The organism is Micromonospora matsumotoense, assembly GCF_050951065.1.
Classification (GTDB): domain Bacteria; phylum Actinomycetota; class Actinomycetes; order Mycobacteriales; family Micromonosporaceae; genus Micromonospora; species Micromonospora matsumotoensis.
In genome coordinates this window covers 4,455,993-4,513,663 of sequence record NZ_CP192025.1, presented here as the reverse complement: position 1 = coordinate 4,513,663, position 57,671 = coordinate 4,455,993, and the positions used below count along the sequence as shown (strand labels likewise).

Genomic DNA, 57,671 nt, shown 5'->3' with positions numbered 1-57,671 from the left:
CCGCCGTCGGCCGGGGACAACAGCCAGTCCGGCGCTTCGGTCGGCTCGCGCTGGACGAGCAGCGTGGGGTGGCCGAGGTCGACGTGCGCGACCCCGTCGGTGCCGTACACCTCGACCAGGTCCGAGGTGTGGTGGGGGGTGCTCTCGGGAAGCAGATAGCTGTTGCGGATCGACGACACCACGTCGTTTGCGTGTCGCAGCTCCGCCCACACCAGGACCGGGGTGGCCGATCCGGGTCGGGTCCGGGCCGCCGCGCGGACCTCGACCACTGGCGCTCCGGCATACCAGAGGGCCAGGTCGATGTCGTGTACGGCGGTGAGCAGCGCGGGGTGTTCGCGCGGGAAGAGCCGGCTCAGGGTGCGGGGCCGGTCACGGCGGGACGACACGGCGAGCACGTCGCCGAGCCGGCCGGCGCGGATCGCGTCGTGCAGGGCCCGGTGCGGTGGGCTGTGCCGCAGGAGGTGCCCCGGCTGGCAGAGCACCCCGGTGCGCTCGGCGGTGGCGACGATGGCGGCGGCGTCGGCGACTGTGGTGGCGAGCGGTTTCTCCACCAGCACCGGCACCCCGGCGTCGAGCAGCGCGACGGCCACCGCCCGGTGCGCCGGGCCGGGCACGCAGACCGAAGCGGCGTCCGGCGTCGCGTCGGCGAGCAGGTCGGCCACGTCGGCGTACGCCTGCGGCACCTGGTACTCGGCGGCCACCCGGGCGCGGGTCGCGGCGTCCGGCTCGACCAGGGTGCGCACCGGCACGCCGAGCGACCGGTACGCGGCCAGGTGCCGGACCCCGAACGCCCCGGCCCCGATCACGGCGATCGACGGGCGGCTCATGCTCCGACCGCCTCGACGGCGTCGGCCCGGTCACCCGTGCCGGGCCGGCCGGCCCCGGCGTCCCCGTGACCGTCGGGGGCGGTCAGCCGGCCGTCGAGCACCGCCCGGGTGAGCCGTTCCAGGGCGGCCACCCCGACGCCGAGGCAGCGTTCGTCGACGTCGAATGCGCCGGAGTGCAGCGGTGCGCCGCCCCGCTCGCCGGTGACGCCGAGCTTGACGTACAGGCTGGGGCCCAGCGCGGCGAGCAGCGCGAAGTCGTCGGTGGTCAGTGGGGGCTCGGTCAGGTCGGCCAGCTCGACCACCCCGGGCAGTTCGGCGCGGGCGAGCGCCACCAGGGCTGCCGCGTTGCGGACCGGGGGCATCTCGTTGGCCCAGGTGAACCGCAGACCGAGGTCGAGCGCGGCGGCCTGTTGCCGGGCGATCCGCTCGATGACCTCCTTGAGCCGGGCGCGGGTGGCCTCGTCGTGGGTGCGCAGCGTGCCGGTCGCCTCGGCCCGCTCGGCGACCTGGCTCTGGCTGGCCCCGCCGGCGATCGTGCCGATGTTGAAGGCCACCAGTTCGTGCGGGTTGTGGGAGCGGGCCACCCCGGCGTGCAGCAGGTTGACGATGCCGGCGAGGCCGAGGATGGCGTCGCGGCCCAGGGCCGGGGTGGCGGCGTGCGCGGCCCGGCCGAACACCTCGAACCGGAAGGCGTCCTTGGCCGCCATCGCAGTCACCCGGTCCACGCCGACCGTCCCGACCGGCAGGTCGGGCCAGCAGTGCAGGCCGAGGACGGCGTCGAAGCGCCGGTCGCGCAGGGCTTCGTCGGCGAGCACCGCTGCGGCGCCGGAGGCCGCGCCGAACGGGATCTCCTCGGCCGGCTGGAACAGCACGGTCACCAAGCCCCGGGCGGGCGGGTCGGCCGCGAGCCGGGCCACGACGCCGGCCATCACGGTCATGTGCACGTCGTGTCCGCAGGCGTGGCAGACGCCCGGGTTGCCGGACGCCCAGGGCACCTGCTTGGCGTCCTGCACCGGATAGGCGTCCATATCGGCCCGAAGTAGCACCGAGGGTCCGTTGGTACGTCCTTCGATCTCCGCGAGCAGGCCGGTGCCGGCGACACCGGGGCGCACCCGGGCGAGGGGAGTGAGCCGTTCGGCAAGGGTGGCAGCGGTCTGCTCTTCAGTGAACCGCAGCTCGGGGTGCTGGTGGAGCTGCCGGCGCAGCCGTACCAGATCGTCAACATCCTCGTGTGCCTGCACCACGCGGTCCACTCCTCGCCTACGTCCGATAATCCGGACCTAATTGAGACAAGAACCTAAGCGAGGGGTCCTCCCGCGTCAATGGGCAGCTCAGAATCGGTTAGGGTCCGGCCATGGAACGCGCCGACGCCCACCTGCACCTGTTCGCCGACGGTTATCCTGGCCGTTACGGAAGGTCACCGGCCGGGGGTGACGAACTCGCCGTCTACCGGACGTTGCGCCGCGAACACGGCATCGCGCGGGCGCTGGTGGTCGGCTATGAGGGCGGGCCGGAGTTCACCGGCAACAACCGGCACCTGGCCCGGCTCGCGGCCGCGCACGACTGGATCGCCCCGCTGGCCTACGTTCCGGTCACCGGCGTCGACCGGGCCGGACTGGACCGGTTCCGGGCGGCGGGGTTCGCCGGCATCGCGGCGTACCTGCCGGACCCGGCCTCGGCGGACGCGTTCGCCGGCTGGCTGGCGCTGGTCGCCGGGGCGCTCAACGACGCGGCGACGGTGCTCAGCCTCAACGCCGCGCCCGAGGCGGCCGGGCGGCTCGGCCGGGCCCTCGCCACCCTCGACGGGTGCCCGGTGCTGTTCAGCCACCTCGGGCTGCCGGGCCGGCAGTCGACCGTCCCGGGCCCGCAGGACGCCGCCGACCGGCTCGCCCCGCTGACCGACCTGGCCCGGCTGCCGCACGTCGGGGTCAAGGTCTCCGGCCTGTACGCCGTCAGCGACCCCGCCGACGGTTACCCGCACGCCGCCGCCCGACCCTTCGTCGACCTGCTGCTGCACCGCTTCGGCGCGCGGCGGCTCTACTGGGGTTCGGACTTCGCCCCCAGCCTCGACCACGTGTCGTTCGCGCAGACCCTGCACCCGGTCGGCCTCGACGGGCTCTCCGCCGCCGAGGCGGCCGACGTGTTCGGCGGCAACCTGTGTCGCGCCCTGCGCCGCTGAGCGGCCGGGCGCGGCACGGGAGCGACACCGACCCGTCGCGGCGTCACTCGGCGGTAGGGGATGGCCCGAGTCATCATGGAGTCATGAATACATTGACGCACTTCATTGTCTTGGGGGTGCTGGCGGTCGGCACCGCGGTGCTTCCCGGCACGGAACCCGGGTTCGAGGAGGACCGCACGTTCCAGTCGGTGGCGGTGACCCAGGGCGGCCAGCCCCGCCCGCTGCTGCCGGGCACGGTGATCCGGCTGCGGATCACCGACGGGAGCCTGCGCGCCCAGGCCGGTGGGAACCTCGTCTCCGGCCGGGTCGACACCGGGGACGCCCGCCTGGTCGTCACCGGCCAACGCACCACCGACCTGTCGTACAGCCCCGAGCAGCGGGCCCAGGACGCCTGGTGGGGGCAGTTCCTCGGGGCCGGCCCGCAGTGGGCCCGGACCGGCGACGAACTGCTGCTGTGGGTCGACGGCACGCAGATCCGGCTGGCCGCCGTACCGGAAGCCGACCGGCCGCTGGCGCAGACGTACTGGCTGGTGGAGTCGACCTCCCGGCCGGGGACGGCACCGGTCCCGGCGGGTGTGCACGCGCACCTGGTGTTCCATGGTGGCGCGGTGACCGGCGGGCTGGCCTGCAACTGGCTCGACGGCGGGGCGGCGGTGGACGGGGGAACCGTCCTGGTGTCCGGCCTGGGCCTCACCAAGCGCATGTGCCGGGAGGCGGACATCAGGCTGGAGATCGCCGTCTTCGACGTGCTCGACGGCGCGGTGGCCGCCGACCTCGACGTCGACCGGCTGGAGTTGACCGACGCCGACGGCAACCGGCTGCACCTGGGCGCCGCGTTCTGAGCGAGGCCGGCGGCCCTACAGGCAGCGGAGGTACCTGGCCACTCCTGCCGTGTCCGTGGGGTCGGTGACCAGCCCGAGATAGCCGTCCGGGCGGACCAGGACCAGGGCGTCGGTGCCGTACCCGGCCGTCACGTGCCCGTCGTGGTCCAGGAAGCCGCCCGGTCCGACCGGGTACGACCGGACGATGCCGGGCGCGACGTCGGCGAGCGCCCCGGTGCCGCGCTCGCCCAGGCCGAGCAGGGTGAAGTGCGGTCCACGGAAGAGGTCGAAGAGGCGCGTCGGCGCGCCGGTGGCGTCGTGCAGCGGCGCGTCCGGTGCCCGGTCGCCCGGTCGGGGCCCGGTGCGTCGGCCGGTGCTCCGCGGGGACAGCCGGCTCCACGGGTACCGCAGCGAGAGCTGGGTGAGTTCGGGCGTGGCGACGGCGTCCACGCCGCCCCCCTTCTCCCTGATGGCGTCGAGGACGGTGGCGAGTCGTTGCGAGGTGATGTCGAGTAGCCGGGCCGCAATCGGCAGCCGTTCCTCCTCGTACGTGTCGAGCAGGCGTGAGGTGGCGTTGCCGGCGAGTACGAAGCCCAGTTTCCAGCCGAGGTTGTAGGCGTCCTGGATGCCGGTGTTCATGCCGAGGCCGCCGGCGATCGGGTGGACGTGCGCGGCGTCTCCGGCGAGGAACACGCGGCCCACCCGGAGCCGGTCGACCATGCGGACGTTGACCCGGTAGGTGGAGCTCCAGGCCAGATCGTGCAGTCGCACCCCCGGGACGCCGGCGAACCGGTCGAAGGTCCGCTGGAACCGTTCCAGGGTCGGTGCCAGCGGTGCGCCGTCCCGGTCGAGTTCGGGGGACGCCTGCACCTGGAAGGCGTTGGTGCCGGGGAGTGGGCAGAGCATGATTCCGCCGGTGCCGGTGAACCACTGGTGCCAGGCGTCGCGGCCGAGCCCGTCGACCTCGACGTCGCCGACGGCCATCAGGGGAAGGTCCGGCGTCTCGCCGTGCAGCCGCAGGCCGAGTGCGCTACGGACGGTGCTGTGGCCGCCGTCGCAGCCGACCAGGTATCGCGCCTGGAGCGGGGTGCCGCCGATTCTGGCGGTCACGCCGTCGGCATGTTGGTGGAGGTCGTGCAGTTCGGTGCCCCGTTCGACGGCGACACCGAAGTCGGCCAGCCGTTCGCGCAGGATCTGCTCCACCCGCCACTGCGGGATCAGCAGGCCGGTCGGATACGGGACGTCGGGCGTGGGCACCTGTCCGGCCTCGGGGTCGACCTCGGCGACCACCTCTGCCCCGTGGTATTTGCGATGCGGCAGGTGGGTGGTCCCGGAGGCCAGCACCCGGTCGATCACCGCGAGGTCGTCCAGCACCTCCAGGCTGCGGGGGCTCAGTCCCTTACCGCGTGAACCATGCGGGAACTCCGGTGCCCGGTCGACGATGCGGACGGCGACGCCGCGCCGGGCGAGATCAACTGCGAGCGTCAGGCCGGTCGGACCGGCACCCACCACGAGGACATCCGTCAGCGACATGGCTCCATAAAAACGTTACTGGGTTAAAAAAGCAACCCGGTAAAGGATGTTACCTTGGCCAAGTGGTAGAACCGACCGGCCTGCGGGCCCGCAAGAAGGCGCGGACCCACGACACGCTCGCCGACGTGGCGATCACCCTGTTCCTGGCGCACGGCTTCGACCAGGTCTCGGTCAACGACATCGCCGCGGCGGCCGAGGTCTCCAAGCCGACCCTCTTCCGGTACTTCGCCACCAAAGAGGACCTGGTGTTGCACCGGTTCGCGGATCACCACGGCGAGTCAGCGCGGGTCGTGCGGGAGCGTCCGGCCGGCGTGACGCCGCTGACCGCGCTGCACCGGCACTTCCGGGCCGGTCTCGACCGCCACGACCCGGTCACCGGCCTCAACGACCACCCCGAGGTGGTGGCATTCCACCGGTTGGTGTTCACCACGGCGAGTCTGGCGGGACGCCTGGCGCGCTACCTGATCGAGGACGAGGAGGTGCTGGCCGCCGCCCTCGGCTCCGGCATCGAGGCGCGGCTGCGGGCCGCCCAGGTGCTCGCCGTCCACCGGGTGCTCGCCCGGGCCAACTGGCAGAAGATCGCCGACGGGCGAACCGCCCGTGCGGTCCACCCCGAGGCTGTCACCGACGCCGACCGGGCATTCGCCCAACTGCGGTCGGGCATCGACGACGCCGCGCGGGACGGCCCGTAGGGCGATTCGGGGTGGGGACAACCCGCAGGTCCACAGTGCCGGCCCGGCGACGCCGGGTCCGAGCGGATGCGGATTCGCGGACCGTGTTAACACTTGACGTCATCGATGTTAGCGATAACGTACGGGGGTCAGTGCCGCACTGCCACCCGCCACCCCCGAGGTGACCCGTTGAAGCGTCGCGCCCTGCTGTCCGCCACCGGTGCCGCCCTTGCCGGAGCGACCCTGCTCCGCCCCACCAGCGCCGCTGCCGCCCCCGGTGACGGCTACGTCATGGCGTACTTCACCGAGTCGCCGAGCATGACCGCCGCCAACTACGGCCTGCACCTCGCCGTCAGCACCGACGGCCTGAACTGGACCCCGCTGAACCAGAACCGCCCTGTCGCCACCCCGACGCTGGGCAGCCGGGGCCTGCGCGACCCGTTCATCCTGCGCAGGCAGAACGGCGGTTTCGTGGTGCTCGCCACCGACCTCAACGGCACCGACTGGAACTACCAGAGCCAGTACCTGCACGTCTGGGACTCCACCGACCTGCGCACCTTCACCGGCTACCGGCTGCTGAAGGTGCACTCCCTCGCCACCCACGCCTGGGCGCCCGAGGCCTACTGGGACGCCGGGCGCGGGCAGTACGCGGTCGTCTACTCCGCCGTCGCCGGCGGCCGCAACGTGCTGATGGTGAACTACACCGGCGACTTCGTGACCGCGTCCGCCCCGCAGACGTTCTTCGACCCCGGCTACGACGCCATCGACGGCAGCTTCGTCAGCGTCAACGGGGTCAACTACATGTACTTCAAGAACAACACGAACAGCACCCTGCTCGGCACCCGCTCGAACAGCCTCAACCCGGGCAGCTTCAGCATCCACACCGCCGCCATCGGCCCCGGCCGGGGCGTCGAGGCACCGCAGATCGTCAAGTCCCACACCGCGAACACCTGGTACCTGTGGGGCGACACGTGGAGCCCCAACGGCCGGTTCTTCTGCTGGCAGACCACCAACGTGGCCGGCGGCGCGTGGAGCCTGCTCAACGACCGGTCGTACACCCAGCCGCTGAACTCCAAGCATCCGGGGATCGCCCCGGTGACGTCGGCGGAGCTGACCGCGCTCACCGCCGCGTGGGGGCTGCCGGCGTGGAACCGGCTGAAGTCGTACAACTTCCCGGACCGCTACGTGCGGCACGGCGACAACGTCGGGCGCATCGACGTGTACCCGTTCGAGCCGTACCAGGACCAGCTCTGGACCCTGGTGCCGGGTCTGGCCGACGCGGCCGGGGTGTCGTTCCGCTCGGTGAACTATCCGGACCGGTACCTGCGCCACTACGACTACGCGATCCGGTTGGCGGCCAACGACGGCACGAGCGCGTTCCGGGCCGACGCCACGTTCTACCGGACGGCCGGCTTCGCGGACGCCTCGTGGACGTCGTTCCGCTCGTACAACTATCCCGACCGGTACCTGCGCCACTACGACTACCTGCTGCGCATCGACCCGGTCACCAGTGGGTCGCCGACGGCCGACAAGCAGGACGCCACCTTCCGGGTCGGGTACTGACCACGCCGGGGGAGCGGACGGCACCTGCGCCGTCACGACACCTCAGGTACGGCGACCGGTGCAGACCCGCGCCGCCGACCTCCGGCGGGCCGGCCGCGCAGCACCCGGTTCTGCACCGGGTGAATGGGCGGTGGCTTTCTGTCACCGGCCTTCCGTATCCTCAGTGGATCGGATCTCCCGCAGCGGAAGGGGCGGCATGCCGCGCCGTTCGAGCCTCAGCTACCGAGATGCGCTACGACTGCTGGCCCCCGGCAGCGCCCGTCTCACCGCAGCCGGCAAGATCGCCAATGCGGGGATCCTGGGGGCCGGGGCGCTCACCCATGGTGCGGCGCTCGCCCTGCTCGGTCCGACGAACACGCTCATGCAGCTCGTCCGGGAAGCCACCGGCAACCAGGCCGGGCGCATCCGGTCGTCCGGCGGGCGGTCCTACTACGAGTTGCTGGAGGCCAGCCACACGGTGCTGGCCCTCGCCGCCTTCTTCGACGGCTTCCGGGACGTGGTGGGGCCGGGCGTCGAGCGGCTGCAACTGACCGACGCGGAGAAGGTCGCGCTGGTGCCGGCCGGTCGACGCCAGCACACCCTGCCGCAGGAGATCGACGGTGGCTGCTTCCCGTTGCCGTCCTCGGTGCACGGCATGGCGGACACCCGCCGCGACATCGAGGAAGCCTACGTCCTCCTGCACGACGCCACCATCGCCTTCTGCGAAGGGCTCGCCGCCTGGGCCGAGGTGCAGCGGGGTCTCGACCTGACGTCGCTGCGGTCCCGGGTGGTCGAGCGCAGCATGCGGCACTACGAGGATCGGTTCGACCGGCTCGCCGCGGACCTTCCGGAGTTCGGGTTCCGGATGCTCCGGCAGGCGATCGAACACCATATGCGCGACAACCGGCAGTTGACCGTCGAGGTGGTACAGCGGATAGACGCCCTGGCGGCGTTGTCCCACAACCTGTCGGCGTTGGCCGGCCCCACCCCGACCGACCGGCCCGACCTGCTCCGTGAATCCCTCGACCGGCTCGCCGGGTCGCTGACCGCGGTGTTCCGGCAGCCGCTGTTGACGATCAGGGACACCGTCTTCCACCTGCGACTGCCGACGGTGGAACACGGCTTCATCAGCCCCGATTTCCGGGTCGCCGTGCACGGCAAGCACGCCGCGCCGGAGCGGGAGCACTGGTGGGCGGAGCAGCCCCGCCGCGGCGACCTCGTCGGCTTCCTGTCCGACTACCTGACCGATCCGGCGAGCCTGCACCGTCCGCTGCTGGTCCTCGGCCAGCCGGGCGCCGGTAAGACGCTGCTGAGCCGGGTCATCGCGGCCCGACTGCCGGCGAACCGGTTCACCGCGATCCTCGTGCCGCTGCGCCGGATGGCCGGTGACGCCTCACCGACCGAACAGATCGAGTCCGCGATCGAGCAGGTGATGGACGAGCGCCTCCGGTGGGCGGACCTGCGCCGGGCCACGAACGGGACCACTGTCGTGGTCGTGTTCGACGGGTTCGACGAACTCGTCCAGGTCACCGGCACGGCCCACGCCCAGTACGTCGACCGGGTCGCCGAGTTCCAGGAGGCCCAGTGGGACCTGGGCTGCCCGGTCATCCCGATCATCACCTCACGGATGCTGGTGATGGACCGGACCAGCGTGCCGCAGGGCACGGTGCTGGTCCGGCTCGAGGATCTGACCGACTCCCAGGTGACGACCTGGGTGGCGGCCGTCAACACCGCCAACGAGGGCCAGCCCGGCTACCATCGGCTGGAGGCCCGGGACCTGCTCTCGCACGGCGAGCTGGCCCGGCAGCCGCTGCTGCTCACCCTGCTGGCCATCCACTACCACGAACACCGGGTCGACCGCCGTCCCGACTCCGGTATCTCCCGCTGCGACCTGTTCACCGGTCTGCTCACCGCGTTCATCCGCCGGCAGGTCGGGGAGAAGGCGTCGAGCGTCCTTGCGCCGCACGAACGTCAGGCCCGCGAACACCGGCTGCGGCGCGACCTGGCCATCACCGCGTTCGCCATGTTCAACCGCAACCGGCAGCTGGTGAACCGGGCCGCGCTCCGCGCCGACCTCGGCTGCTTCGGCACGGGAGCCGACGACGGGTCCCGGTTCGAGCTCGGCGACGTGCTCGGGCCGGAGCAACTGGTGACCGCCGCCTTCTTCGTGGTGTACGGCCCGGACGACCTACAGGGCGAGGACGCCCGCCGGACGTACGAGTTCCTGCACGCGACCATCGGCGACTTCCTGATCGCCGAGTACGTGGTCGGATCGCTGCGCGAACTCGCCGAGCTGCACCGGCGTACCCGCACCCCGGCGGGCTTCGGCCACCACCTGGACACCGGCCAGTTCCGCGCCCTGCTGTCCCACCAGCCACTGGTCAAGCGGGAGGCGGTGGTCGGGTTCGTCGAGGAACTCAGCTCCCGTCATCCGCAGGAGCGCAGCGGCATGGTCGCCGCCATCATCGGACTGCTGGCCGAGGCACGGCAGCGGGGCAGCCTCGCGGGGGTGGACGCCTACCGGCCGTCGCCCTACGATCCGGTGCGCCTGCTCGCCGCCTACACCGCCAACCTGGTGGCGCTGGCCGTGCTGCTCTGCGCCGACGGCGTGCCGTACACCGATCTGATGGACGACCGGACCTGGGTCTCCACGGTGCGGCTGTGGCGGGCGGGTCTCGACGAGAAGGACCAGATGACCCTGCTCAGCTGGCTGGGTCGCGACGGCGACGGTCGCCTCACGGCCGAGCGACGGCGTGGCCGCCGCAGGGAGGCGTCGGTGGCCGCCGAGGAGGCCCGGCTGCTCGGCGACATCACCACGTACGGCCAGTTGCACGCCGGAGCACGGACCTGGCGCGACCGGCAGCCGGAGAGCTTCGAGGCGGGCCGGTTCCACGCCGATCTGGTCTCCCTGGCCACCAGACGCTGGCCGGTGCCGTCGCTGCACCACCTCATCCTGTACGACGAGAGGAGCTACCGGCGGCTGTGGGAAAGTGCCACGGAACGCCCGGAGGCGGTGTCCAGCACGAGCGCCACGGTGCTGCTGGAGTGCCTGGCCGAGGACGGCGCGCAGCTGCCCCGGGAGGTGGTCTGCGGACTGACCCGGGTGGCGTTGGACCGGCTGCCCAGTTCCGTGACCGCACCACCGGAGCTGATCATCTCGTGCCCGTATCTGATCGACGAGTTCCCCGCGTTGCTCGACTCGATCGGCACCCCTGAGGACCATGCCGTGCTGCACGCGCTGATCCTCCGACACGGGCTCGACCGGCTTCCGCAGCACTACGTCCCCCGGGTACGGGCGGTGCTCGCCGACATCGAGGCACGTTTCGCCGAGCTTCCGCTGGAGGACGGCGTGGTCTCGGCGGAGATGGTCGAGCAGTTCGCCGCCGCAGGGGTCGACAACCGCACTGCGTTGTGGCTGCTGATGGCGTTGAGCGAGTACGCCGACCTGGCGTGGCACAAGATCCCGCCCCGGACGATGGTCGGCCTGCTCGCACACCGGCTGCCCGACGAGTTCCTCGACGAGGAGAGGCTCCGCCGGTTGCTCGTCGACTATCTGCGGGCGCACGGTCAGACGCCGGCCAGGAGCACCCTGCCGGCGGCTCTCGACGCGCTGCGTCTGCTCGCGCAGACCGGCCAGAAGTGGTCCGCCGATGCGGTCTGACCGTCCGTGCGGCCGGGACGTCCGCCGCACCGCCACCATCCCTCCGGAGGTCACGATTGTCCCGGCTGCCCTCCCCACGCCAGCACATCGTCCGCACCGGAAGGAGAAGCCTGGCAGTCGACGTGGCGGGCGCTGAGCGCGGCTGGCCGGTGTTCCTGATGCACGGCACGCCGGGCAGCCGGAGCGGTCCGCGTCCACGGTCGAGTGTGCTCTACCGGCTCGGCGTCCGACTGATCTCCTACGACCGGCCGGGCTATGGCGGCTCCAGCCGGTTGCCGGGCCGCCGGGTGTCCGATGCCGCCGCTGACGTCGCGGCGATCGCCGACCACCTGGGCATCGACGAGTTCTCCGTGGTCGGCCGTTCCGGTGGCGGGCCACACACGCTGGCCTGCGCTGCGCTGCTGCCGGAACGGGTCCGGGGCACCGCGGTCCTGGTCGGCGTCGCGCCGGCCGGCGCCGTCGGACTGAACTGGTACGACGGCATGACGGAGGCCAACATCCGCGACTACGGCACCGCGGAGAGCGATGTACGGGTGCTCGCCGAACAGTTGCGGCTGCGGGCCGAACGGACGGTGGACGATCCCGGCTTCCTGCTCGCGCTGCTGGTGACCCAGATGACGGAAGCCGATCGACGGGTGGTGGCGGGGGTGCCGATCCGACGACAGCTGACCGATGCGTACGCCGAGGGGCTGCGCCGGGGGGCGGACGGCTGGATCGACGACGTCCTCGCGTTGCGGGCCGACTGGGGCATCACGCTGACGCAGATCCGGACGCCGTTACGCCTCTGGCACGGCGCGGACGACAACTTCGCCCCGGCCAGTCACACCCGGTGGCTGGCCGGGCAGATCCCCGGGGCGCAACTGCACGTCCAGCGGCGCTGCGCGCACTTCGGCGCGGTCGAGGTACTGCCGGAGATACTCGCCTGGTTGACCCGCCGACCCGACCGGGCCCCGGTCAGATCGGATGGGGGTCGATGATGCGCCGTTGCAGACGGTTCTGGCGTACGGTCTCGACCGCCGGATGATGCTCACCCAGCCGACGGGCGAGGTCGCGGGTGGCAGCCTCGATCTCGGCCCGTCGGCCGGGCTCGATCCGCTCCCGCATCAGCAGCAGGTTCGCCCGGGACCGCAGCGCGTTGGGGTGGTCCGGACCGAGCATCCGGGTGAGGCCGTCATGGGCGTGCCGCAGTAGGCCCAGCGCCTCCTGGTCGGCCGCCTCCCGCCCCTCCGGCGGGTCGGGCTGCTCGGCGATGCAGATGCCCTGGTTCATCCACCCGGAGAGCGGATACGGATGCTCGGGGCCCAGCACGGTGGCCAGCGCGTCGGCCGAGCTGCCGGCGAGCCGGCGGGCCTCGGCGAGGTCACCGGCGCGGCGGGCGACCATGGCCAGGTTGACCAGGCAGACCAGGGTCAACGGGTGGTCGGGACCAAGATTGCGCTGGTAGACGCGGTGCACCTCGGTGAGTTCCCGGCTGGCCCGTTCGAAGAGGTCGAGGGTGAGCAGGTTGATCGACAGGCTCAGCCGGCAGGTCAGGGTTTCCGGATTGTCCGGCCCGAACCGCTGGGTGAGCAGCTCGTAGGCGGCTTCGAGGAGAGTGTCCGCCTCGACCGCGTTGCCACCCGCGCGCAGCGAGACCGCCAGGTTCGTCTGCGTCCGCAGGGTGATCAGATGTTCGGCGCCTGCGGTGTGCAACAGGTCCCGGTGCACGCTGCGCAGTCGACCGGTCGATTGTTCGTAGTCGCCCGCGTCGCGCATGTCGATGCCGACGTAGGCGGACGAGGCGAGGGTGTCCGGATGGCTCTCGCCCAGGATCGCGCGCCGCCCGGCCAGCACCGCCTCGTCGTTGCGGCGGGCCTCCCGGAACCGGCCCATCAGACGCTGGGTGCTGGCGAGGTTGTTGAGGGCGGCGAGGGTCCGCGGGTGTTCCTCGGTGAAGTTGCGCTTCCAGGCGTTGAAGGTGACCTCGTCGAGGCGCAACGCCTCGCTGTACATGCCCATGCCCCGCAGGTCGCGGGCCAGTCCGCCCGCGGTCATCAGGGTGTGCGGATGGTCCTCGCCGAGGAGTTCCCGTTGCGCCGCGAGCACCTCTTCGTCCAGCGTCCGGGACTGCGTGAACTGCCCGAGGAAGGCGAGGATGTTGGCCAGGTTGAACTGCAGGTGCAGCAGTTGCCGGCGCAGGTCGTCCCGTGCCCGCGCGTCGGTCTCCTCGGCCAGCATCCGCTCCCAGGTCGCGGCGACCTCCTGCCCGAGCCGGCGGCCGGCTTCCAGATCGCCCCGCAACTGCAGGTAGCGGACCCGGTCGATCATCAGGGCCCGCACCTCCACCTTCCGGCTCAGCAGCGCCTTGGACGCCTCCAGGTGCGGCCAGATGACCCGGAACCGGGGCCACCCGTCGGGGTCGTCGACCTCACCCTCCGGTCGGGCGGCGGCCAGAACCAGGTGGACCTGGCGGTGTGCCTCGTCCAGTTCCTCCTCGGTCATCCGGGAACGGACGGCATGCTGCAACAGGCGGTGCATGAGCACCAGCCCGCCCCGGCCCCGCTCGCCCCCTGCCGGGTTGTCGGCCCGCAGATCCACCCGGACCAGGGCGAGCCGGTTCGCCTGCTGCACCAACTGCTGGCGGACCAGGCGTTCCTTCGCCTGCGGATGGAACGGCACCAGCGCCTCGGCGAACTCGTCGCTGTAGACCAGGTCGGCCGAGATCTCCGGAGCGAGCACCGCGCAGAGTTGCAGCACCCGGTAGGCCGCCGGGTTCCTGGTGCGCAGGTGGTTGAGCGACAGTTCCCAGGTGGCCTCCACCGAGACGTTGCTGTTCGGCGCCATCACCGCGCCCGGCCCGAAGCGGGCGATCTCGGCGAGGTAGCTGTCGACCGAGTGGCCGGTGTCGGCCAACCAGGCCGCCGCGGCGGTGACCGCGATCGGCAGGTCACCCAGCAGGGCGGCGACCGTGTCGGCCTGATCGGCGCGCATGTTCGGCACCCGCTCGGTGAGGTGCTGGATGCTCTCCGCCCGCTTGAACACGTCGACCTGCACGGTGGTGGCCCGCTCCACCCACTGCAGGTTGCGGGAGGTGATCAGGACGTGGCCCTTGCCGTCCGGCACGTACGGCAGGACGCCCTCGACCTCGTCGGCGTTGTCCAGGATGAGCAGCCACCGCAGATCGGTGTGGCGTAACGCCTGCAGCACCAGCCGGGCATTCTCCCGGTTGGAGTCCGACGAGGGCACGCCCAGGTAGGGACCCAGGTCACCGATGGCGGATTCGATGAACGGCACCTGGTCGGCGTCGATCCACCACACCATGTCGTAGGCGGCGCGGTAGCGGTGGGCGTACTCCAGGGCCAGTTGGCTCTTGCCGATGCCACCCATGCCCTGCAACGCCACCGGGCCGGTGCCCGCCAACACCACCTTCGGGCTGCTGCGCAGCAGCGTCCGCAGCTCCCTCAGGTCCTCCTCGCGGCCGGTGAAGCGCTTGTTGCGGCCGGGCACCTCGAAGACGGCGTTGTCGCGGCCGGGGAATCGCGGCCCGGTCGGCAGCTCGACGTCGGCGGTCGCCCCCTCCCGGCCGACGAGCCGGAGGATGCGGGAGGCCGCCGTCCGGGCCTCCAGCCCGGCCACCGACACGGTGTGCGCGGCCGGGACGTTGGCGAGCCGTCGGACGTCCGCGACGTAGACGACCAGCGGCACCTGGTCGGGCGACCGGTCCGGCGCGGTGAGCACGGCCTCCTCGTGGGCGTTGGCCTCGGAGACGATGATCAGCTCCCGGGCGGTGCCGGTGGCCTCGCTGTCGGCGAACCACGGATCGGTCACCCGTACGTCGGCCGACGCGAGCAGATGACCGATCCACTCCGCCCACACCCGGTCGTAGGGGGCGTGCTCCAGCAGGATCTCGTTCTCCACCGACGTGGCGGTACGGGTGAAGCGGACATTGACCCGGTCGCGTACCGCGCTGCTCATCGGGGGCAGCGACGCCACCTCACCCCGGGTGATCTCCCGGGCCAGCACCTCGTACGCCGACAGCAGCGAGCCGTTGACGCCGGGCTGGTCGGCGAAGGTCGCCAGCAGCTCCTCGTACGCGTAGAAAGCCTGGTAGGGGACCTGCGTCCGGGCCCAGTAGCGGTCCCGGTCGGCCTCGCTCATGCCGCTCGGCAGGCCGCTGAAGCGCTGCCGGGCCACGGCCCGACCGGTGTCGGCCTTGACCTTCTCCGCGGGATCGATCCGCATCGGCACGGGGAGCACCCGGATCCGCCGTGAGCCGTAGCGGTGCTCGACCAACCGGGCCACCTTGGCCGCGCCGGTGATGCCCTGTTCGCTGAGGGTGAAGCAGGTGACGAGCACGTCCGGCAGATGGATGGTGCAGATGTCGGCGACGTCGGAGAAACCGGTGCGGCTGTCGATCAGGACGTAGTCGTAGTTGCGCCGCATGTCGGCGCGCAGGGCGTCGAAGAAGTGGCCGCCGTTGTGCCGCTCGTAGAACTCGTCCCAGTTCATCCCGGCGAGCGTGCCGGCGTAGTCGTTGTTCTGCCGGCCGGCGGAGAGGAAGTCGAGCGTCCCCTCACCCGGGAAGTTGGACCAGTTCAGGGAGAAGGAGTACTTGTGCACGCGGGCGTACTGCTCGTGCCAGCGGTCGTCGCCCTTGTCGTGCTGCGTGGTGGTCGCCCACTCGTACTCCCGGATCAGGTCGATCACCCCGCCGCTGCTCTCCAGCGCGTCGCGGTCGATGAACGGGGTGAAGAAGCGGGACAGCCCGGGGGACTCGAGATCCCAGTCGACGGCCAGCACCCGCTTGCCGTTGGCGGCGAGGATCCAGGCGACGTTGGCCAGCGCCATGGTGCGGCCGGTGCCGCCCTTGTAGGAGTAGAAGGTGACGACCTGTCCCTCGCCTGGGGTCATGTGTCCACTCCTTCGTGGGCCGGCGGGTGCTCCCATAGTCGGGGCCTGGTGATCGGCGGTCCCGGCGGTGGATAGGCCGGGCCCGCGTCGAGGTAGCGGCGTCGCATCCGGCCGACCAGGCCGCGGATGCCGACCTGCCACTCGTCGTACGTCGTCACCGCGAGCGGACGGACGGTGGCGGGCAACAGCGCCACCGTCCGGTCGAGCAGGCCCCTGGCGTGCGCGCGGTGGCCTGGTGCGGATTCGTCGATGACGACCGCGACACCCACCCAACCGTGCAGGCAGTCGACCGCCGCGCGGACGGCCGCCGTGCCGTCCTCGGTCTCGACCACCCACGGGTCGATGATGAGGATGCCGGGACAGCCCCGGAACAGGTCGACGTCCGGGACGAAGCTGCGGACGTCGATCGGCATCCGTAGCTGTTGGGCGGCGTCGGTCACGTCGTCGACGACCGGCCGTCGGTCGTGGAACGGCCGCCAGTGCTCAGCGTGGGCCGGCAACCGCCCGTTGCGCCGGCCCGGGTGCGGCAGCAGGTCGGGGGCGAGGACGACGGACAGGAAGGGCACCTCGCTGGACGGGGACGGCGGCACGTCGGTGCGCCCGGACGGCGGCTCCGCCGGTTGCAGAGGTGTCCGTTCGGCGGTCTCGACGATGTGCCGGGCCAGCCGGCCCAGGACCTCCTTGTAGGCGCCCTGGTATTTCTGGAGCCGGCAGAGGGCGCTCATGCCGTGGGCGACGTAGGCGTCCACGTCGGTGGCCAACGCCAGCGCCCAGCTCTGGTCGAGCGCGTGGACGGCGGCGGGGGACGGGGTCCACAGGACCGGGAGGATGTTGTCCCCGTCGACGGCCCGGCCGGCCCGCAGCAGCCGTTGCCGGAACCACTCGCGTTCCCGCCGCGAGTCGTTCCGGTTGAGGTAGTCCGGTGAGTAGAGCGGGACGAACACCTCGGCCTCGGCGAGCGCCAGGCGCCGCTGTTCGGCGCGGTCCTGCGGTGGACGCACGGTGAAGTCGGCGAAGCCGCGCCGACGCAGCCGGGCGCCGGGCTGCCCGTCGATCGCCAGGTGCAGGTCGTAAAAGAAGCGCCGGACCCAGTGGTCACCGAGAGTGCGGTCGTTGGGCGTCGGCGGGGGAACGTAGCTGAGGAAGAAGTAGCGTGCCCCGGTGAGGACGGGACTGTCGTGACTCACGTCGACCCGACCCGCTGGGTGTGCACAGAGCGGCCCGACCACCCACCGGCAATGATCACGCTCTGCTCTCCCGTCGACACGATGTGGAGTGTATCGATTAGAGTAAAGAGGCTGCCATGAGTGATCAGGTCCGCGCCGTCCCCGGCGGGTGGGCCGGCCGGGCAGCGGTCAGGACGGCCAACCGGCCACGGAGTGGGCGATCTGCCGCAGCAACCGCGAGCCCGCCGGGGTGAGCGCGTCCGTCCGGTCGAGGGCGCCGATGGCTTCGGCCGTCCAGTCGCGGTACCGGCGGTAGGCGGCCCGCGCCCCGTCGACCTGGCGGTCGGCCCGGATCCGCCAGATGTCGGCCACCGCCGCGTGCGCGTAGATGCCGTGCAGCACCGCTTCCGCCGGGCGCGGGTCGGGCCGCCAACCGACCGTGACGCTGGTCGGTCGTCCGCCGTCGACGAGGTCGAAGATGTCGAGCAGCGCGTTCATCTTGCTGTGCTGGAACTCGTGCACGAGCAGCACGGCCAGGGAGCCGGCGTCGGTCTCCGTCGCGGCGACGCCGCCGAAGGCCTGCCGTGCGGTCGACGCCTCACTCGCCCCCGTGCCGCTGCGGCGCAGCGGCACCAGGGCCCGTAGTCCCGCCCGCAGCTCCTCGGCACGGCCCGGCACCTCGTCGGTGATGATCTCCCACGCCGCGGCGAAGGTGGCACCCCAGCGCGCCGCGTCCCCGTCGTCGAGCCGCCCGCTGGGGGGCAACCGGTGACATTCGCGGTACGGGTCGCCGTCCTCCAGCAGCACCGTCACGTCCTGCGTCTCCAGGGCACGGGTGGGTTGCCAGCGGGGCGCGTCCCCGGCCACGCCGGTGCGGACCGCCACCGTCACGTCCCCGGCGGTCACCGACAGCGAGCCCCGCTCGACGTGGACCTCCGCCGTGCCGTCGCCGACCTCGGGCAGGAGCACCGTACCGACGGTCGGCAGGTGCAGGCGGCCGGCCCGCACCGGCACCGGCAGGTGAACCGGCACGTCGGCGTCGATCGCCGCGGCGGCGGCGATCGCGCAGAGGTAGCTCGCCCCGTGCCGGTTGCCACCCGCCGCGCCGGCCAGGCAGTCGACCGCCCACACCCGTACGTACGGGTGTGCGGTGACGCGGGCGACGGAACCCGGCGCGCGCCGGTCGAGTTCGGCGAGCGCGGCCCAGCCGTCCGCCCCGGCCCCGCCGCTCGGCAGGCCCTCGGCGACCCCGCGGAGCAACGCGCGGACGATGGCGGTCTGCGCGTCGACGAGTTGCCCGATGGCGACCCGGTCGCCGGTCGAGGCCGCCATCCGGTCGATGAGATCGTCGGGTAGCCCGGCGTCGAGCCGGGTCGGCGCGGGGGTCGGCGGGTTCTCGTTCACGTGCGCTATCAGCTCTTTCAGATCGGCGCAGTAGACGCTCGGGTGATCGAAGTGCCCTGCGCCGTAGCGGTGGGCGAAGAGTCCGCCGCCGCACTGGTCGATCACCGGACACCGCCGGCACTCAGCGCCGAGTCCGGCCCGGCCCGCGCGGCGGCGGGCCAGATGCGGGCTGGCGGCGACGTGGTCGGCCGAGTGGGAGAAGACCGTCATGCCGGTGGCCGGCGCACCGTGGTAGGCGGTCTTGAGGGAGTCCGCCTGCTCCCACTCGCCGTCCGTCTCGATCACCGCCAGGTCGACCGGGTCGAGTCCCAACACCTCGGTGCCGCTGGGTCCGCCCCGGGCGGTGGACAGCAGCGAGTCGTAGAGCCGGATCGGGACCGGGCGTCCGTCGGCACGCCAGCGGTCGTAGACGGCGCGCAGCCAGCCGCCGTACGCGGTCGATCCACGGCCCGACCGTGGGGGTGGCGCGTCCCAGTTGGCGTGTGGGAGGAGGAGGTCGATCCGGGGCGGGTCCTGGGCGAGCAGCGACTCGTACACCTCCACGGGGTCGTTGCGGACGTCGACCGTGCACAGCAGGCCGGACCACAGCCGTCGGTAGGCCGGGCGGCGGAGCAGGGCGAGGGCCCGGAGCACCCGGTCGTAGCTGCTGTCGCCGTTACGGAACCGCCGGTGCAGGTCGTTGGCGGCACGGCCGCCGTCCAGCGAGACTCCGACCGAGACGTCGAACTCGGCGAGCAGGTCGCCGAACCGCTCGGAGAGCAGCACCCCGTTGGTCTGCATGCCGATCCGGAGTCGGGTGACCGGGCCGATGACCCGTCGGAGATCGGTGAGGGCGCGGCGCATCCGCGCGGGCCCCAGCAGGAGCGGTTCTCCACCGTGCAGGATGACCGAGACGCTCGGCAGGCGGTGGGTGGCGGCGTGTTCGGCGATCCGGCCGGCCGCGGCCACGAGCACCTCGGGCGTCATCCGCACCGGTCGTCGACGCCAGCTCTGGTCGGCGTGTTCGTAGACGTAGCAGTGGTCGCACGCCAGGTCGCACCGGGAGTGGACCTTGAGGACGAACTCGGTCAGCGCGGGGCGGACCGGTGCGGGAGACATGGCTGGTCAGATGAAGGACGAGAACTTCGCCGCGGGGATGCGGGTCTGGTCGAGGTGTGCCGCCATCACCCGGCGAACGATCGGGGTGACGTCCGCGGCGGAGAGGCGGTCCAGAGGCTCCGCGCGAACCGTGCCCAGCGACACCGGGTGCTCATCCTGGCGCATGGGTGCGGTTTTCATCAGTCTTCCTTCGGTATCCGTGAGCGCGCCGGGGCGAACACATGAAGCGAGCGCTTACCGTAGTGCGTCCTGAATGGTATTCACCATCGGCTCGGCGGTGAGACCTGGGACTCTCATATGGCTGAATGGCCCACCCGCTTTGGTCGCCACCCCTTATGGCCAGGCGCTTCACATTATGCGACGCATCCGACCAGGTTCGTGGGCAGATGTTATATTCCGTCGGATATGTGCTAGTAGCGTGTCCGGCGTGTCGTGGGGTGACCGTGGGCGGCAAGGGCGGGCACAACCCGGGCCGCCGTCGGTGTCGCCTCCCGGGCCAGGATGGTTCCGGTGGGACGCCCCGCGCCATGACCGATGCCGCCGGCACTATCCTGGCCCCGTGCCGTACGCCGAAATCGACTTCGTGCAGTGGAACGACCGGTCCGACGAGGCCGCCGGCCGGCTGGCCCGGGAGCTCGCGGCGCGGCACGACCTGACGCTGGTGGGCCTGCGCGGGACCGTCTACGCGGGACGCCCGCACCGGACGGCGTTGTTCGACCGGTCCGGGCTGCGGTTCGCGCTGGTGCCCGGTGGTCGTCCGACGCTCGGCTACGACGCGGCCCGGTTCCGCCCCGGCCGGAGCCAGTCGGACAGCTACGCCGACAGCGCCGAGGAGTACGGCCTGCCACCGCTGGCCGAGTACCTCGACGCGATGACCTCACCGCTGCGCGACGTCGACCTGCCGGCGATGCTGGTCGCGGTGGAGGCGTTCGACCCCGCCGAGACGCCGGTGTCCCCGGACGACCCCCGGGTCGGCGAACTCGTCGCGTCGATCGGCCACCGGGGCGACGGGGCGGGCACCGTGCGCGCCGCCGACGGACTGACCGTCGAACTCGACCACACCGGCCAGGTCGCCCGGGCCTGGGAGGTCGAGGAGGTCGACCACGACGAGGCGATGGCCGCCCTGGCCGCCCTCGGCCTGCGGACCACCAGCCCGGACGAGTGGGAGTGGGCCTGCGGCGCGGGTGCGACCACCCTGTTCCGCTGGGGCGACGACAGCCCCGACGACGGTTACCCGGTCGAGCACCGGACCGGGGCGCATCGGACGGCGAACCTGTGGGGCCTGGCGATCGGGCAGGACTCCTACCGGTACGAGGTGACGACCGAGCCGACCGTGGTGTGTGGCGGTGACGGTGGCGTCACCGCCTGCGGCGGCAGCGGCTTCTTCCTGGGCTGGCTCACCCTCGCGACCGCCTACCGTGACGAGGGGTTCGGTCGGTGGCTCGCCTCCGACGACGGCTACGCCGACGAGATCCTGACCCGACCCGTGATCAGCCTGAGCTGAGCGGGAGCGTCCGCCGCACGGGCCCGGGCGTATCGCCCGGCGGGGCCGGCTACCCGGCTGCCGCCGACCGCGGCGGTGCCGGGTGCTCCGCCCGGCCCCCACCGGAGTGTGCGCGGTCGTACGCCTCCTGGGCATCGAGCATCTCGGTGAGGTGGTGCTGCGCCCACTCCACGGCCAAGGCGATGGCGGGCAACAGGGTGCGCCCCAGGGGGGTGAGACCATAGTGGACCGTACGGGGCGGTCCGGGCTGCTCCATCCGGTCGACGAAACCGTTGCGCTCCAGGCCCCGCAGCGCCGCCGTCAGCACCTTCGCCGTGACCGGGCCGACCTGCGCCCGGATGTCGGAGTGACGCATCGGTCCCGCCGCGAGCAGGGTGATCACCATCGCCGTCCACTTGTCGCCGATGTGGATCGGCACGATGCCGGACGGGCAGACCGGATCGAAGCGCGAGGTGGGGACCGGCACCGGTCCAGCGTAACCAGGCACCCGGCGTGGGCCCGGTCGCCGCCGTCGGGTCAGCCCTTCAGGGGGTACGGGATGAAGGTGCTGCGGTTCTCGTCCAGGTCGAGCCGGCCGCTGATCGGCGCGGCAGCCCGCTGCGGGCAGGTCATCCGCTCACAGGTCTTGCAGCCGGGTCCGATCGACGTGACGGCGTCGGCGGCGTACAGGTCGATCCCGGTGGAGTAGACCAGCCGGTCGGCGTGCCGGGTCTCGCAGCCGAGCCCGATCGCATAGACCTTGCCGGGTTGGTTGTAGCCGCCGTGGTGCCGGGTGATGGTGCGGGCGATCCACAGGTAGCGCTGCCCGTCGGGCATCGCGGCGACCTGCACCACCACCCGGCCGGGCGCGCTGAACGCCTCGTACACATTCCACAGGGGACAGGTGCCGCCGGTGAGCGAGAACGGGAAGCCGGTGGCGGACTGGCGTTTGGACAGGTTGCCGGCCCGGTCGACCCGGACGAACGAGAACGGCACCCCGCGTGCCCGGGGCCGTTGCAGCGTGCTGAGCCGGTGGCAGACGGTCTCCCAGCCCATGGTGAAGTGCTGGGTGAGCAGGTCGATGTCGTACCGGTGCTGCTCGGCGGCCGCCAGGAACGGCTCGTAGGGCAGGATCAGCGCGGCGGCGAAGTAGTTGGCCAGGCCGACCCGGGTGAGGATCTGGGTCTGCGGGTCGTCGAACCGTTCCTCCTCCACGATCTCGTCGATCACGTCGGCGTACTCCAGCAGGGCGATCTGCGCCGCCATCCGCATGGCCTCCTGCCCGGCCCGCAGCGACGTCGACAGGTGCAGGGTGCGGGTCTGCGGCCGGTAGCGGTGCAGCTCGTCGCCGAGCAGGGTGGCCTCGTCGCGGCGGACCTGCACGCCGTGCCGCTGGGCGAGCCGGTCCTGCAACGTGGAGCGGACCTCACCCCGGCGCATCCCGATCGTCGCCGCCAGCCGCTCCGCCGCCTCGTCCAGATCCGGCACGTAGTTCTGCCGCCGGTAGAAGAACTCGGTCACCCGGTCGTGCGGGCTGCGCCCGACCGTCTCCCGGTCGCCCAGCAGCTCGGCCAGCTGCTCGTCGGCCTGCCGGTAGCGGCGGTGCAGGTCGAGCACGGCCTCCGCGACCTCGGGCAGCCGGGTGGCGAGCTCGGTGAGGTCGGCGACGCCCGGCCGGCCCGGCAGCGCCTCGCGTAACCCGGCGACGAGCCGTGGGGTGTCCCGGGGGGCGAACACGGTCGGATCGACGCCGAACACCTCGGTGATGCGCATGAGCACCGGCACGGTCAGCGGACGCGTGTCGTGCTCGATCTGGTTGAGGTAGCTCGGTGAGATGTTGAGCAGCCGGGCCAGCCGGGACTGGCTCAGCGCGCGGTCCTCGCGCATCCGGCGCAGTCGGGCACCCGCAAAGGTCTTGCTCACCACACTCACCTCCCCGCTGCTCTTTCGGCAGCCCAGCACCCTTGGCAGAGTGCGAATATACCTGTTCGCAACTTCGCAGAACCGGGTGCGAACTTCTCAGAACTTGGCTCGTTCCGTCCCTCGACCCCGCCCGGGACACCGTGTGACCGTGGGTGACACGCCGGCCGGGCGACGCGTCGACGACGCAGTGCCGGCGTCACGACATCCGAGGAGACGACATCATGCAGAACGCCGTGGAGCGGTTGCGTACCGAGTGGGAGACCGACCCGCGCTGGCGGGGAGTGCGTCGCAGCTACCGCCCCGAGGACGTGGTCCGCCTGCGCGGCGCCGTCCAGGAGGAGCACACCCTGGCCCGGCGCGGGGCGGAGCGGCTGTGGGAGTTGCTGCACACCGAGGACTACCTCCACGCCCTGGGCGCGCTCACCGGCAACCAGGCCGTGCAGATGGTCCGGGCCGGGCTCAAGGCGATCTACCTCTCCGGCTGGCAGGTGGCCGCCGACGCCAACCTCGCCGGGCACACCTACCCCGACCAGAGTCTCTACCCCGCCAACTCGGTGCCCGCCGTGGTGCGCCGGATCAACAACGCGCTGCTGCGCGCCGGCCAGATCACCACCGCCGAGGGCGACGGCGGCGGTACCGACTGGCTGGCGCCGATCGTCGCCGACGCCGAGGCCGGCTTCGGCGGCCCGCTCAACGCCTACGAGCTGATGACCGCGATGATCGGGGCCGGTGCGGCGGGCGTGCACTGGGAGGACCAGCTCGCCGCCGAGAAGAAGTGCGGCCACCTCGGGGGCAAGGTGCTCGTCCCCACCGGGGCGCACATCCGCACCCTGGAGGCGGCGCGGCTCGCCGCGGACGTGGCGGGGGTGCCGTCGGTGGTGATCGCCCGCACCGACGCGCAGGCCGCCACGCTGCTCACCACCGACGTGGACGAGCGGGACCGGCCCTTCGTCACCGGCGAGCGGACCGCCGAGGGTTTCTACCGGGTGCGCAACGGCATCGACCCGTGCATCGCCCGGGGCCTGGCCTACGCCCCGCACGCCGACCTGCTCTGGATGGAGACCTCCACCCCCGATCTGGAGGTCGCCCGGCGCTTCGCCGAGGCGATCAAGTCCGAGTACCCGGACCAGCTCCTCGCCTACAACTGCTCGCCGTCGTTCAACTGGCGCAAGCACCTCGACGACGCCACCATCGCCAAGTTCCAGCGGGAACTCGGCCACCTGGGCTACCGGTTCCAGTTCATCACCCTGGCCGGCTTCCACGCCCTCAACTACTCGATGTTCGACCTGGCCCGCGGCTACGCGGCCGACGGCATGTCCGCCTACGTGGAGTTGCAGGAGCGGGAGTTCGCCGCCGAGCCGGCCGGCTACACCGCCGTCAAGCACCAGCGTGAGGTCGGCACCGGCTACTTCGACCTGATCAGCACCGTGCTCAACCCGGCCGCCGAGACCACCGCCCTGCGCGGCTCCACCGAAGAGGAGCAGTTCGCATGAGGTACGAGATCATCGGTCCACTGGCCGACCGGTTCGACGAGGTCCTCACCGCCGAGGCGCTGGAGTTCCTGGTCGCGCTGGACAGTGAGTTCGCCGCCCAGCGGGTGGCCCTGCTGGACACCCGCCGGGCCCGCCGGGACCGCTACGCCACCGGGCAGTTCCCTGACTTCCTGCCGGAGACCGCCGCGATCCGCGCCGACCCCGACTGGCGGGTGGCCCCGCCCGCACCCGGGCTGGTCGACCGACGGGTCGAGATCACCGGACCGACCGACCGCCGGATGACCGTCAACGCGCTCAACTCCGGGGCGCGGGTGTGGCTCGCCGACTTCGAGGACGCCACCGCACCGACCTGGCACAACGTCATCTCCGGCCAGCTCAACCTGATCGACGCGCTGGACCGGCGCATCGACTTCACCGACCCGCGCGGTAAGCGGTACGCCCTCGGCGCGGAACTGGCCACCATCGTCGTCCGGCCGCGCGGCTGGCACCTGGTGGAGAAGGGGATCGTGGTGGACGGCCGACCCATCTCGGCCAGCCTGGTCGACTTCGGGCTCTACCTGTTCCACTGCGCCCGGCGGCAGCTCGACGCGGGCGCCGGCCCGTACTTCTACCTGCCCAAGCTGGAGAGCCACCGGGAGGCGCGGCTGTGGAACGACGTCTTCGTCTTTGCCCAGCAGCGCCTCGGCCTGCCCCGGGGCACCATCCGGGCCACCACGCTGATCGAGACGATCACCGCCGCCTTCGAGATGGAGGAGATCCTCTACGAGCTGCGGGAACACTCGGCGGGGTTGAACGCCGGCCGGTGGGACTACATCTTCAGCGTGATCAAGAACTTCGGGCAGTGGCCGGACTTCGTCCTGCCGGACCGGTCCGAGGTCACCATGGCGGTGCCGTTCATGCGCGCGTACACCGAGTTGCTGGTGGCGACCTGCCACCGGCGGGGGGCGCACGCGATCGGCGGGATGGCCGCCTTCATCCCGAGCCGGGACCCGCAGGTCAACGAGGTGGCCCTCGACCGGGTGCGGGCGGACAAGCGGCGGGAGGCCGGCGACGGTTTCGACGGCTCCTGGGTGGCTCACCCGGGCCTGGTCGACACCTGCCGTCAGGAGTTCGACGCGGTGCTGGGTGACCGCCCGCACCAACTCGACCGGCTGCGGGACGACGTCGCCGTGACCGCCGCCGACCTGCTCGCCGTCGACAAGACACCGGGCCAGGTCACCGCCGCCGGCTTGCGGGCCAACATCGCCGTCGCGGTGCGCTACGTCGACGCGTGGCTCGGCGGCACCGGCGCGGTGGCGCTGGGGAACCTGATGGAGGACGCGGCCACCGCCGAGATCGCCCGCTGCCAGGTCTGGCAGTGGCTGCACCACGGCACCCCGCTGGCAGACGGCGGCTGCGTGACCGAGGGCCTGGTCCGGACGATCCTCGCGGAGGAGTTGGCCGCCCTGCGCGACGGGCGGGTGGGCGCCAACCGGGACCGCGCCGCGCAGGCCGCGCGGATCGTCGAGGACACCGCCCTCGGCGAGAACCTGCCGGCGTTCTTCACCACCGGCGCGTACGCCCGGCACCTCGGTCCGGCCCGGCGGCCCGTGCCGGTGGGCTGAGACGCCGTGGCACCGTCTGGTCGTCAGCCAGCCCGGCCGGGCTGGCTGACGGCGCGTCGCCGGACGCACCGGACGTCACCCTCGTCGGCCGCCGCCAGCAGCACCCGTCGTGTCAGGTCCGCACCCTGGTCGACCCGACCGACGGGCACGGCGGTCTGGTGGTACGCCTCGACGAGCGGCACCACTACGACATCGAGGCGGGCGGCGGCGAGGTACGGGTGGTGGCCTGGATCGGGTCGGTCCTGTCGACGCTCGCCATCTGCCCGGTCGGGCCGGTCCGGTCCGCCTCCGGATCGAGGTGCTCGCCCCGTCGCCCGGCGACTGGCACCCGGCCAAGGAACCCGACCTGCTCCGGCTCGGCGTCGAGGGCCCGGACGGGGTCTTCGAGGTGCTGGCCGAACTCGACGGCCGGTACCTGTCCACCGAGGTCGCCGGTGGTTTCACCGGCCGCGTCATCGGCAGGTGCGCCGCCCGTGGCACCGTCGCCTTCGACTGGTTCGACTACGAGTCACGGTAGCCCGGCGGGCGTCGGCGGACCGGCACGCCGCCCTGCCCGCTCCACCGGCCCGGCCGGTCCACCCGCGTACCGGAGCGCCGGGCGTGGGCGGTGCCGGGCCGGTGACCGTCCGTTGGGCTATGGTGGGCGGGTCGCACAGGACAGGAGCAGACCGTGGCAGGTGACGACGACATCTCCGGGTGAGAGCCCGGTTGCGGTGACCGACGGCGCATGACCGCCCCGTCGCGTCGCCCATGTCGTCCTGCCCTGTTCACCCCGGGCAGCGCTGCCGCGCCCGGATCACCTGTCTTCGAGGTTCCCCATGTCCGACAGTTACGTCGTCAGCTCCGCCCTGTCCTTCTCCTGGCCGGATGACACCCCGGTCTTCGAGGACCTGTCATTCTCTCTCCCCGGTGGTCGCACCGGCCTGGTCGCGGCGAACGGCGCCGGCAAGTCGACCCTGCTGAAACTCCTCGCCGGGGAGCTCCGCCCGACCGGCGGCAGCGTCACCGTCGAGGGGGTGCTGGGCTATCTGCCGCAGCACCTGCCCTTCGCCCGGCACCAGAGCGTGGCCCAGTTGCTCGGGGTCGACCACGTCATCGCCGCGCTGCACGCCATCGAGGCCGGTGACACCGCCGAGGAGCACTTCACCACCGTCGGGGACGACTGGGACGTCGAGGAACGTGCCCGGGTCGCCCTCGACCGGCTCGGGCTGGCCGAGGTGGCGCTGGACCGGCGGCTCGGCACCCTCAGCGGTGGCCAGGTGGTCTCCCTCGGCCTCGCCGCCGAGCTGCTCAAGCGGCCCGACGTGCTGCTGCTCGACGAGCCGACGAACAACCTCGACCGGGAGGCGCGGGCGCGGCTGCTCGCCGTGCTGCGGTCCTGGACGGGCTGCCTGCTCGTGGTCAGCCACGACCGGGCGTTGCTCGACGAGATGGACCGCATCGCCGCCCTCGACCACGGCGAGATCCGCTGGTACGGCGGCAGTTTCACCGCCTACGAGCAGGCGGCGGGGGCGGAGCGGGAGGTCGCCGAGCGGCAGGTGCGCCAGGCCGAGCAGGACGTGAAGCGGCAGAAGCGGGAACTCCAGCAGGCCCGGGAACGGGCGGCCCGGCGGGCCTCGACCGCCGCGCGGAACCTGGCCGACGCGGGACTGCCCCGGATCGTCGCCGGCAACCTCAAGCGCGACGCCCAGGTGTCGGCGGGCCGGGCCAGCGACGTGCACGCCGCCCGGGTCAGCGACGCCCAGGCCCGGCTGGACCAGGCGAGCGGGGCCGCCCGTCGCGACGACCACCTCGTCATCGAGCTGCCGGACACCACGCTGCCGGCCGGCCGTACCGTCTTCCACGGTCAGGGGGTGCAGGCCGCCTACGCGGGCCGGCCGGTCTTCGCCGGCGACGGGGTCGACCTGGCCATCCGGGGCCCCGAGCGGATCGCCCTGACCGGGCCCAACGGTGCGGGCAAGTCGACCCTGCTGCGGCTGATCGGTGGTGACCAGGAACCGGTGGCCGGCGTCGCCGTCAGGGCCGGGGGACGGGTGGCGTACCTGTCGCAGCGCCTCGACCTGCTCGACCCGGCGGGCACGGTCGCGGAGAACCTCGCCGGGTTCGCGCCGTCGCGGACCGAGGCGGACCGGATGAACCTGCTGGCCCGGTTCCTGTTCCGGGGCGCCCGCGCCCACCTGCCGGTCGGGGTGCTGTCCGGCGGGGAACTGCTGCGCGCCACCCTGGCCTGCCTGCTCTTCGCCGAACCGGCACCGCACCTGCTGCTGCTCGACGAGCCCACCAACAACCTGGACCTGGTCAGCGTCGCGCAGCTGGAGAGCGCGCTGCTGGCGTACCGGGGCGCGTTGGTGGTGGTCAGCCACGACGACCGGTTCCTGGCCGGGATCGCCGTGACCCGCTGGCTCCGGCTGGCCGACGGCCGGCTCACCGAGGCCGGCGCACCGCAGTGACCGGCGGGTGACCCGGTCCGGCCCGGTGGTGTCACGCACCACCGGACCGGCCCTGGCCGGGAACCGGCCCGGTCCGGTGGTCGTGCGGGTCGGCCGCGCCCGGACCGGGCCGGGGCCCGTGCGGTCGGCTAGAAGTCGTCGTCGAAGGTGACGCTGCCGCTGACGCCCACCTGGTAGGCCGACACCCGCCGCTCGAAGAAGTTCGACAGCTCCTGTACGTCCTGCAGGTCCATGAATGCGAACGGGTTCTGCGCGCCGTAGCGCGGCGCGATGCCGAGCTGGACGAGCCGCCGGTCCGCCACATGCTCCAGGTACGCCCGCATGTCCGTCAGCGAGAGCCCCGAGACGCCCTGTTCGAGCAGGTCCTCGGCGAACTGCACCTCGCACTCGACCGCCTCGGCGAGCATCTCGGTGACCTGCCGCTCCAGCTCGGCGTCGAACAGCTCCGGCTCCTCCCGGCGGACGGTCTCCACCACGTCGAACGCGAACGCCATGTGCATCGACTCGTCGCGGAAGACCCAGTTGGTGCCGGAGGCCAATCCGTTGAGCAGCCCCCGGGACCGCAGGAAGTAGACGTAGGCGAACGCGCCGTAGAAGAACAGCCCCTCGATGCAGGCGGCGAAGCAGATCAGGTTGAGCAGGAACGCCCGCCGGTCGGCGCGGGTGCGCAGCTCCCGCAGGCCGAAGACCGAGTCGATCCAACGGAAGCAGAACTCGGCCTTGCGCCGGATCGAGGGGATGTTCTCGATGGCGGCGAACGCGGCGAAGCGTTCCTGCTCGTCGGGGACGTAGGTGTCGAGCAGGTTCAGATAGAACTGCACGTGTACGGCTTCCTCGAACAGCTGCCGGGACAGGTAGAGCCGGCCCTCCGGGGAGTTGACGTGCTGATAGAGGTTGAGCACCAGGTTGTTGGCGACGATGGTGTCGCCGGTGGCGAAGAACGCCACCAACCGGGACACCAGATGCCGCTCGGCCGGCGAGAGCCGTTCCAGGTCGGCGAGGTCGGAGTGCAGGTCGACCTCCTCCACCGTCCAGGTGTTGCGGATGGCGTCCTTGAACCGGTCGAAGAAGTGCGGGTAGCGCATCGGCCGCAGGGTGAGGTCCATGCCGGGGTCGAGCAGCAGGTGCCGCTCACCGGTGCGGGGTTCGTCGACGGTGGTCACTGGCAGGCCTCGCAGCTCTCGGGGTTCTCCAGGGAGCAGGCCAGCGCCTCGGCATCGCCGGCCGCGACGACCGGGGCGACGGTGACGGTGGCCTGCTGGATCCGGGTCGCGGGACGCGACCGCAGGTAGTAGGTGGTCTTCAGCCCGGACTTCCAGGCGTGCAGGTACATCGAGGACAGCTTGCCGATGGTCGGCGCGCTCAGGAACAGGTTCAGCGACTGCGACTGGTCGATGTAGGGCGCCCGCGCGGCGGCCAGGTCGATCAGCGCCCGCTGCGGCAGCTCCCACGCGGTGCGGAACAACTCCCGCACCTCGGCGGGCAGGTCGACGATCCCCTGCACCGACCCCTCGGCCCGCTTGATCTGGTCGCGGATCTCCGACGTCCACAACCCGCGCGCCTTCAGCTCGCGGACCAGGTAGGTGTTGATCTGAAGGAACTCCCCGGACATGGTCTCGCGCTTGAACAGGTTGGACACCTGCGGCTCGATGCACTCGTAGCAGCCGGCGATCGACGCGATGGTGGCGGTCGGGGCGATCGCCACCAGCAGCGAGTTGCGCAGGCCGTGCGCCGCGATCCGGGTCCGCAGCGCGGCCCACCGGTCGACCTGGGTGGGTTCGACCCCCCACAGGTCCGGGTGCAGGTCACCCCGGGCCGCCCGGGTCTCGGCGTACGCGGGGTGCGCGCCGAACCGTTCGGCCAGGCCGGTCGACGTCTCCAGGGCGGTCAGGAAGATCTCCTCCTGCACCCGGGTGGACAGCTCCCGGGCCCCGGCGGAGTCGAACGGCAGACGCAACGCGAACAACGCGTCCTGCAGGCCCATCAGCCCCAGCCCGACCGGCCGCCAGCGCGGGTTGGACGCCGCCGCCTGCGCGGCCGGGTAGTAGTTGATGTCGATCACCCGGTCCAGGAACACCACCGCCGTCCGTACCGTGGCGCGCAGCTTCTCCCAGTCGACGCCGTCCCCGGTGAGGTGCGCGCCGAGGTTGACCGAGCCCAGGTTGCAGACCGCCGTCTCGGTGTCGCTGTTCACCTCCAGGATCTCGGTGCACAGGTTGGACAGGTGGATCGTGTTGCCCGGGACGCCGGTCTGGTTGGACAGCCGGTTGGCCGGGTCCTTGAACGTGATCCACCCGTTGCCGGTCTGCGCCAGGGTGCGCATCATCCGGCCGTACAGGTCCCGGGCCCGGACCGTCCGGACCGCCTTCTTCTCCGCGACCCGGTACGCGGCGTCGAACTCCTCGCCGTACAGGTCGGGCAGCTCCGGGGCGTCCGACGGGTCGATCAGCGACCAGTCGCCGTCGGCCTCGACCCGGCGCATGAACTCGTCCGGAATCCAGTTGGCCAGGTTGAGATTGTGGGTACGCCGGGCCTCCTCGCCGGTGTTGTCCCGCAGCTCCAGGAACTCCTCGACGTCCGGATGCCACGGTTCCAGATAGACGCAGGCCGCCCCCTTGCGCCGGCCGCCCTGGTTGACCGCCGCCACCCCGGCGTCGAGGGTCTTGAGGAACGGCACGATTCCGTTCGACCGACCGTTGGTGCCCCGGATCAGCGCGCCCCGGCCGCGTACCCGCGACCAGGAGATGCCGATGCCGCCGGAGAACTTCGACAGCTTCGCCACCTGGTGGTAGCGCTCGTAGATCGAGTCCAGCTCGTCGCGCGGCGAGTCGACCAGGAAGCACGACGACATCTGGGTGTGCCGGGTGCCGGAGTTGAACAACGTCGGCGAACTCGGCAGGTAGGCCAGCGACGACATCAGCCGGTAGAACCCGATCGCCTCGCCCGGCGTCTCCGACAGCCCGCAGGCCACCCGCAGCAGCCAGTACTGGGGGGTCTCCACCACCAGCCGCGACTCGGGGTGCCGCAGCAGGTAGCGGTCGGCGACCGTGCGCAGCCCGAAGTACTCGAACCGCAGGTCACCCGCCGGGTCCACCGCGTCGTCGAGCTTGCGGGCGTTGCGGGCCACGAACGCGGCCGTGTCGTCGGAGACCAGGCCGAGGCCGTGGCCGTACCGGATGGACTGGCTGAAGCTCGCCACCGCCTGCCCGCGTACCTCCTTCTCCACGTAGCCGGCCAACAACCGGGCGGCCAGCCGGGAGTACTGGGGTTCCGTGCCGATCAGCTCCGCGGCCGTCTGGATCGACAGCTTGTCCAGTTCGGCGGTGGTCGCCCCGTCGTAGAGGCCACTGATCGTCTTGGTGGCCACCCGCAGCGGGTCGACCTCGTCCAGGTCGGTGGCCCACCGCTCGACCGCCTTGACGATCTTGTTGACGTCCACCGGCTCGGTGTCGCCGTTGCGCTTGCGCACCCGCATCGCCGGTCGGCGTGACTCCGCGCCGTCGGTATCGGACGGGGGACTCTCCGCTACGTTCGTCATGACCTCTCCTCGCTGTCACCGATGGCCCTCGGACGCGGGAGAACGCCAACGGACGCGGCGCAGCGGCCGGCCCGGGTGCTGGCGTCGGTCGTCCCGCGCGACCTCCGACCGCCGCGCGCAGCAGCGCACGGCGCACTGGCAGGTCTTCGGACTCGCGGGCCTGACCGGGGTCGCCGGTCGCCTACTGGCCGTCGCTTCCCAGACCTTGCGGTCCAGTGCTCGATGACGGCGGTCGTTCCCACTCACCGCTGCGGGGCAGTCCCGGATTCACACCGGGTTCCCTGTTGCCTCGACCGCACCCTTCGGGCTTGGTAGAACCAGCTGCGTGGGACACCATATATGGCGTGGATGGGGGAGATGCAACACTAGATGTCGCGTGGGCGTGTCGGATAACTCTCCTGCGACCGCCCGGTCGCGCGCAGCGAGGCAAGCAGCCGCAGCGCGTCCGCGTCGGCGCTGCCCGGCTCGGCGGTGAAGACCAGCATGACCGGGCCGGGACTGCCGGGCAGCGGGTAGGTGTCCCAGTCCAGGACGATGTCGCCGACCTCGGGGACCTGGAAGGTCTTGGTGCCGCTGACCGACCCGCGCACGTCGTGCCGGGACCACAGCCGCCGGAATTCGGCGCTGCGGATGCTCAGCTCACCGACGATCGCGGTGGCCCGGGGATGGGTGGGGTCCGTGGCGACGGCGGCGCGCATCATGGCGATGTAGTCCATGGCCTGCTGTTCCCAGGCCGCGCAGCCCCGCGCCCCGGTCATCCGGTCGTCGAACATCAGCAGGAGCATGTTGAGCCGGTCCGGCGGGTGGGCCGCCGGGTCGCCGAGCAGCGCCACCGCCCACGGGTTCCAGGCGAGCAGGTCCAGGTGGCGACCGAGCACGACCGCCGGGGTGTCCAGCACCCGCAGCAGCCGCCGGGTGCTCTCCGGCACCCGCTCCGGACCGTGGTCCACCCGGGCGGGCACCGGCCGGCGGGCGGCGCGGGCCAGGGTGAACAGGTGCTGGCGCTCCTCGTCGTCGAGGCCGAGCGCGCTGGCGATCGCGTCGAGCACCTGGTCGGACGGGCGAACCTCGCGGCCCTGCTCCATCCGCTGGTAATAGTCGGTGCTCAACCCGGCGAGCAGGGCCAGTTCCTCGCGTCGCAGCCCGGTGACCCTACGCCGGCCGCCCGGCTCCAGGCCCACGTCGCGGGGGTGCAGCCGGCCGCGCCGGGCGCGTAGGAAGTCGCCGAGTTCGCGGGCGTACGGATGGCTCATGCCGCCAGTGTGTCGCGGCCCGGACCGTCGATGGTAGGTCCAGCAGACCTGGGCAACCGGGAACGACCGATCCCGTCCGGATTGCTCCTAACGTCGACGGTCCACCCGACCTCCCAGGAGCAGCAGATGACCGAGTGGACCGCCGACCGTATCCCCGACCAGCACGGCCGTACCGCTGTGGTGACCGGCGCGAACTCGGGCCTCGGCCTGGTCACCGCCGCCGCGCTGGCCCGCCACGGCGCGCACGTCGTGCTCGCCGTGCGCAACACCGCCGCCGGCCGGCAGGCCGCCCGTCGGATCGGCGGGAACGTCGAGGTACGCGAGTTGGACCTGGCCTCCCTCGCCTCGGTGCGGGCGTTCGCGGCGACGCTGACCGTCGACCACCCGGTGCTGGATCTGCTGGTCAACAACGCCGGTGCGGTGCTGCTCGGCCCGCGCCGCACCAGCCCGGACGGCTTCGAGCTGCACCTCGCCACCAACCTGCTGGGCCACTTCGCCCTGACCGGCCTGCTGCTCGGCAACCTGGCCGCGGCGCGGGCCGCCCGGGTGGTCAGCCTCAGCTCGGTGACCCACCGGAACGCACACCTGGACTTCGCCGACCTGATGGGTGAGCGTGGCTACCGGGCCGCTGCCGCCTACGGCCGGTCCAAGCTCGCCACCACCATCTTCGGCGTCGAACTGGACCGCCGGCTGCGCGCCGCCGGATCGCCGGCCCTGAGCACGCTGGCCCACCCCGGAATCACCCGCACCAACCTGACTCCCCGGGCGTGGGAGAACCGGGGTCGCCGCGGCCGGGTGATCGCGTGGCTCGGCCTGCTCGCCACCCAGTCGGTGGAGCGGGGCGCGTTGCCGCAGCTACGCGCCGCCACCGATCCCGGGGTACGGGGCGGCCAGTTCTTCGGCCCCTCCCGGCTCTTCCAGACCTGGGGTCCGGTCACCGAGGTCCGGTGCAGCCGGGAGGCCGCCGATCCCGCCGTCGGCCGGCGACTATGGACGGCGGCGCAGGAACTGACCGGCGTGAGCTATCTCTGACCGATCGCATTAGCATGGCTGCGGTCGGTGACGGCGGCGGAGACGAGGCGACATGGGATGGCTCGGGCGGGTGCTGGGTGGCGCAGGCCGGCAGGTCCAGGACGATCCGGTCCGGCAGGCGGCCCTGTCGGCCGAGGTGCGGCAGCGGTTCGGCGCCCACCTGGCCGTCCGGCCGGCCGAGCAGGTGGCGGAGATCGTCCGTCTGCTCGACGACGGCGATGGCCTGGCGGTGGCGGCCGCGATCGTCGGTGAGTTCGCCGACGCGGCCCACGCGGACCTGCTGGCCCAGACGGCGGAGCTGTACCGGCGTACCGGCCACCGGTTCCCGGTCGACCGGCGCAACTACCGGCCACTGTGGCGGGAGGCCGGTGGGCGGCTGCAGTGGCCGCTGTTCGCGCTGCCGGGCGGCCTCCACCCGTACGTGCACGTCACGGCCGCCGCCACGGTCGTCGGTGGGCGGGCCCCGCAGTTCGTCCGGGCGACCGATCCCCATCCGCTGCTCGCCGGCCTGTTCGAGGTGCTCGACCTCACCACCTGCGGCTGGGAGTACGGCCGGGTGCGGGTGGACCACGACGGCGCGTCGCTGGTCGGCCGACTGATTTCGACCGCCCGGGACGTCCGGGCGGCGATGAAGGAACCCCCGTCGCTGCCGCCGTCGATCCGGGAACTCATGCGCACCAACCGGGCGGTCGACGTCTTCGACCTCACCGGTGCCCGGGTGGTCGGCACGATCAACGTGGGCGCGGAACTGCGACCGGCGCTGTTGACCTGAGGCCGCTGCCCGACCTGGTCTGCTGGCTCCGGCCGGCCCGACCCGTCCCCACCCGGCTGTCTTTCGTGGCCAGTGGCCCGCCTGTGCCGCCAGGCCCGCCTGTGCCGCCAGGCCCGCCTGTGCCGCCAGGCCCGCCTGTGCCGCCAGGCCCGCCGGTGCCGCCAGGCCCGCCGGTGCCGCCAGGCCCGCCGGTGCCGCCAGGCCCGCCGGTGCCGGCTGGCACGACGACCGCCCCCACGTCATCGGGACGGCAGGGGCGGTCAGTCGTGCCGGGCCGGGCGACCGGGACGTCCCCGACCGGGGGACGGTCAAGCGGTACCGGCGGAAGCCCACCTCGTCCTATCTGAGGTGGTCACCGCCGCCCCTGACCTCCGTTCGCGCCGGTGATCTGGTGTTGCGCCCGACCTCGTTCAGGCCACGCGGTGTGCGGCGAGCCCGTTCGCGCAGTCGGCGATGGTGACGCTCTGCGAGAAGCGCAGGGCGTCCCGCCGGGCCCATCCGTTGATCCCGGTGGTGGTGTTCCGGACGAAGAACCAGAGGTCGCCGGTGAGCGTGGCGCAGTGGACGTCGATCCCCTGGCTCGGGTATCCCTGGCCCTTGGACTGGCAGTCGCGGTGCGGATAGGCGTGGATGTAGGTGCCCTCGCCCCACGAGATCCCGCCCCCGCTGTAGAGGTCCGGGTGCTGGCCGTGGCCGTCGCAGTGCGCGCTGGCCGGGCCGGCGGGTATCAGGGCCAGCACCGATCCACTCACCGCGAGCGTCAGCGCGGAGGCGATGGAGAGTAACCGAGATCGCATGTGGGGTCTCCTTGTGATAGACGGCAATGACCGTCCACAGAGGATTACACGGATCCGCCCCGGCCGCATGGTGGACGGTCCGGACCGGGGGTGGGCCGCCACGACAGGCCGGGTGAAGGGGTGTTCCCCGGCTCGCCCAGCAGCCCCGCCGCGGCGGCCGACGCCGGTGCGGACGGCAGCAGCCCGGCGATGAACTCCACCAGTTGCGCGGTGTCCGACCGCAGGCCGGGCGTCACCGCCGGATGCAGTGCCGTCCAGGAGCGGAACGCCGGCGCCACCCGCCCGTCCTCGCGGGCCGCCTCGTCCAGCGGCAGCAACGCCTCCAGCAGGGTGCGCAGCAGCAGCCGGGGCTCGGGGTGGGGGCCGAGCGCCGGGGTGCTCTCCACGTCGGTCCCGTCGGTCGGGCCGCCGGGGTTCAGCTCCGGGCCGCGACGACGATCGGCAGCCGGACGGTGAAGGTGCTGCCCTGACCGAGGACGCTCTCGACACCGATCGTGCCGCCGTGCGCCTCGGCGAGCTTGCGGGCGATCGACAGGCCGAGCCCACTCCCACCGGTGCTGCGGGTCCGGGAGTCGTCGGCCCGCCAGAACCGATCGAAGATCTTGGCCTGGTCGGCCGGGGCGATGCCGGTCCCGGTGTCGGACACGGCGATGTGCAGTTGGTCGTCGCGTACCCCCAGGTGCACGACGACCGAGCCGCCCGCCGGGGTGTGCCGGACCGCGTTGGCGACGATGTTGCCGACGATCTGGCGCAGCCGGGCACCGTCGACCGCCATCTCCAGGTCGGTGCCCAGCGCGGTGCCCAGCCGTACCCCGGCGGCCTCGGCGGCCCCCCGGTGCGCCTCGACGACCTGCTCCAGCAGGTCGGCCACGAAGGACGGCTCGCGGTGGATACGCAGGTCACCGGCGTCGGCGGCGGCCAGGTCCCGCAGGTCGTCGATGATGTGCTGCAGCAGCAGGGCCTCGTCGAGCAGCAGGGTGAGCAGTTGCGTGTCGAGCTGGGCGAGGCCGTCCTGGGCGGCCTCCAGCCAGCTGCGCATGTTGGTCAGCGGTGTCCGCAGCTCGTGCGCCACGTCGCTGACCATGCTCCGACGCAGCGCCTCGGTCTGTTCCCGCCGGGCGGCGAGGTCGTTGAGCGCGGTGGCCAGCAGGCCGATCTCGTCGCGGGTGGTCACCGGCACCCGGGCCGGTTCGTCCATCGGCTGCCGGGTGGCGTCGGTGAGCGCCCGCAGCGGCCGGACCAACCGTCGCCCGACCAGCACGGTGATCAGCACGGTGGCCACCAGCACCGCCCCGGTGACCTGGGCGATGCGGACCACGTTCGCCCGGGACAGGTTGAACACGGGCTCGGCGCCGCCCTGGGCCTCGTCGGTCACGAACAGCAACGCCGGCGGCGCCACGTACGCTCTCAGCTGGGTAGCGCGCGCCTGCTGGAGGCAGTCGTCGACCTGTTGTGCGAAACGGGTGTCGCGGCTCGGTGCCACGGTACGGTCCGCGCGGAGTTCGACCCGGGGCGGCACCCCCAGCTCGCGTAGGCAGTTCTTGGTCAGGGTCTCCAGTTGGGCGATCCCGCCGGCCTCGCTCGGCAACGGCTTCGTCAGATCCGCCGACAGGCAGAACTCGACGATGCCGCGGTCTCTCGCCGCGGTCACCTGCACCGAGGCCCGCCCGGTCGGGCCGACCACCACCTTCGCGTCCGCCCTGGACTCGGCCTGGACGCAGCCGAGCTGCCGGGTGGCCAACTCCCGGGTGGTGGTGCTCTCCCGCCTGGTCAGCCGGTACGGCCCGACCGCGCGCGGATCGACCCGCTCGGTCCCGCCGGTCAGGCCCAGATCCACCTGCAACGGGTCGACGGTCGCCGACGGCCGGGCCGTCTGCAACGACGGGCCGTCCGGCGCGGAGTCGGCGATCACCTGCCGGTCCGGGGTCATCAGGGTGATCCGCCGTTCGAGCCGGTCGGCCCGCTCGGCGAGCACCGCCTCCACGCCCGTCCAGTTCCGGTGGGTGGCGGCGTGCGTCAACAGCGTGTCGTAGATGCTCTTGTCGTCGGCGAGCGAGCGGCCCTGCTCCTGTCGGATCGCCCGGGTGGTCGACTGCACGGCCAGCCAGGTCGTCGCCAGGATCGCGCAGACCGCCACCAGCAGCGAGGTGGCCAGCAGCCGCACCACGAGGCTGCGGTGCGGGGGGACCCGCTGCCGCTTCACGGTGTCCCTGCGCCCAGCTTGTAGCCGACCCCGTAGACGGTCAGCAGTTGTTGCGGCCGGCGGGGGTTCGCCTCGATCTTGCGGCGCAGGTTCATCACGTGGACGTCGATGGTGCGCCCGGTCGACTCCCGGTCGACGCCCCGGGTGTGTTCCAGCAGTTGACCGCGGCTGAACACCCGGCCGGGCTGACGGATCATCGCGGCGAGGATGGCGAACTCGCCGGCCGTGCAGTCGACCGGGGTGCCGCCGACGGCAACCAGGTGTCGGGACTCGTCGACGGTGAGCTGCCCGAGCCGGTGCACCGGCGACTCCTGGGGCGTCGTCCGGACCCGGCGCAGCAGCGTCCGGATCCGGGCCACCAACTCGCGTGGGCTGTACGGCTTGGTCATGTAGTCGTCGGCGCCCAGATCGAGCCCGCGCAGCAGGTCGTCCTCGGCAGACCGCGCGGTCAGCATCAGCACCGGCACGTCCGACTCCTGCCGGATCATCCGGCAGACCTGCATGCCGTCCAGTTTCGGCAGCATCACGTCGAGCAGCAGCAGATCGAAGGGCTGCTCCCGGGCCTGCCGCAGCGCCGTCTCGCCGTCGGCCACGATCGTCGCCCGGTGGCCCGCCGCGACGAGGTACCGGCGCAGCGCCTCGGCCTGCCGTTCGTCGTCCTCGGCGAGCATCACGTGTGCGCACATGGTGGGGAATATAGAGCAGGTCACCGGGGTCGCGAATCCGTCCAAAGGTGGTGACATCGGGTGCCGCGCGGTCCTTTCGCAGGTGGGTGGACGTGCGGGGTGGGGGCCCGGCGACCGTGAGAAGAAGGTCATCTCCGACCCTGACCGCTTCCTGACAAGTCGGTGTCACGATCGGCCCGGCGGGCTGGCCGTCGGCCCCGGGCCGACGCGGTCCGCCTTCGCGACCGCTCCTTCCGGCAGCCGGCAGCGTCGCGGTCGGCGGCGTCGCCCGGTGCGGGCGACGCCGTCGGGTGCCGCGGCTACTTCCGCTTCGCGGCGACCTCACGCTCACACGCCGGGGAGTACTTCAACCCCTTGGAGATCGACTCTGCGTCGTTGTTCTTGCCGCCGAAGGCCCAGCCGCTGCCGTCGGAGCCCACCTCGACGTACCGGACGCCCTTGCCCTTGAGGCACTTCACGACGTCCCGGGCGAAGTCCTCCGCCTCCGGGTTGGCCGGGTCCAGCTCCCACGGCGGCAGCGGCATCAGCGCGTCGCACGCCTTGCTCGCCTCGCCGATCCGGCCCGACTTGGCGCCGCCGGCACGTTCCTTGTGGACGTCGACGCCGTGCTCCAGCATGCACTTCTCGTACGGTTGGTAGCGTGCCTTGATGTCCGCCTCGGTGTCGTCGAGGCGTTCCCGTGGCCGCTCGGCCTGGGACGGGCTCGGGGCGGCGGCGGAGGGCGTGCCGGTCTGGAGGGTGGCCACCTCCGCCCCGGCGCTGCTGGTCTGGGCACCGGCGTCGGGCCGGTCGTCGCTGCTGGCCGAACACCCTGTGCCGCCGATCAGTACGGCGGTGCACAACGCAGCCATCAGTTGCTTCCTCATCGTGACGCCCTCCGGTCAGCTCCTCGGCGATCTCGCCGAAAGCCAGCATCACCGGTGACTGTCAGGAAGCTGTTTGCCGCAGCGGGCGGTCCCGAAGACGGTCAGACCCGTGGGGAAGACTGGCGGGCATGACTGAGCGGGACGATCCGAAAGCGGCACTGCGGCACTACCTCCGGGCGACGCGCGACGACCTCGTCTGGAAGCTCGACGGGCTCGACGAACGGGCGGTCAGGCTGCCCCGCACCGCCACCGGCAACAACCTGCTGGGCCTGCTCAAGCACTGCCTCAACGTCGAGGCGGGCTACTTCGGGCCCACCTTCGGCCGCGAGTTCCCGACCCCCGGCGAACTGGTCCCCCTGCAGGCGTACGACGAGGACCCACAGGCGGACTGGTACGCGCGGGAGGACGAGACGAAGGACGGGCTGATCGACCTCTACCGCCGGGTGGGGGAGTTCGCCGACCAGACGATCGCCCAGCTGCCGCTCGACGCGCCGGGGCGGGTGTCGTGGTGGCGGCCGGGCCAGCAGGACGTCACCCTGCACCAGATCATCATCCACGTGACCTGCGATCTCGCCCGGCACGCCGGACACGCCGACATCCTGCGCGAGCAGCACGACGCGGCGGTCGGCTGGCGACGGGAGAACCCGCAGGTCCTCGACGCGCAGGACTGGCCGGCATACGTCGCCAAGCTGACGGCGCTCGCCGACCGGTTCGCCTGACCCGCCGACCCCGCCGAACGGTCACCGACCGGGTCCGGGGTGCTCCGGCCCCGGGTCCGGGGTGCCCCGACGACGTCGGCAACCCATCCACCGGTTAACCCGGCAGGAGCCGCGACGAGGCCGCCCGGACGGCGTCCCGCCCGCCCTCAGCCCGCCGTGACGGGTGTCGTCGGGCGGGACACCGTGGTCGCCGGCGGGGTGCCGTCGGCGGATCAGCCATTCGGCGACGAGCAGGTTGAGCGTCCAGGAGGCACCCATCAGCACCGCCCGGGACAGCTCGGTGGTCGGCCCCACCGCCAGTGCCCAGGTCGACAGCAGCACGGCCTGTGTCCCCGCGCCCTGCCCGATCGCGTAGCCCCGCATCATCCAGGCCCGGTGCCGGTGCAGGCGGCCTCGCCGGATGGCCACGAAACCGGCGGCGATGGCGACGACCATGCCGCCGGCGAACAGGTAGCGCAACACCATGAGCAGCGGACCGTCACCCGGCGGCAGCGGGTAGGTGGCGTGCATCCACCACCCGGTCGCGGCCACCACGAGTCCACAGCCGACCAGCACCCGGCCTGCCCGGCGGTGCCAGGCCCGGTGCCGCCGACGGAACCCCGGGGCGAACTGGAGCGCCCCCGGCAGCCTGAACGTGACGGCGGCGGCGATGTGCAGCAGCACCGGACCGGCGCGGACCGGGAAGGCGACCACCGTCATGAACAGGGGCCTGGTCCGCCGCCACCGCAGGACCGGGGTGAGGCCGACGCCGATCACGACCGGCACGACGGCCGGCGACGGCAGGCTGCCCCACCGGGCGAGCCCCTCCACCGGCCCCGCCGCCGCGCGCGGGGCCGACCGTGTCGGCGGATACGAGTACGGTTTCGGTGCCCGGCCGGCGCGGTCGTCGGCGGCACGTCGCCGGGTGGGAACGGTCGGCCCGGCGGACGACGGACCGTGGAGGGGAGCGAGGGTGACGCAGCGCAGAGCACTGGTGGTACGCGGTGGCTGGGAGGGACACCAGCCGGTCCGGGCGACCGAGCTGTTCCTGCCGTTCCTGGAACGTCACGACTTCACGGTGCGGATCGAGGAGTCCACGGAGGTCTACGCCGACGCCGCCGCGATGGCCGACACCGACCTCGTCGTGCAGTGCATGACGATGGCGGAGATCACCGCCGACCAGGTGGCCGGCCTGCGCGCGGCCGTCGTCGCCGGGACGGGCCTGACCGGCTGGCACGGCGGCATCGTGGACGCGTTCCGCGCCTCGTCGGACTACCTGCACCTGGTGGGCGGCCAGTTCGCCACCCATCCGGGTCAGGAGCCCTGCGCGCGGCGCGGTGGCGAACAGGACAACTTCCTGCCGCACACGGTGACCGTCACCGATCTCGGCCGGGAGCACCCGATCACCGCCGGGATCGCCGACATCGACCTGGTCACCGAGCAGTACTGGGTGCTGCACGACGATCTGATCGACGTGCTGGCCACCACCGTCCACCCCACCCGGGACTGGCACCCCTGGCACCGGCCGGTCACCTCGCCGGCGATCTGGACCCGGCGCTGGGGCGCCGGTCGGGTCGTGGTGACGACCCCCGGGCACAGCCTGGACGTGCTGGAGCACCCGTCCGTGCGGACCGTCATCGAGAGGGGGATGCTGTGGGCGACCCGCACCGCATCGGCGTCGTAGGGCTCGGGGTCATCTCCCGCGCCTATCTGGACACCCTCGTCGGCCACCCCGAGCTGCGCGTCGTCGCGGTGGCCGACCTCGACGCCGACCGGTCCACCGCCGCTGCCGCCACCCTCGCCGACGCAGCGGCGCTGAGCGTCGCGGACCTGCTGGACCACCCGGACGTGCAGACGGTGCTCAACCTCACCATCCCCGCAGCGCACGTGGAGATCTCGCTCGCCGCGATCAAGGCGGGCAAGCACGTGTACGTGGAGAAGCCGCTCGCCGTGTCGTTGCCGGACGGCCGTGCGGTCATCGAGCGGGCCACCTCGGCCGGCGTCCGGGTGGGCTGCGCGCCGGACACCGTCCTGGGCACGGGGACGCAGACGGCCCGCGCGGCGATCGACGGCAGGCTGATCGGGCGTCCGCTGGCCGCCTCGGCCGTCATGGTCACCCCCGGGCACGAGCGCTGGCACCCCCACCCCGACTTCTACTACGCCCCGGGCGGCGGCCCGTTGCTGGACATGGGGCCGTACTACCTCTCGGCGCTGATCCACCTGCTCGGTCCGGTGCGCGCGGTGACCGGGACGGCCAGCCGGCTGCGCCCCGAACGGGTCATCGGTAACGGCCCGCGCCTGGGCCAGCGCATCCCGGTGCAGGTGGACACCCACGTCACCGGCGTGCTCGAACACACCAGCGGTGTGCTGTCCACCATCACCACGAGTTTCGACGGGGTGACCACGACAGCCGCGCCGATCGAGGTGCACGGGGAGACCGGCACCCTCGCCGTACCCGATCCGAACTATTTCGAGGGTGAGGTCCGGTTGTGCCCGCTCGGTGGCGACGGGTGGCGGGTGCTCGCCCCGACGGCGGGTTACCGGGACGGCTCCCGGGGGCTCGGGCTGATCGACGCCGTCCGGGCCGGCCCGGGGCGCCCGCCCCGGGCCGGCGGTGACCTGGCGTTGCACGTGCTCGACACGATGACGAGCCTGCTGCGGTCGGCCGCCGAGGGCCGGCGGATCGCGCTGACCACGACGGTGCAGCGACCAGGTCCCGTCCCGCTCACCCCGGCCGGGGACTGGCGGGGACGCTGAGCGGGACGGGAGGATGCCCGCACCCCGGCCGCCGGGAACATCCGGCGGGCCGTGGCGACGTCGTCCGGCCGCCACGGCCGATCCGACCGGCGGCACCCGGCCGACGCCGGCGGTCAGCGGCTGAGGGCCGGTCGGGCGGCCGGTGACTCCCGCCCGACCTCCGACCGGGTCCACCGGCCCCCGATCCGACGGTGGGAAAGGACGCATCGCATGGGATCGACCGGGCGGATGTGGTCGCCGAGGTGACAGCGGCCTTCGCCGGCTAGCGGTACTGACCACAGGCGCTGGTCGACGGCGACGCCGACCGGATCTGCGGCTACGTCGGGGAGTCCGGCCGCCCCGCACTCCCCGGCCTGACCAGCCGGTTTCCCCGCGTGGTCCCACCCGGGCACTGTCCATCGTCGGCACGGCGCGGCAGGAGACCGGCCCGGATCCGGCACCGCAGCGCCCGCCGGTGCGGGTCCGGCCCTAGATCGGGAAGCGGCCGTGCCGCCAGTGCCAGTGGCCGCCGGCCGCCAGGTGGTCGATGATCGCGCGTTGCAGCCCGGTCCGCCGGGGCAGTCGATCGAGCGGAGTGCTGAGCGTACGGAAGGCGAACCGGCGCACCTCGACGTCGGCGTCCGGCCCGTCCTGCGGCACGTAGGGCTGCAACACGAACCTGCGCTGGAACCGGATGATGTTGGAGTCCTCGGGGAGGTAGTCGCGCAGTTGCGGGTCGAGCAGCCACGAGCCGCAGGAGAACTCGGTGTAGTGCTCGTCGGGGAAGTGGCGGGGAAAGAACTCCCGGGCCTCGTCGAGCGACGCGTCGACCGCCGCCGGGGTCATCGGCCCGGCGTCGGGAATGTGCAGGCCGATGGCGGTGCCGCCGCGCTCGTGCTGGAGCCGGCCCAGCTCGTAGAGGCCGCCCCGGGCGTGCAGGGTCAGCCAGCTCTGCATGACCGGCCAGCCTTCGCCGTGCATCCGCCGGTCGATCGCCAGGTTGCGGCCCAGGTCGGCGAGGGTCGCCCAGGTGACGCCGTCGGCGATGCCGTGGTCGCGGTGGTAGCCGGTGACCACGTCGAGCAGGGCGAGATAGCCGTAGACGTAGAGGTGGCGCCAGGCGGGGCCCCGGTCACGGGGCAGCTCCGGGCCGGGCGACAACCACTCGTGCCCGCCGAGGTCCGCGCGGACCAGGGCGGTCGAGCGGTCGAGTAGCCAGCGCAGCTCCGGAGTCCACAGCGGAGAGCCGGGGTCGGGCCAGCCGGCAACGATCTCGGCGGCATCGTCCGGTCGCACCGCGAGCCGGTCGAGGAGCGCGGGCGCGTCGGCCCGGGCGGGCAGCGGGGCCGACGGTCGGTCACCGGCGAGCCGGTGCACCCGCTCGACCTCCTCGACGGGCACCCCGAGCCGGGCGGCGACGTCGTCCAGGTCCACCGGCCGATCCTACCGGCCACCGGACCGCCCTGGGGCTGGCGGATCCCCGGCCGGCCCGCCCCGCCGCCGGTCCGCGGGTCCCGTCCGCCGCCCGGCGCGGGAACCGCGGTCCGCTCCAGGCGGGCCCGGACCTTGGCCTGGGACAACTCCGGACGGTACGCCCGGACCAGCGCGGCGACCCCGGCGACGTGCGCGGCGGCCACCGCCGCACCACCGACGGTGTAGTGACCGCCTCGTGCGGGGCGATGCCGAGCCCGGCCCCCGGGGCGGCGAGGTCCGGTCAGCGAGGGGGACCCACTGGTCAACAACCGGGCCCACGAGTACCTGCTCGTCGCGCAGAAACGTCAGCCGGGCCCGGGCGGCTCAGACGCCGGTGGCCACGCCCAGGGCGCGCTTGTCCGGCTTGCCGCTCGGCCCGACCGGAACCCGGTCGATCATCTCGACGGTCTTGGGGGTGGCGGCCTCACCCAGGGCCGCCGCGACCCGGGCGCGGAGCCGTCCGGCGTCCGGCGGGGGTCCGGCGGCCGGCACCACGTACGCGTGCACCGCCTCGCCGGTGGCGTCGTCGGGGCGGCTGACGACGTACGCCTCGGCGACCGAGGGGTCGGTGGCGAGCACCCGTTCGATCGGGCCGGCGTACACCAGGTTGGCGTTGACGATGATGACGTCCCGGACCCGGCCGGACAGGTGCAGGTAGCCGTCGGCGTCCCGCCGGGCCAGGTCGCGGGTGCGCACCCACCCGTCGGCGAACACCTCGGCGGTCTCGGCGGGGTCCGCCCAGTAGGCGCTGGCCTGCGCCGGGGTCCGGACGAAGAGTTCACCCTCGGTGGCCGGCCGGCCGGCGGCGTCCCGGATGGACAGGTCGACCACCTCGGGCGCGCGCCCGACCGAGGCGAGCCGGCCCGGGTCGGCCAGCAGTTCGGCCGGGGTGACCATCGAGATCATGCCGGTCTCGGTCTGCCCGTAGCCGTGGAAGACCACCGGCCCGAGCACGTCGAGCGCCTCGGCGAGCCGGGACGCGGTGAGCGGGGAACCGGACACCACCAGCGCCCGCAGGCTGCTCAGGTCGACCGGGTCGGTGCGCTGGTCGCGGACGAGCTGGTGCAGCTTGCCGACGGTGATCACACTCGCGGTGGCCCGGTGTCGGGCGATCATGCCGGGGAAGCCCGGCGGGCGGGCGGCGACCAGGGTGCCGCCCGCGGCGAGGGTGAGGATGCCGTACTCCAGCATCACCTGGCTGCTCAGCGAGCCGAAGACCAGGTAGCGGCCCAGCCGGGGCGCGAGGTCGGCGATCGCCGCCGGCCACCGGTCGGGGTACGGTGCCCAGGCCGCGCCCATCGCCGCGTACGTCTGGGCGCAGCCCTTGGGGTTGCCGGTGCTGCCGCTGGTCCAGGTGATCCGGGCGATGTCACCGGGCCGGCCGGCGGCGACCAGCGGGACGCCGTCGTCGGCGGTCCGCGCCAGCGCGGCCAGCCGGGTGTCGTCGACGAGCAGCGCGTCGTCGCTGGCGAGCAGCCGGTCGAGTTGCGCCGGGGTCAGCTCGGGCCGGATACCGGAGACCCGGGCACCGACGGTGAACGCCGCGAGGACGCCGGCGAGCGCCTCCGGGGTGACCCCGATCCGCAACGCCACCCCGCTGCCCGGCCCGATGCCGGCGGCGCGCAGCCCGGCGGCGACCCGCCGCACCAGCTCCGCCAGTTCGGCCGCGCCGACGACCCGGTCACCGTCCTCGAAGACCGGCCGGTCGCCGCCGGTGGTGAGCAACCGCAGCACGGGCTGCGGCCACCGCTCACCACCGGCGGCGAGCCCGCCGGCCCCGGGCCGGCCGCGGTCCGCCGACCCGCGACCGGCCCGGTCGTGCCCGCCGTGGTGGCCGGGCTCCGTCGCGCGGCGGTCGGCGTGGTCGTGCTCCGCCGCGCGACGGTCGTCGTTGTCGTGCTCAGCCGACATCGGACAGGACGCCCTTGAGGAACAGCGCCAGGGGTTGCTGGTGCACGCCGGGGAGGTCCCAGTTGTTCTCCAGGTTCTCCGCGAGGTGGTGGGTGGCGACCACCCGGCCGCCCCGGTGCACCCGGACGACGGGGTGCAGGTAACTGGCGTCGTGGGCGCGTTCGGCGTCGTTCTCGGCGATCCGGGGGATGGTGATGTCGAACGGGTCGACCTGGTCGTGGTCCGGGCCGTACTCCAGGGTGGTCACCAGGGCGAACGGCTCGGGGCCCAGGCCACCGTCGTGCAGGTAGGCGACCGGCACCTCCTCGTGGTAGCGCGCGGTGCCGTCGGCAATGACCACGACGTCGCCGAGGACGCCGAACTGCTGCCACAGCGCCGAGGTCCGGTTGATCCGGGCGATGATCGCGTCGGTGATCGCCTCGGGGGTGGCGTCCAGCGCGGTGGACGGCCACGGCGTGCCGTGGTGCCGGGCGTCGAGCATCCGGTGCAGGGCGCGGACGCCGTACCGGAAGCCGTGGATGAAGCCGTTCGTCGAGCGCTTGAAGTCGCGCTGCTGGGTGAGGGTGCCGGCGAAGTACAGGCCGGGCACGTTCACCGACTCGTAGCCGGAGGTCTGCTCGGGGAAGCGGTCGTTGATGACCAGCCGGGGCCGGGCCGACGGGTCGAAGATGCTCGCGTCGAACCGGAAACCGGTGCAGAGGATGACCCGGTCGTAGTCGAGTTGCCGGATCGACTCACTGGTCCGGGCGTACCGGAAGTCGATCCGGTAGCCGCCGTCGTCGCGTCGGGCGATCCGCTCGACGGTGCCGTCGAGCACCGCGTTCTGCGACTTGAGCTGGTAGGTGTCGAGGAAGTTGTTGTTCACCGCGCGCAGGTGCCCGACGTAGTGGGTCTGCCAGGCCAGCCGGATCGAGTGCGGGCCGGCGACGTGGATGACCGCGGCGGTCTCGACCAGGGCGTCGGCGGTCTCGAAGGCCGAGTTGCCCTTGCCGATGATGAGGACCCGCTGGTTGGTGAAGTCCTCCGGGTCGACGCTGACGGTGTCGTAGCGTTCGGCGAGGTCGACGCCGTCGATCGGGGGGACGTACAGCTGGGAGACGCCGGTGGCGACGACGACCCGGCGGGCGGTCAGGGTGTCGCCGTCGGTCTCGACGGTGAACAGGTCGCCGTCGCGGGCGATCCGGGTGACCCGGGTGTCGTACCGGACCCGCAGCCCCTCGGCGAACGCGGCGAGGTAGCGCACCAGGTCGGCCGCGTCCGGGAAGTAGCGTCGACTGAAGTTGCCGAACAGCAGCGCCGGGTCGTCGGTGAGCAGCGAGTTCCAGTCGGAGCGCAGATTGAACTCCGGATCGTCGGAACCGGTCCAGACCTTGTTGATCGAGATCAGTTGCCGGTGCCGGGGATAGCGGGTGAAGAACGTCCCCGGCTCCGGCCCGGCCTCCAGCACCAGATGGTCGCGGCCGTCGCGCTCCAGCAGGGCGGCGAGTTGGAGCCCGGCCGGCCCGGCTCCGATGATCAGGTAGTCGAGCGTCATGCGGCGCACCGTATCGGCCCGATTTCAAAGCGTTCTGAGATTTCGTCTCTAGGGTCCCGTCGCATGACGACAGAGGTAGATCTCGCGGCCCCGCTGCGGATCGCCGACCTGGGCGCCGCCCGTGACCCGGTCCGGGTCGTGGTCGGGCCGCAGGTCCGCGATCGGGTCACGCACACCCGCATCTTCCTGTCCGAGGTGCTCGGCGAGGACCGCCCGGTGTACGGCAGCACCACCGGCTTCGGCGCTCTCGTCGGGTACGCGGGCCGGGCCGACCTGCGCGACCAGGCCGACAACACCCTCGCCCACCTCGGTGCGGGCCACGGCCCGGATCTCGCCCCCGAGATCGTGCGGGCGACGGCGCTGGTCCGGGCCTGGTCGCTGGCCCAGGGCGCGTCGGGGGTGTCGCCGCACGTCGTCGACGCGTTGGCGGCGATGCTCGGGACCACCTTCGTGCCGGCGGTGCCGAGGTGGGGATCGGTCGGCGCGAGTGGTGACCTGATCCCGTTGGGCGCGGTGGCCCAGGCGCTACGCGGTCGCGGCCACGCCTACCTGGACGGGGTCCGCCTACCGGCGGCCGAGGCGCTGCAACGGGCGGGTCTGGAGCCGTTGCCGCTGGACGGTCGGGACGCGCTCGCCCTGGTCAACGGCACCTCTTTGACCACCGCGGCGACGGCGTTGGCGTTGTCCGCCGTGCGCGCCGCGCACCGGTCGGTGCAGGTGCTCACCTGCCTGCTCGCCGACCTGCTCGGCGCTGATCCGCAGTTCCTCGACGCCCGGCTGCTGCGGGCGTACGGCCACCCGGGCGCGATCGACGTGGGCGCGCGGATGCGGCGGGTCAGCGACGGGCTGGTCCCGTCCGGCAAGCGCCCGTTGCAGGAGCCGTACAGCATCCGGTGTGCGCCGCAGCTGCTCGGCGCGGCCGAGGACGCGCTGCGCCACGTCGATTCCGTGGTCACCGCCGACCTGGGCAGCGTCAGCGACAACCCGCTGTTCTTCCCCGACGACGATCTCGTGGTGCACGGCGGCAACTTCTTCGGACAGCCGGCCGCGTTCGCCGCCGACCTGCTGTCGATGGTCGTGGCGCAGGTCGGCAACCTCGCCGAACGTCAACTCGACCTGCTCGTCGACCCGCACCGCAACGGCGGCCTGCCGCCGATGCTGGCCGCCGGCCCGGGGCAGCAGCACGGGCTACAGGGGGTGCAGTTGGCCTCGACCGCGCTGATCGCCGAGATCCGCCGGGACGCCATGCCGGCGAGCATGCAGAGCCTGCCGACCAACCTGCACAACCAGGATGTCATCCCGCTCGGCACCCAGGCCGCCCTGCGGGTCTTCGACCAGGCCGGGCTGCTCCGGCTGATCGTCGGGTCGCTCGCGCTGGGGCTGCGGCAGGCCGCGTACGTGGGCGCCCGGACGCCGACCGCGCCGGGCTGCGGCGAGGCGCTGGCGGCGCTGGTCGCGGCGATCCCCCCGGTCGATCCGGACCGGCCGTTGGACGGCGACGTCCGGCGGGCCGCCGACGTCATGGACACGCTCGAACTCCCGCTGACCTCTCTCACCCTGGATGGCCGTCGTGACGCTTGACTATCTGATCATCGGGGCCGGGCCTGCCGGTCTGCAGCTGGCGGCCCTGCTGGAGGCCGACGGGCGGCGCGACTACCTGGTGCTGGAGGGTGCGGACATTCCCGGCGCGTTCTTCGCCCGCTATCCCCGGCACCGGCAACTGATCTCCATCAACAAACCGCACACCGGCTCCGACGACCCCGAGGAGAACCTGCGGCTGGACTGGAACTCGCTGCTGAGCGACGATCCGACGTTGCGGTTCACCACGTACACCGAGCGGTACTTCCCGGACGCCGACGTGATGGTCCGCTATCTGGCGGACTTCGCCGCGAAGACCGGGGCGAAGGTGCGCTACGGCAGCCGGGTGACCTCGGTGTCCCGGGTGGACGGGGTCTTCGAGGTGCAGGCCGGGGAGACCTTCCGGGCCCGGCGGGTGGTCGTCGCCACCGGGGTGTCCCGGCCCTACCTGCCGGACATCCCGGGGCTGGAGCTGGCCGAGCAGTACGCGGACATGCCGGTCGACCCGCGCGACTACCTCGACCAGAAGGTGTTGATCATCGGCAAGGGCAACTCCGCGTTCGAGACCGCGGACAGCCTGATGGAGACCACCACCCTGATCCACCTGGCCGGTCCGAGTTCGGTGCGGATGGCCTGGCGCACCCACTACGTCGGGCACCTGCGCGCGGTGAACAACAACTTCCTGGACACCTACCAGTTGAAGTCGGCGAACGCGATCCTGGACGGCACCGTCCGGCAGATCACCCGCGACGACGACGGCTACACGGTGACGTTCGCGTTCTCCCGGGCCGACGAGGTCACCAAGGAACTGCGCTACGACCGGGTGCTCGCCTGCACCGGGTTCGCGTTCGACGCGTCGATCTTCGACGACTCCTGCCGACCGGAGCTGGCGATCCGGGACCGCTTCCCGGCGCAGACGGCGGCGTGGGAGTCGGTCAACGTCCCCGGCCTGTACTTCGCCGGCACCATCAGCCAGGAGCGGGACTTCAAGCGCTCGACAAACGGTTTCATCCACGGCTTCCGCTATGCCGTCCGGGCCCTGCACAAGATCCTCGAACGCCGCTACGGGGACACGCCGTGGCCGGCGGAGAAGCTGGACGCCACCGGCGCGTCGATCACCGACGCGATCATCACCCGGGTCAACCGCACCTCCGCCCTGTGGCAGCAGTTCGGTGTCCTCGGCGACGTGGTCACGGTCGCCGACGCCGACGCGCGCTACCACGAGGAGGTGCCGGTCGAGTACTTCGCCCAGACCGGCCTGCGCACCGCCGACCACGACTACTCCGACGCCTTCGTGGTCACCCTGGAGTACGGCCCGGAGCACGACCAGGTGGACCCGTTCGACATCACGGTCAGCCGGGTGGCGCAGAACGTCGTCGGTCAGGCCCACGACGCCGCCTACCTGCACCCGGTGGTGCGCCACCACCGGGCGGGGCAGGTCGTCGCGACCCACCACCTGGCGGAGAACCTGGAGAACCGGTGGGACCGGCCGGAGGTGCACGTCACGCCGCTGGCCGCCTTCGTCGACCGCTGCCTGCGCAGTGTCCGGGACTGACGTGCTGGCGTCCGACGAGGTGGGGCTGAACCTGGCCGACGTGGCCGAGGCCGCCCGGCGTCGCCTGGACCCGGTGCACTGGGACTTCTTCGCGGGCGGGGCCGGCGACGAACGTACCCTGCGGGCCAACGAGGCGGCCTTCGGCCGGCGCTGGCTGCGGCCCCGGGTGTTGCGCGGCGTCGGTGAGCGTGACCTGCGGGTCTCGCTGTTCGGCAGTCCACTGTCGATGCCGGTGCTGATCGCGCCGACCGCGTTCCACCGGCTGGCCCACCCCGACGGGGAGGTGGCCACCGCGCGGGCCGCCGCCGACACCGGCACGGTCATGGTGGTCAGCATGGCGGCCACCCGGTCGGTCGAGGAGATCGCGGCGGCCGGCGGGCCGCTGTGGTTCCAGCTCTATCCCCACACCGATCTGGGGTTCACCACCACCGTGGTACGACGGGCGGTGGCCGCCGGCTGCCGGGCCCTGGTCGTCACGGTCGACTCGCCCGTGTTCGGTCGGCGCGAGCGCGACCTGCGGCACGGTTTCGTCGACCTGCCGTCCGGCATGGTCTGCGAGAACATGCGTGACGCGAGCGGCCGGGTCCGGGACATCGAGATGAACGCCCGGGTGAGCTGGGAGCTGGTCTCCGTGCTGCGGCGGCTCACCACCGTGCCCATCCTGCTCAAGGGGGTGCTGCACCCCGAGGACGCCCGACTGGCCGTCGAGCACGGGGTGGACGGGGTGTTGGTCTCCAACCACGGCGGTCGGCAGCTCGACGGGGTGACGGCCACCCTGGACGCGCTGCCGGCCGTCGTGGCGGCCGTCGACGGGCGGCTGCCGGTGCTGGTCGACGGCGGTCTGCGGCGTGGCACGGACGTGCTGGTCGCGTTGGCGCTCGGCGCGACGGCGGTGCTGGTCGGCCGCCCGGTGCTGTGGGGGCTGGCGGTGGCCGGGGCGGCCGGTGTGCGGCACGTGCTCGACCTGCTGCGCGCCGACCTCGACCGGGCGTTGGCGCTGGTCGGCGTCGCCCGACCGGGTGACCTGAGCGCCGATCTCGTCGTCTCGGGGGCACCGGGATGAGCGGGCCGGTCATGGTGGGCGCGCTGGTCGCGCTCGGGGTGTGCTGGAGCCTGCCGCGGTGGCTGCCCCCGGCGGTGGTGCGGCTGCGGCAGTGGGTGTTCGCGAGGGTCAACGGCGGGGAGGGCATCCCGGTGCCGGGCCCGCTGGTCGGCGTGGAGCACTTCGAGCGGGTCTATGCGGACCCGGCGGCGGACGGGCGCAGCCGGGGCGCCGGCCTGTCCGACCTGTTCTGGTACTGGCTGTCGCCCGGCCCGCACATGCACCAGGAACACCTGGAGCCGGGGGAGCGCTACCGGGCGGTGGCCGGGGTGACCCGGCGGGTGCTCGCCCTGCGCCCGCAGCGGGCCGACGCGTTGGCCACCGCCGCCACCCGGCGGGTGCTCGACGAGTTGCCGGCCGGGCGGATCAACCGTGTCCGGTTGCGCGACCTGATGATGCCGGTGTGGGCGGAGGTCTACCACGAACTGATCTTCGACGAGGTGTGCCCGAAGGAGGTCCGGGCGCTGTTCGTCGCCAACGCCGCCGACGTGGCCGCCGCCCTGAAGTGCACCGGCCTGCGGCACATGCGTCGACGTGACCCGCTGACCAGGTACCTGCGCGGGCGGGTCGAGGCGGGCACCTGCCCGGTGACGTTGCCGGCGCCGTTCACCGTCGAGGAGACGGCCTGGTATCTGCACGGCGCGTTCGGCACCACCGCCGTGGTGCAGATGTCCGAGGCGATGGCGCACGTGCTGCTGACCCTGGCCAACCATCCGGACCTGCAACGTGGCCTCGACGACGACGACGCGTTGGACCGGGTGATCGACGAGACGCTGCGGCTGCATCCGCTCTTCGGTGTCGCCCACCGGATCACGTCCGCACCGATCGCGCTGCCCGCCGGGGTGACCCTGCCCGCGGGGTCGGTGCTGCTGTTCAACTATCTGGCGTTCCAGCGCAGCGGACCGGCCGGCGACGACCGGTTCGACCCGGACCGGTGGCGCACGCTGACGCGCCGGGAGGCCCGCTTCATCCCCTACGGCGTCACCGCCAACCGGGCCTGCCCGGCACGCGGGGTCGCGCCGGTGATGATGCGCGCCGCGACCCGCGAGGTGCTGCGCCGGTACGCCCTGGCGTCCTCGGCCGCACACAGCCGGTCGTTGCCCAGCCGGGGACCGGCGTACCTGACCCCGGCCGGTGTCCCCGGCCCGGGGTGGCTGCGGCTGGCCGCGATGCGGTGGCGGGACCGCTGGGCCGACGTGGGGCGCAGCGTACGGCAACTCGTGTTCGGCGCCTGGATGGTCGTCGACGCCCGGCGACAACGGTTGTGCACCCACTACTTCGAGGAGGCGGTCCGGTGACCCCCACCCAGTTGGCTCCACGGTTCTTCATCGCGGTCGCGGTGATCCTGATCTTCTGCAAGGCGGTGGCCTGGCTGCTCGGCCGGGTGGGTCAGCCCGCCGTGGTCAGCGAGATGCTCGCCGGCGTGCTGCTCGGCCCGTCGCTGCTCGGGTTCGTCCTGCCGGAGGTGAAGGACGCCCTGTTCCCCACCGCGCTGCTGCCGGTCCTCTACGTGGTGGGTCAGGTCGGCCTGGTGCTGTTCATGTTCCAGGCCGGGTACGCGTTCAGCGCCCACCGGGTCACCGGTCTCGCCGGCACCGCCGGGCTGGTGTCGTTGGCCGGGGTGACCGCGCCGCTCGTCCTGGGCGTGGGGCTGGTCCTGGTGACCGCGGACGCCGTGCCGATGCGGGCCGACGGGACGTCGATCGGCGTGTCGGCTGCGTTCGTCGGGGTGGCGCTGGCCATCACCGCCTTTCCGATGCTGGCCCGGATCATCACCGAACGCGGGCACGCCGGCACCCGGCACGGCACCCTGTCCCTGGCCAGCGGCGCGCTCGACGACATGGTCGCCTGGATCATGCTGGCCGTGGTGCTGGCGTTCGCCTCCGGCCGGGCCGGACCGGCGATCGTCACCGCCGGGGGCGCGGTCCTGTTCGGGTTGGCGCTCTGGCTCTGCGGGCGGCGGGTGACCAATGCGCTGATGACCAGTCCCCGCCTCAACGACGGCGCCCGGGTGCTCGGCACGGTGGCCCTGCTCTTCCTGGTCGCCTGGTACACCGACGAGATCGGGCTGTACGCGGTCTTCGGCGCGTTCGCGGTCGGGGTGGTGATGCCGCACACCGAGAACACCGACCGGGTGGTGGACACCCTCACCCCGATTGCCGCGACGGTCTTCCTGCCGCTGTTCTTCACCTACTCGGGGCTGCGGACGGAGTTCGGGTTGCTCGGCAGTGCGCCGGTGCTGCTCTTCGCGGCGGCCTGTGTGACGGCGGCGATCGTCGGCAAGTTCGGCGCCTGCTGGGCGGCGGCCCGGTTCCGGGGCGAATCGCAGGGTGTCGCGCTGCGGGTGGGCGCGCTGATGAACGCCCGGGGTCTGATGCAGCTCATCGCGCTCAACGTCGGGTTGGAGGCGGGCATCGTGAACGCGTCGTTGTTCACCGTGCTGGTGGTGGTGGCGCTGGTCACCACGATGATGACGACCCCGCTGCTGAGCTGGATCGAGCGCCGGGAGGCCCGCAGGCAGACCACTGTCCGACCCCCGGCCCTCGCGGTGGTGAAATGATAAAAAGATAGCTATCACTATTTAGCCTCACTCTGTGCGATTGTGGACGCATGTGCGGGGGAGGACCGAACCGGTTGCTGTTGGTAGAGGACGACGAGGAGATGGCCGGCCTGCTCACCGAGACGCTGGTCGGCGACGGGTTCGTCGTCGACCACGCCTCGGACGGTCAGCGCGGTCTCCATCTCGGACTGACCCGCACCTACGACGTGATGGTGATCGACCGGATGCTGCCGGCGCTCGACGGGCTCGACCTGGTGATCCGGCTGCGTTCGCGCAAGGTTCCGGCCCGCGCGCTGATGCTCACCGCGCTCGGCACGGTCGGCGACCGGATCGCCGGGTTGGACGCGGGCGCCGACGACTACCTGATGAAACCCTTCGACCTGGACGAGCTGAGCGCGCGGATCCGGGCCCTGTGCCGGCGCACGTCCGAGTCCACCACGGCCCTGCGCATCGGGGCCGGGCTGCTGGACCTGACGCCCCGCGACGCCGTGCTGGCCGACGGCACCCGGGTGGCGCTGTCCGCCCGGGAGTTCGAGCTGCTGCGGGTGCTGGCGGCCCAGCCCAACCTCGTGCACTCCCGGGCGGAGCTGCGTCGCCGGGTCTTCGACGAGGCCGCGGCGGCGTCGATGGTGGACACCTACGTCTACTACCTGCGCCGCAAGCTCGGCCGGTCGGTGGTCCGCACCGTGCACGGGCTGGGCTACCGCCTCGGGGCGCTCTGATGGAGCTGGTGGAGCAGGCGATGGTCCGGCGGGCCCGGCTGCGGATCGGCCTGCTGGTCGGGCTGGCCATCGGCACCCTGCTGTTGCTGGCCGGCGGCATCTCGTACGCCGTCCTGGTCCGCAGCCAGGAGGCCCAGATCCACCGTGAGTTGGCCTGGGGCACCAACCACGCCACCATCCCCGGCCCACCCGCGTGCAGCTGGATCTTCCGGTACAACGGCCTCATCACCGACACCGGCCTCAACCCGCCGCCACCGGGCTTTCCGCTGACCGGTGCGCTGACCTCGGTGGCTGCCACCGGCATCACCGAGGTCACCACCGTCGCCCGAAACGGCACGACGTATCACGTCCGCACCGAGTCCCGCAGCGACGGGCTGGTCGTCCAGGCGGTGTTCGACGCGCGTTTCCAGCTGTCCGACCGTCGGCACCTGCTGCTGGCGTTCAGCCTCGCCGCGACGGTCGGGCTGCTCGTCGCCGTGCTGACCGGCGCGCTCGTCGGCCGACGGGCCGTCGCCCCCCTGGCGGAGGCGCTGACCCGGCAACGTCGGTTCATCGCCGATGCCAGCCACGAACTGCGGACGCCGATCGCTCAGGTGCACATCCGCGCCCAGCTGATGGCGCGGCGGGCCCGTACCGGCGGCGGCGCCACGAACCTGGAGGATCTCGACCGGCTGATCGGCGGCACCCGCCGGCTCGGCGAGATCGTGGACGACCTGCTGCTCTCGGCCCAGCTCGCCGCCGCGCCCGCCGACCGCCGTCCGTATCCGCCGGTCGATTTCACCGCCCTGGTGGGGGCGGCGGTCGCCGCCGAGGCGGAACGGGCCACCGACCGCCAGGTCACTCTCGCGGGGGACCTGCCCGGCGTCCCCCTGCCCGTGCCGGGTGTCGAGTCGGCGCTGCGCCGGGTGGTCGGCGAACTGCTCGCGAACGCGCTCACCCACACGCCGGCCGGGGGGCGGATCGACGTGTCACTGCGGGCCGGCGGCGACTACGCGGAGTTGGTGGTCGCGGATACCGGGGACGGGTTCGACCAGGCGGACGCGCGGCGCATCTTCGACCGGTTCCACCGTGGCGGGGGCTCCGGGGAGCACCGGTTCGGGCTGGGGTTGGCCCTGCTCCAGGAGGTGGTGACGAGCCACCGGGGCACGATCGAGGCCGAGGGCCATCCGCACCGGGGGGCGGTCTTCACGGTGCGCCTACCCGCCGCCCGGCCGCCCGCCCCGGTCGAGCGGGTCTCGGGGATCCGACGACTGCGGGTACGGCAGCTCGTGGAGCGGTGAGCGGGGCGGTGTGGCCGCCGCCGCGCCGGTCCTCTCCCGGACGTCGGCACCCGGGCAAAAGAACCCCGGCCGGGATGTCGAGAACGGGGTGCCGGCGTCGTCCCTGGGGTGAACGCGGCCAGAATAAGGGTCGCACCGGCACCGAGGAGACACCCGATGGCGAAGTACCTGCTGCTCAAGCACTACCGAGGCGCCCCCGCCGCGGTCAACGACGTCCCGATGGACCAGTGGACGCCCGAGGAGATCACGGCCCACGTGCAGTACATGAACGACTTCGCGGCCCGGCTGGAGGGCAGCGGGGAGTTCGTCGACGGGCAGGCGCTCGCCCCCGAAGGGACGTTCGTCCGGTACGACGGGCCGGGGCGTCCGCCGGTTACCGACGGGCCCTTCGCCGAGACCAAGGATCTCATCGCCGGCTGGATGGTGATCGACGTGGACAGCTACGAGCGTGCCGTCGAGCTGGCCGGGGAGTTGTCGGCGGCCCCGGGGGCGGGCGGGCGACCGATCCACGAGTGGCTGGAGCTGCGCCCGTTCCTGACCGAGCCGCCGACCATCACCGACTGACCGGTGGACGGTGACCTGCTGCGCCGGCTCACCCCGGAGGTGCTCGGGGTCCTCGTCCGGCGCGGG

At 72.5% G+C, this 57,671-nt stretch carries 46 protein-coding genes, 2 pseudogenes and 1 riboswitch (2 of these 49 cut by a window edge); of the genes and pseudogenes, 26 read left to right on the top strand and 22 right to left on the bottom strand.

Annotated features, from left to right (window positions below):
• Both ACQP1S_RS19735 and ACQP1S_RS19730 read right to left on the bottom strand, forming a co-directional pair.
• On the bottom strand, positions 1-827 hold the 5' portion of the coding sequence (locus tag ACQP1S_RS19735) for a Gfo/Idh/MocA family protein (RefSeq protein ID WP_432897535.1). The gene continues 160 nt to the left of window position 1, outside the view; only the first 827 of its 987 coding nucleotides appear in the window; the start codon lies at positions 825-827; the stop codon falls past the left edge of the window.
• The gene (locus ACQP1S_RS19730; RefSeq protein ID WP_432897532.1) at positions 824-2,071 is read right to left on the bottom strand and encodes a M20 metallopeptidase family protein; all 1,248 of its coding nucleotides are present in this window, start codon (positions 2,069-2,071) and stop codon (positions 824-826) included. The genes ACQP1S_RS19735 and ACQP1S_RS19730 overlap by 4 nt, the downstream gene beginning before the upstream one ends.
• Positions 2,072-2,181: 110 nt before the next feature.
• Between ACQP1S_RS19730 and ACQP1S_RS19725 the strand changes: the two genes are divergently transcribed.
• Together ACQP1S_RS19725 and ACQP1S_RS19720 are read left to right on the top strand one after the other, a co-directional pair.
• Entirely contained in the window at positions 2,182-3,006 is an 825-nt protein-coding gene (locus ACQP1S_RS19725; RefSeq protein WP_432897529.1) for an amidohydrolase family protein, read from the top strand.
• Positions 3,007-3,089: 83 nt separating this feature from the next.
• A complete protein-coding gene (locus tag ACQP1S_RS19720) occupies positions 3,090-3,848 on the top strand; it encodes an META domain-containing protein (protein ID WP_432897526.1) in 759 nt (252 codons plus the stop codon).
• 15 nt (positions 3,849-3,863) lie between these two features.
• Here ACQP1S_RS19720 and ACQP1S_RS19715 read toward each other — a convergent pair whose 3' ends face one another.
• Positions 3,864-5,360 carry an FAD-dependent oxidoreductase gene (locus tag ACQP1S_RS19715; protein ID WP_432897523.1) on the bottom strand — a complete coding sequence of 499 codons (1,497 nt, stop codon included), beginning with the start codon at positions 5,358-5,360 and terminating at the stop codon, positions 3,864-3,866.
• Positions 5,361-5,422: 62 nt separating this feature from the next.
• Here ACQP1S_RS19715 and ACQP1S_RS19710 point away from each other — a divergent pair, with 62 nt between their 5' ends.
• From ACQP1S_RS19710 to ACQP1S_RS19695, 4 genes are all read left to right on the top strand, one after another.
• A complete protein-coding gene (locus tag ACQP1S_RS19710; RefSeq protein WP_432897520.1) occupies positions 5,423-6,052 on the top strand; it encodes a TetR family transcriptional regulator in 630 nt (209 codons plus the stop codon).
• A 168-nt stretch (positions 6,053-6,220) separates the two neighbouring features.
• Positions 6,221-7,594, top strand: a complete 1,374-nt coding sequence (locus tag ACQP1S_RS19705) for a glycoside hydrolase family 43 protein (RefSeq protein ID WP_432897518.1) — start codon at positions 6,221-6,223, stop codon at positions 7,592-7,594.
• 196 nt (positions 7,595-7,790) lie between these two features.
• On the top strand, positions 7,791-11,234 hold the full coding sequence (locus ACQP1S_RS19700) for an NACHT domain-containing protein (RefSeq protein ID WP_432897515.1): 3,444 nt from the start codon (positions 7,791-7,793) through the stop codon (positions 11,232-11,234).
• Positions 11,235-11,290: 56 nt separating this feature from the next.
• A complete protein-coding gene (locus ACQP1S_RS19695) occupies positions 11,291-12,211 on the top strand; it encodes an alpha/beta fold hydrolase (protein WP_432897512.1) in 921 nt (306 codons plus the stop codon).
• Here ACQP1S_RS19695 and fxsT read toward each other — a convergent pair.
• The 4 genes from fxsT to ACQP1S_RS19675 all read right to left on the bottom strand — a co-directional run bounded on the left by fxsT (position 12,189) and on the right by ACQP1S_RS19675 (position 19,972).
• A complete protein-coding gene (gene fxsT, locus ACQP1S_RS19690) occupies positions 12,189-16,124 on the bottom strand; it encodes an FxSxx-COOH system tetratricopeptide repeat protein (protein WP_432897510.1) in 3,936 nt (1,311 codons plus the stop codon). The two genes, ACQP1S_RS19695 and fxsT, sit on opposite strands and share 23 nt — an antisense overlap.
• The gene (locus ACQP1S_RS19685) at positions 16,121-17,311 is read right to left on the bottom strand and encodes a TIR-like protein FxsC (protein WP_432897507.1); all 1,191 of its coding nucleotides are present in this window, start codon (positions 17,309-17,311) and stop codon (positions 16,121-16,123) included. Before ACQP1S_RS19685 ends, fxsT begins: the two co-directional genes overlap by 4 nt.
• Positions 17,312-17,479: 168 nt before the next feature.
• A complete protein-coding gene (locus tag ACQP1S_RS19680; RefSeq protein ID WP_432897504.1) occupies positions 17,480-19,792 on the bottom strand; it encodes an FxsB family cyclophane-forming radical SAM/SPASM peptide maturase in 2,313 nt (770 codons plus the stop codon).
• Positions 19,793-19,798: 6 nt separating this feature from the next.
• Positions 19,799-19,972: a hypothetical protein gene (locus ACQP1S_RS19675; RefSeq protein ID WP_357892113.1), complete on the bottom strand. Its 174-nt coding sequence runs from the start codon at positions 19,970-19,972 to the stop codon at positions 19,799-19,801.
• A gap of 379 nt (positions 19,973-20,351) precedes the next feature.
• On the opposite strand from ACQP1S_RS19675, the gene ACQP1S_RS19670 reads away from it, so the two are divergent.
• Positions 20,352-21,296, top strand: coding sequence for a hypothetical protein (locus ACQP1S_RS19670; RefSeq protein WP_432897501.1), 945 nt, complete (start codon positions 20,352-20,354; stop codon positions 21,294-21,296).
• A 49-nt stretch (positions 21,297-21,345) separates the two neighbouring features.
• On the opposite strand, the gene ACQP1S_RS19665 is transcribed toward ACQP1S_RS19670, so the two are convergent.
• Positions 21,346-21,762 carry a winged helix-turn-helix transcriptional regulator gene (locus ACQP1S_RS19665; RefSeq protein ID WP_432897498.1) on the bottom strand — a complete coding sequence of 139 codons (417 nt, stop codon included), beginning with the start codon at positions 21,760-21,762 and terminating at the stop codon, positions 21,346-21,348.
• Between the two features lie 50 nt (positions 21,763-21,812).
• A complete protein-coding gene (locus ACQP1S_RS19660; RefSeq protein WP_432897495.1) occupies positions 21,813-23,198 on the bottom strand; it encodes a short-chain fatty acyl-CoA regulator family protein in 1,386 nt (461 codons plus the stop codon).
• A 221-nt stretch (positions 23,199-23,419) separates the two neighbouring features.
• On the opposite strand from ACQP1S_RS19660, the gene aceA reads away from it, so the two are divergent.
• The 5 genes and pseudogenes from aceA (at position 23,420) to ACQP1S_RS19635 (ending at position 28,745) form a co-directional block, all read left to right on the top strand.
• Complete coding sequence (gene aceA, locus ACQP1S_RS19655) at positions 23,420-24,691, top strand: isocitrate lyase (RefSeq protein ID WP_432897492.1); 1,272 nt, start codon at positions 23,420-23,422, stop codon at positions 24,689-24,691.
• The gene (aceB, locus tag ACQP1S_RS19650; RefSeq protein WP_432897489.1) at positions 24,688-26,295 is read left to right on the top strand and encodes a malate synthase A; all 1,608 of its coding nucleotides are present in this window, start codon (positions 24,688-24,690) and stop codon (positions 26,293-26,295) included. Before aceA ends, aceB begins: the two co-directional genes overlap by 4 nt.
• Positions 26,292-26,438 (top strand): annotated as a pseudogene (locus ACQP1S_RS19645) (hypothetical protein); the annotation flags it as partial. The gene aceB and the pseudogene ACQP1S_RS19645, both read left to right, overlap by 4 nt.
• Before the next feature lie 155 nt (positions 26,439-26,593).
• Positions 26,594-26,812 (top strand): hypothetical protein, encoded by a 219-nt coding sequence (locus ACQP1S_RS19640; RefSeq protein WP_432897486.1) that lies wholly within the window; start codon positions 26,594-26,596, stop codon positions 26,810-26,812.
• Positions 26,813-27,113: 301 nt separating this feature from the next.
• Positions 27,114-28,745 carry an ABC-F family ATP-binding cassette domain-containing protein gene (locus ACQP1S_RS19635; RefSeq protein ID WP_432897483.1) on the top strand — a complete coding sequence of 544 codons (1,632 nt, stop codon included), beginning with the start codon at positions 27,114-27,116 and terminating at the stop codon, positions 28,743-28,745.
• Between the two features lie 128 nt (positions 28,746-28,873).
• Here the strand turns inward: ACQP1S_RS19635 and ACQP1S_RS19630 are convergent, their stop codons facing one another.
• The 3 genes from ACQP1S_RS19630 to ACQP1S_RS19620 all read right to left on the bottom strand — a co-directional run bounded on the left by ACQP1S_RS19630 (position 28,874) and on the right by ACQP1S_RS19620 (position 33,536).
• Positions 28,874-29,851, bottom strand: a complete 978-nt coding sequence (locus ACQP1S_RS19630) for a ribonucleotide-diphosphate reductase subunit beta (protein ID WP_245722799.1) — start codon at positions 29,849-29,851, stop codon at positions 28,874-28,876.
• 53 nt (positions 29,852-29,904) lie between these two features.
• Positions 29,905-32,283 carry a ribonucleoside-diphosphate reductase subunit alpha gene (locus tag ACQP1S_RS19625; RefSeq protein WP_432897480.1) on the bottom strand — a complete coding sequence of 793 codons (2,379 nt, stop codon included), beginning with the start codon at positions 32,281-32,283 and terminating at the stop codon, positions 29,905-29,907.
• Positions 32,284-32,402: 119 nt separating this feature from the next.
• Positions 32,403-32,622: riboswitch (cobalamin riboswitch) on the bottom strand.
• Between the two features lie 26 nt (positions 32,623-32,648).
• Positions 32,649-33,536: a helix-turn-helix transcriptional regulator gene (locus ACQP1S_RS19620; RefSeq protein ID WP_432897477.1), complete on the bottom strand. Its 888-nt coding sequence runs from the start codon at positions 33,534-33,536 to the stop codon at positions 32,649-32,651.
• A 126-nt stretch (positions 33,537-33,662) separates the two neighbouring features.
• Between ACQP1S_RS19620 and ACQP1S_RS19615 the strand changes: the two genes are divergently transcribed.
• Complete coding sequence (locus ACQP1S_RS19615; protein ID WP_432897474.1) at positions 33,663-34,568, top strand: oxidoreductase; 906 nt, start codon at positions 33,663-33,665, stop codon at positions 34,566-34,568.
• Positions 34,569-34,620: 52 nt separating this feature from the next.
• Entirely contained in the window at positions 34,621-35,340 is a 720-nt protein-coding gene (locus ACQP1S_RS19610; protein ID WP_091252497.1) for a hypothetical protein, read from the top strand.
• Between the two features lie 410 nt (positions 35,341-35,750).
• Here ACQP1S_RS19610 and ACQP1S_RS19605 read toward each other — a convergent pair whose 3' ends face one another.
• The 5 genes from ACQP1S_RS19605 to ACQP1S_RS19585 form a co-directional block, all read right to left on the bottom strand.
• Entirely contained in the window at positions 35,751-36,137 is a 387-nt protein-coding gene (locus ACQP1S_RS19605; RefSeq protein WP_091252495.1) for a hypothetical protein, read from the bottom strand.
• 44 nt (positions 36,138-36,181) lie between these two features.
• Positions 36,182-36,523 (bottom strand): hypothetical protein, encoded by a 342-nt coding sequence (locus tag ACQP1S_RS19600; RefSeq protein WP_432897470.1) that lies wholly within the window; start codon positions 36,521-36,523, stop codon positions 36,182-36,184.
• Between the two features lie 29 nt (positions 36,524-36,552).
• On the bottom strand, positions 36,553-38,340 hold the full coding sequence (locus ACQP1S_RS19595; RefSeq protein WP_432897467.1) for a sensor histidine kinase: 1,788 nt from the start codon (positions 38,338-38,340) through the stop codon (positions 36,553-36,555).
• Positions 38,337-39,026: a response regulator transcription factor gene (locus ACQP1S_RS19590; RefSeq protein ID WP_432897464.1), complete on the bottom strand. Its 690-nt coding sequence runs from the start codon at positions 39,024-39,026 to the stop codon at positions 38,337-38,339. Before ACQP1S_RS19590 ends, ACQP1S_RS19595 begins: the two co-directional genes overlap by 4 nt.
• Positions 39,027-39,325: 299 nt before the next feature.
• Positions 39,326-39,892: a hypothetical protein gene (locus ACQP1S_RS19585; RefSeq protein WP_432897461.1), complete on the bottom strand. Its 567-nt coding sequence runs from the start codon at positions 39,890-39,892 to the stop codon at positions 39,326-39,328.
• A gap of 128 nt (positions 39,893-40,020) precedes the next feature.
• Here ACQP1S_RS19585 and ACQP1S_RS19580 point away from each other — a divergent pair, with 128 nt between their 5' ends.
• A complete protein-coding gene (locus tag ACQP1S_RS19580; protein ID WP_432897458.1) occupies positions 40,021-40,611 on the top strand; it encodes a DinB family protein in 591 nt (196 codons plus the stop codon).
• 21 nt (positions 40,612-40,632) lie between these two features.
• Here the strand turns inward: ACQP1S_RS19580 and ACQP1S_RS19575 are convergent, their stop codons facing one another.
• Positions 40,633-41,421 carry a DUF2306 domain-containing protein gene (locus ACQP1S_RS19575; RefSeq protein ID WP_432897455.1) on the bottom strand — a complete coding sequence of 263 codons (789 nt, stop codon included), beginning with the start codon at positions 41,419-41,421 and terminating at the stop codon, positions 40,633-40,635.
• A gap of 142 nt (positions 41,422-41,563) precedes the next feature.
• On the opposite strand from ACQP1S_RS19575, the gene ACQP1S_RS19570 reads away from it, so the two are divergent.
• Both ACQP1S_RS19570 and ACQP1S_RS19565 read left to right on the top strand, forming a co-directional pair.
• Positions 41,564-42,274, top strand: coding sequence for a ThuA domain-containing protein (locus ACQP1S_RS19570; protein ID WP_432897453.1), 711 nt, complete (start codon positions 41,564-41,566; stop codon positions 42,272-42,274).
• A complete protein-coding gene (locus tag ACQP1S_RS19565) occupies positions 42,244-43,347 on the top strand; it encodes a Gfo/Idh/MocA family protein (RefSeq protein ID WP_432897451.1) in 1,104 nt (367 codons plus the stop codon). The genes ACQP1S_RS19570 and ACQP1S_RS19565 overlap by 31 nt, the downstream gene beginning before the upstream one ends.
• 468 nt (positions 43,348-43,815) lie before the next feature.
• Here ACQP1S_RS19565 and ACQP1S_RS19560 read toward each other — a convergent pair whose 3' ends face one another.
• The 4 genes and pseudogenes from ACQP1S_RS19560 to ACQP1S_RS19545 all read right to left on the bottom strand — a co-directional run bounded on the left by ACQP1S_RS19560 (position 43,816) and on the right by ACQP1S_RS19545 (position 48,244).
• Positions 43,816-44,760, bottom strand: a complete 945-nt coding sequence (locus ACQP1S_RS19560) for an acyltransferase domain-containing protein (RefSeq protein ID WP_432897448.1) — start codon at positions 44,758-44,760, stop codon at positions 43,816-43,818.
• Between the two features lie 137 nt (positions 44,761-44,897).
• Positions 44,898-44,963, bottom strand: a pseudogene (locus ACQP1S_RS19555) (hypothetical protein); the annotation flags it as partial.
• A gap of 160 nt (positions 44,964-45,123) precedes the next feature.
• Entirely contained in the window at positions 45,124-46,710 is a 1,587-nt protein-coding gene (locus ACQP1S_RS19550; protein WP_432897445.1) for a class I adenylate-forming enzyme family protein, read from the bottom strand.
• On the bottom strand, positions 46,700-48,244 hold the full coding sequence (locus ACQP1S_RS19545; RefSeq protein ID WP_432897442.1) for an NAD(P)-binding domain-containing protein: 1,545 nt from the start codon (positions 48,242-48,244) through the stop codon (positions 46,700-46,702). Before ACQP1S_RS19545 ends, ACQP1S_RS19550 begins: the two co-directional genes overlap by 11 nt.
• Positions 48,245-48,307: 63 nt before the next feature.
• Between ACQP1S_RS19545 and ACQP1S_RS19540 the strand changes: the two genes are divergently transcribed.
• From ACQP1S_RS19540 to ACQP1S_RS19500, 9 genes are all read left to right on the top strand, one after another.
• Positions 48,308-49,825 carry an aromatic amino acid ammonia-lyase gene (locus tag ACQP1S_RS19540; RefSeq protein WP_432897439.1) on the top strand — a complete coding sequence of 506 codons (1,518 nt, stop codon included), beginning with the start codon at positions 48,308-48,310 and terminating at the stop codon, positions 49,823-49,825.
• Positions 49,815-51,377: an FAD-dependent oxidoreductase gene (locus ACQP1S_RS19535; protein ID WP_432897436.1), complete on the top strand. Its 1,563-nt coding sequence runs from the start codon at positions 49,815-49,817 to the stop codon at positions 51,375-51,377. The genes ACQP1S_RS19540 and ACQP1S_RS19535 overlap by 11 nt, the downstream gene beginning before the upstream one ends.
• Before the next feature lies 1 nt (position 51,378).
• Positions 51,379-52,440: an alpha-hydroxy acid oxidase gene (locus ACQP1S_RS19530; protein ID WP_432897433.1), complete on the top strand. Its 1,062-nt coding sequence runs from the start codon at positions 51,379-51,381 to the stop codon at positions 52,438-52,440.
• The gene (locus tag ACQP1S_RS19525; RefSeq protein ID WP_432897430.1) at positions 52,437-53,777 is read left to right on the top strand and encodes a cytochrome P450; all 1,341 of its coding nucleotides are present in this window, start codon (positions 52,437-52,439) and stop codon (positions 53,775-53,777) included. The genes ACQP1S_RS19530 and ACQP1S_RS19525 overlap by 4 nt, the downstream gene beginning before the upstream one ends.
• Positions 53,774-55,039, top strand: coding sequence for a cation:proton antiporter (locus tag ACQP1S_RS19520; RefSeq protein WP_432897427.1), 1,266 nt, complete (start codon positions 53,774-53,776; stop codon positions 55,037-55,039). Before ACQP1S_RS19525 ends, ACQP1S_RS19520 begins: the two co-directional genes overlap by 4 nt.
• Positions 55,040-55,113: 74 nt before the next feature.
• On the top strand, positions 55,114-55,761 hold the full coding sequence (locus ACQP1S_RS19515; RefSeq protein ID WP_432897423.1) for a response regulator transcription factor: 648 nt from the start codon (positions 55,114-55,116) through the stop codon (positions 55,759-55,761).
• Positions 55,761-57,041 (top strand): sensor histidine kinase, encoded by a 1,281-nt coding sequence (locus tag ACQP1S_RS19510; RefSeq protein ID WP_432897420.1) that lies wholly within the window; start codon positions 55,761-55,763, stop codon positions 57,039-57,041. Before ACQP1S_RS19515 ends, ACQP1S_RS19510 begins: the two co-directional genes overlap by 1 nt.
• Before the next feature lie 156 nt (positions 57,042-57,197).
• Positions 57,198-57,605 (top strand): YciI family protein, encoded by a 408-nt coding sequence (locus ACQP1S_RS19505; RefSeq protein ID WP_432897417.1) that lies wholly within the window; start codon positions 57,198-57,200, stop codon positions 57,603-57,605.
• 3 nt (positions 57,606-57,608) lie between these two features.
• Positions 57,609-57,671, top strand: the 5' end (the start) of a protein-coding gene (locus ACQP1S_RS19500; protein ID WP_432897414.1) for an RNA polymerase sigma factor. Its footprint extends 1,083 nt past the window's final position; only the first 63 of its 1,146 coding nucleotides appear in the window; it begins with the start codon at positions 57,609-57,611; the stop codon falls past the right edge of the window.

Excerpts from the sequence above, each read along its gene's own strand:
- ACQP1S_RS19725 (WP_432897529.1), top strand. The coding sequence starts at position 2,182 with ATGGAACGCGCCGACGCCCACCTGCACCTGTTCGCCGACGGTTATCCT.
- ACQP1S_RS19720 (WP_432897526.1), top strand. The coding sequence starts at position 3,090 with ATGAATACATTGACGCACTTCATTGTCTTGGGGGTGCTGGCGGTCGGC.
- ACQP1S_RS19715 (WP_432897523.1), bottom strand. The coding sequence starts at position 5,360 with ATGTCGCTGACGGATGTCCTCGTGGTGGGTGCCGGTCCGACCGGCCTG.
- ACQP1S_RS19700 (WP_432897515.1), top strand. The coding sequence starts at position 7,791 with ATGCCGCGCCGTTCGAGCCTCAGCTACCGAGATGCGCTACGACTGCTG.
- fxsT (WP_432897510.1), bottom strand. The coding sequence starts at position 16,124 with ATGACCCCAGGCGAGGGACAGGTCGTCACCTTCTACTCCTACAAGGGC.
- ACQP1S_RS19680 (WP_432897504.1), bottom strand. The coding sequence starts at position 19,792 with ATGTCTCCCGCACCGGTCCGCCCCGCGCTGACCGAGTTCGTCCTCAAG.
- ACQP1S_RS19675 (WP_357892113.1), bottom strand. The coding sequence starts at position 19,972 with ATGAAAACCGCACCCATGCGCCAGGATGAGCACCCGGTGTCGCTGGGC.
- aceA (WP_432897492.1), top strand. The coding sequence starts at position 23,420 with ATGCAGAACGCCGTGGAGCGGTTGCGTACCGAGTGGGAGACCGACCCG.
- aceB (WP_432897489.1), top strand. The coding sequence starts at position 24,688 with ATGAGGTACGAGATCATCGGTCCACTGGCCGACCGGTTCGACGAGGTC.
- ACQP1S_RS19635 (WP_432897483.1), top strand. The coding sequence starts at position 27,114 with ATGTCCGACAGTTACGTCGTCAGCTCCGCCCTGTCCTTCTCCTGGCCG.
- ACQP1S_RS19630 (WP_245722799.1), bottom strand. The coding sequence starts at position 29,851 with ATGGACCTCACCCTGCGGCCGATGCGCTACCCGCACTTCTTCGACCGG.
- ACQP1S_RS19625 (WP_432897480.1), bottom strand. The coding sequence starts at position 32,283 with ATGACGAACGTAGCGGAGAGTCCCCCGTCCGATACCGACGGCGCGGAG.
- ACQP1S_RS19620 (WP_432897477.1), bottom strand. The coding sequence starts at position 33,536 with ATGAGCCATCCGTACGCCCGCGAACTCGGCGACTTCCTACGCGCCCGG.
- ACQP1S_RS19615 (WP_432897474.1), top strand. The coding sequence starts at position 33,663 with ATGACCGAGTGGACCGCCGACCGTATCCCCGACCAGCACGGCCGTACC.
- ACQP1S_RS19610 (WP_091252497.1), top strand. The coding sequence starts at position 34,621 with ATGGGATGGCTCGGGCGGGTGCTGGGTGGCGCAGGCCGGCAGGTCCAG.
- ACQP1S_RS19605 (WP_091252495.1), bottom strand. The coding sequence starts at position 36,137 with ATGCGATCTCGGTTACTCTCCATCGCCTCCGCGCTGACGCTCGCGGTG.
- ACQP1S_RS19590 (WP_432897464.1), bottom strand. The coding sequence starts at position 39,026 with ATGTGCGCACACGTGATGCTCGCCGAGGACGACGAACGGCAGGCCGAG.
- ACQP1S_RS19585 (WP_432897461.1), bottom strand. The coding sequence starts at position 39,892 with ATGAGGAAGCAACTGATGGCTGCGTTGTGCACCGCCGTACTGATCGGC.
- ACQP1S_RS19580 (WP_432897458.1), top strand. The coding sequence starts at position 40,021 with ATGACTGAGCGGGACGATCCGAAAGCGGCACTGCGGCACTACCTCCGG.
- ACQP1S_RS19550 (WP_432897445.1), bottom strand. The coding sequence starts at position 46,710 with ATGTCGGCTGAGCACGACAACGACGACCGTCGCGCGGCGGAGCACGAC.
- ACQP1S_RS19545 (WP_432897442.1), bottom strand. The coding sequence starts at position 48,244 with ATGACGCTCGACTACCTGATCATCGGAGCCGGGCCGGCCGGGCTCCAA.
- ACQP1S_RS19540 (WP_432897439.1), top strand. The coding sequence starts at position 48,308 with ATGACGACAGAGGTAGATCTCGCGGCCCCGCTGCGGATCGCCGACCTG.
- ACQP1S_RS19525 (WP_432897430.1), top strand. The coding sequence starts at position 52,437 with ATGAGCGGGCCGGTCATGGTGGGCGCGCTGGTCGCGCTCGGGGTGTGC.
- ACQP1S_RS19510 (WP_432897420.1), top strand. The coding sequence starts at position 55,761 with ATGGAGCTGGTGGAGCAGGCGATGGTCCGGCGGGCCCGGCTGCGGATC.
- ACQP1S_RS19505 (WP_432897417.1), top strand. The coding sequence starts at position 57,198 with ATGGCGAAGTACCTGCTGCTCAAGCACTACCGAGGCGCCCCCGCCGCG.